56 protein-coding genes and 5 pseudogenes (2 of these 61 cut by a window edge) are annotated in these 54637 nt (G+C 70.8%); 33 read left to right on the top strand and 28 right to left on the bottom strand.

What is annotated here, in order from left to right:
• Positions 1 to 448, bottom strand: partial view of a carboxymuconolactone decarboxylase family protein gene (locus ACZ60B_RS18970; protein ID WP_469388333.1) — the 5' portion only. 32 nt of this gene lie to the left of the window's left edge; 448 of the gene's 480 nt are visible here — the first part of the coding sequence; its start codon is at positions 446 to 448; its stop codon lies beyond the left edge, outside the window.
• Positions 449 to 629: 181 nt separating this feature from the next.
• Here ACZ60B_RS18970 and ACZ60B_RS18965 point away from each other — a divergent pair, with 181 nt between their 5' ends.
• Positions 630 to 1562: an RNA polymerase sigma-70 factor gene (locus ACZ60B_RS18965; protein ID WP_469388332.1), complete on the top strand. Its 933-nt coding sequence runs from the start codon at positions 630 to 632 to the stop codon at positions 1560 to 1562.
• An 83-nt stretch (positions 1563 to 1645) separates the two neighbouring features.
• Here ACZ60B_RS18965 and ACZ60B_RS18960 read toward each other — a convergent pair whose 3' ends face one another.
• Entirely contained in the window at positions 1646 to 2530 is an 885-nt protein-coding gene (locus tag ACZ60B_RS18960; RefSeq protein ID WP_469388330.1) for a C1 family peptidase, read from the bottom strand.
• A gap of 330 nt (positions 2531 to 2860) precedes the next feature.
• On the opposite strand from ACZ60B_RS18960, the gene ACZ60B_RS18955 reads away from it, so the two are divergent.
• The gene (locus ACZ60B_RS18955) at positions 2861 to 4219 is read left to right on the top strand and encodes a TerD family protein (protein ID WP_469388328.1); all 1359 of its coding nucleotides are present in this window, start codon (positions 2861 to 2863) and stop codon (positions 4217 to 4219) included.
• A gap of 95 nt (positions 4220 to 4314) precedes the next feature.
• On the opposite strand, the gene ACZ60B_RS18950 is transcribed toward ACZ60B_RS18955, so the two are convergent.
• Positions 4315 to 5049: a DUF4232 domain-containing protein gene (locus ACZ60B_RS18950; RefSeq protein WP_469388326.1), complete on the bottom strand. Its 735-nt coding sequence runs from the start codon at positions 5047 to 5049 to the stop codon at positions 4315 to 4317.
• Between the two features lie 269 nt (positions 5050 to 5318).
• Here ACZ60B_RS18950 and nthB point away from each other — a divergent pair, with 269 nt between their 5' ends.
• The 7 genes and pseudogenes from nthB to ACZ60B_RS18915 all read left to right on the top strand — a co-directional run bounded on the left by nthB (position 5319) and on the right by ACZ60B_RS18915 (position 10015).
• A complete protein-coding gene (gene nthB, locus ACZ60B_RS18945; RefSeq protein ID WP_469388324.1) occupies positions 5319 to 5990 on the top strand; it encodes a nitrile hydratase subunit beta in 672 nt (223 codons plus the stop codon).
• Positions 5987 to 6586, top strand: coding sequence for a nitrile hydratase subunit alpha (gene nthA / locus ACZ60B_RS18940; protein ID WP_469388323.1), 600 nt, complete (start codon positions 5987 to 5989; stop codon positions 6584 to 6586). The genes nthB and nthA overlap by 4 nt, the downstream gene beginning before the upstream one ends.
• Positions 6583 to 6930: a nitrile hydratase accessory protein gene (locus ACZ60B_RS18935; protein ID WP_469388321.1), complete on the top strand. Its 348-nt coding sequence runs from the start codon at positions 6583 to 6585 to the stop codon at positions 6928 to 6930. The genes nthA and ACZ60B_RS18935 overlap by 4 nt, the downstream gene beginning before the upstream one ends.
• A 254-nt stretch (positions 6931 to 7184) precedes the next feature.
• The gene (locus ACZ60B_RS18930; RefSeq protein WP_469388319.1) at positions 7185 to 7640 is read left to right on the top strand and encodes a carbonic anhydrase; all 456 of its coding nucleotides are present in this window, start codon (positions 7185 to 7187) and stop codon (positions 7638 to 7640) included.
• Positions 7641 to 7742: 102 nt separating this feature from the next.
• On the top strand, positions 7743 to 8813 hold the full coding sequence (locus ACZ60B_RS18925; protein WP_469388317.1) for an MBL fold metallo-hydrolase: 1071 nt from the start codon (positions 7743 to 7745) through the stop codon (positions 8811 to 8813).
• Between the two features lie 63 nt (positions 8814 to 8876).
• A pseudogene (locus ACZ60B_RS18920) lies at positions 8877 to 9113 on the top strand (alpha/beta fold hydrolase); the annotation flags it as partial.
• A 398-nt stretch (positions 9114 to 9511) separates the two neighbouring features.
• On the top strand, positions 9512 to 10015 hold the full coding sequence (locus tag ACZ60B_RS18915) for a hypothetical protein (RefSeq protein WP_469388315.1): 504 nt from the start codon (positions 9512 to 9514) through the stop codon (positions 10013 to 10015).
• Here ACZ60B_RS18915 and ACZ60B_RS18910 read toward each other — a convergent pair.
• The 3 genes from ACZ60B_RS18910 to ACZ60B_RS18900 all read right to left on the bottom strand — a co-directional run bounded on the left by ACZ60B_RS18910 (position 9969) and on the right by ACZ60B_RS18900 (position 12308).
• Complete coding sequence (locus ACZ60B_RS18910) at positions 9969 to 10970, bottom strand: MvdC/MvdD family ATP grasp protein (protein ID WP_469388314.1); 1002 nt, start codon at positions 10968 to 10970, stop codon at positions 9969 to 9971. The genes ACZ60B_RS18915 and ACZ60B_RS18910 overlap by 47 nt on opposite strands.
• Positions 10967 to 11779, bottom strand: a complete 813-nt coding sequence (locus tag ACZ60B_RS18905; RefSeq protein ID WP_469388312.1) for a hypothetical protein — start codon at positions 11777 to 11779, stop codon at positions 10967 to 10969. Before ACZ60B_RS18905 ends, ACZ60B_RS18910 begins: the two co-directional genes overlap by 4 nt.
• Positions 11780 to 11966: 187 nt before the next feature.
• Positions 11967 to 12308: a hypothetical protein gene (locus ACZ60B_RS18900; protein ID WP_469388309.1), complete on the bottom strand. Its 342-nt coding sequence runs from the start codon at positions 12306 to 12308 to the stop codon at positions 11967 to 11969.
• A gap of 451 nt (positions 12309 to 12759) precedes the next feature.
• On the opposite strand from ACZ60B_RS18900, the gene ACZ60B_RS18895 reads away from it, so the two are divergent.
• The 3 genes from ACZ60B_RS18895 (at position 12760) to ACZ60B_RS18885 (ending at position 14938) form a co-directional block, all read left to right on the top strand.
• The gene (locus ACZ60B_RS18895; RefSeq protein WP_469388308.1) at positions 12760 to 12978 is read left to right on the top strand and encodes a hypothetical protein; all 219 of its coding nucleotides are present in this window, start codon (positions 12760 to 12762) and stop codon (positions 12976 to 12978) included.
• Positions 12975 to 13835 carry an RNA polymerase sigma-70 factor gene (locus tag ACZ60B_RS18890; RefSeq protein WP_469388306.1) on the top strand — a complete coding sequence of 287 codons (861 nt, stop codon included), beginning with the start codon at positions 12975 to 12977 and terminating at the stop codon, positions 13833 to 13835. Before ACZ60B_RS18895 ends, ACZ60B_RS18890 begins: the two co-directional genes overlap by 4 nt.
• 236 nt (positions 13836 to 14071) lie before the next feature.
• Positions 14072 to 14938, top strand: coding sequence for an endonuclease/exonuclease/phosphatase family protein (locus ACZ60B_RS18885; RefSeq protein ID WP_469388394.1), 867 nt, complete (start codon positions 14072 to 14074; stop codon positions 14936 to 14938).
• 54 nt (positions 14939 to 14992) lie between these two features.
• On the opposite strand, the gene ACZ60B_RS18880 is transcribed toward ACZ60B_RS18885, so the two are convergent.
• Positions 14993 to 17257 (bottom strand): glycoside hydrolase family 3 C-terminal domain-containing protein, encoded by a 2265-nt coding sequence (locus ACZ60B_RS18880; RefSeq protein WP_469388304.1) that lies wholly within the window; start codon positions 17255 to 17257, stop codon positions 14993 to 14995.
• Between the two features lie 193 nt (positions 17258 to 17450).
• Here ACZ60B_RS18880 and ACZ60B_RS18875 point away from each other — a divergent pair, with 193 nt between their 5' ends.
• On the top strand, positions 17451 to 18092 hold the full coding sequence (locus tag ACZ60B_RS18875; protein WP_469388302.1) for a TetR/AcrR family transcriptional regulator: 642 nt from the start codon (positions 17451 to 17453) through the stop codon (positions 18090 to 18092).
• A 78-nt stretch (positions 18093 to 18170) separates the two neighbouring features.
• Here ACZ60B_RS18875 and ACZ60B_RS18870 read toward each other — a convergent pair whose 3' ends face one another.
• The 3 genes from ACZ60B_RS18870 to ACZ60B_RS18860 form a co-directional block, all read right to left on the bottom strand.
• Positions 18171 to 19892 (bottom strand): MFS transporter, encoded by a 1722-nt coding sequence (locus ACZ60B_RS18870; protein WP_469388301.1) that lies wholly within the window; start codon positions 19890 to 19892, stop codon positions 18171 to 18173.
• Positions 19893 to 19996: 104 nt separating this feature from the next.
• Positions 19997 to 20455 (bottom strand): MarR family winged helix-turn-helix transcriptional regulator, encoded by a 459-nt coding sequence (locus tag ACZ60B_RS18865; RefSeq protein ID WP_469388298.1) that lies wholly within the window; start codon positions 20453 to 20455, stop codon positions 19997 to 19999.
• A 35-nt stretch (positions 20456 to 20490) separates the two neighbouring features.
• Entirely contained in the window at positions 20491 to 20970 is a 480-nt protein-coding gene (locus tag ACZ60B_RS18860) for a hypothetical protein (protein WP_469388297.1), read from the bottom strand.
• 346 nt (positions 20971 to 21316) lie between these two features.
• Between ACZ60B_RS18860 and ACZ60B_RS18855 the strand changes: the two are divergent.
• A pseudogene (locus ACZ60B_RS18855) lies at positions 21317 to 21409 on the top strand (transcriptional regulator); the annotation flags it as partial.
• Here the strand turns inward: ACZ60B_RS18855 and ACZ60B_RS18850 are convergent.
• Together ACZ60B_RS18850 and ACZ60B_RS18845 are read right to left on the bottom strand one after the other, a co-directional pair.
• Complete coding sequence (locus ACZ60B_RS18850; protein WP_469388296.1) at positions 21410 to 22174, bottom strand: hypothetical protein; 765 nt, start codon at positions 22172 to 22174, stop codon at positions 21410 to 21412. It abuts the pseudogene before it with no gap.
• A gap of 214 nt (positions 22175 to 22388) precedes the next feature.
• The gene (locus tag ACZ60B_RS18845; RefSeq protein WP_469388294.1) at positions 22389 to 22928 is read right to left on the bottom strand and encodes a 2'-5' RNA ligase family protein; all 540 of its coding nucleotides are present in this window, start codon (positions 22926 to 22928) and stop codon (positions 22389 to 22391) included.
• Between the two features lie 315 nt (positions 22929 to 23243).
• On the opposite strand from ACZ60B_RS18845, the gene ACZ60B_RS18840 reads away from it, so the two are divergent.
• The 5 genes from ACZ60B_RS18840 to ACZ60B_RS18820 all read left to right on the top strand — a co-directional run bounded on the left by ACZ60B_RS18840 (position 23244) and on the right by ACZ60B_RS18820 (position 28210).
• Positions 23244 to 23699, top strand: coding sequence for an SUKH-3 domain-containing protein (locus tag ACZ60B_RS18840; RefSeq protein WP_469388292.1), 456 nt, complete (start codon positions 23244 to 23246; stop codon positions 23697 to 23699).
• Positions 23700 to 23942: 243 nt separating this feature from the next.
• Positions 23943 to 25580, top strand: coding sequence for a multicopper oxidase family protein (locus tag ACZ60B_RS18835; RefSeq protein ID WP_469388291.1), 1638 nt, complete (start codon positions 23943 to 23945; stop codon positions 25578 to 25580).
• Between the two features lie 96 nt (positions 25581 to 25676).
• Entirely contained in the window at positions 25677 to 26258 is a 582-nt protein-coding gene (locus ACZ60B_RS18830) for a suppressor of fused domain protein (RefSeq protein WP_469388289.1), read from the top strand.
• A 103-nt stretch (positions 26259 to 26361) separates the two neighbouring features.
• Positions 26362 to 26961, top strand: coding sequence for a trimeric intracellular cation channel family protein (locus ACZ60B_RS18825; RefSeq protein WP_469388287.1), 600 nt, complete (start codon positions 26362 to 26364; stop codon positions 26959 to 26961).
• The gene (locus tag ACZ60B_RS18820; protein WP_469388285.1) at positions 26945 to 28210 is read left to right on the top strand and encodes an amidohydrolase; all 1266 of its coding nucleotides are present in this window, start codon (positions 26945 to 26947) and stop codon (positions 28208 to 28210) included. The genes ACZ60B_RS18825 and ACZ60B_RS18820 overlap by 17 nt, the downstream gene beginning before the upstream one ends.
• Positions 28211 to 28297: 87 nt before the next feature.
• Here the strand turns inward: ACZ60B_RS18820 and ACZ60B_RS18815 are convergent, their stop codons facing one another.
• Positions 28298 to 29239 carry a DUF6215 domain-containing protein gene (locus ACZ60B_RS18815; protein ID WP_469388283.1) on the bottom strand — a complete coding sequence of 314 codons (942 nt, stop codon included), beginning with the start codon at positions 29237 to 29239 and terminating at the stop codon, positions 28298 to 28300.
• Positions 29240 to 29678: 439 nt separating this feature from the next.
• Between ACZ60B_RS18815 and ACZ60B_RS18810 the strand changes: the two genes are divergently transcribed.
• The 4 genes from ACZ60B_RS18810 to ACZ60B_RS18795 are packed head-to-tail and all read left to right on the top strand — an operon-like array spanning position 29679 to position 33429.
• Positions 29679 to 30311 (top strand): hypothetical protein, encoded by a 633-nt coding sequence (locus ACZ60B_RS18810; RefSeq protein ID WP_469388281.1) that lies wholly within the window; start codon positions 29679 to 29681, stop codon positions 30309 to 30311.
• On the top strand, positions 30235 to 30843 hold the full coding sequence (locus ACZ60B_RS18805; protein ID WP_469388280.1) for a toxin: 609 nt from the start codon (positions 30235 to 30237) through the stop codon (positions 30841 to 30843). The genes ACZ60B_RS18810 and ACZ60B_RS18805 overlap by 77 nt, the downstream gene beginning before the upstream one ends.
• 11 nt (positions 30844 to 30854) lie before the next feature.
• Positions 30855 to 32036 carry an MAB_1171c family putative transporter gene (locus tag ACZ60B_RS18800; protein ID WP_469388278.1) on the top strand — a complete coding sequence of 394 codons (1182 nt, stop codon included), beginning with the start codon at positions 30855 to 30857 and terminating at the stop codon, positions 32034 to 32036.
• Positions 32029 to 33429, top strand: a complete 1401-nt coding sequence (locus tag ACZ60B_RS18795) for an NAD(P)/FAD-dependent oxidoreductase (RefSeq protein ID WP_469388276.1) — start codon at positions 32029 to 32031, stop codon at positions 33427 to 33429. Before ACZ60B_RS18800 ends, ACZ60B_RS18795 begins: the two co-directional genes overlap by 8 nt.
• Before the next feature lie 58 nt (positions 33430 to 33487).
• On the opposite strand, the pseudogene ACZ60B_RS18790 reads toward ACZ60B_RS18795, so the two are convergent.
• Positions 33488 to 33631: pseudogene (locus ACZ60B_RS18790) on the bottom strand (helix-turn-helix domain-containing protein); the annotation flags it as partial.
• A gap of 553 nt (positions 33632 to 34184) precedes the next feature.
• Positions 34185 to 34334 (bottom strand): annotated as a pseudogene (locus ACZ60B_RS18785) (hypothetical protein); the annotation flags it as partial.
• Between the two features lie 289 nt (positions 34335 to 34623).
• Between ACZ60B_RS18785 and ACZ60B_RS18780 the strand changes: the two are divergent.
• From ACZ60B_RS18780 to ACZ60B_RS18770, 3 genes and pseudogenes are all read left to right on the top strand, one after another.
• Positions 34624 to 35472, top strand: a pseudogene (locus tag ACZ60B_RS18780) (CocE/NonD family hydrolase); the annotation flags it as partial.
• A gap of 75 nt (positions 35473 to 35547) precedes the next feature.
• Positions 35548 to 36096 (top strand): hypothetical protein, encoded by a 549-nt coding sequence (locus tag ACZ60B_RS18775; protein ID WP_469388274.1) that lies wholly within the window; start codon positions 35548 to 35550, stop codon positions 36094 to 36096.
• Between the two features lie 211 nt (positions 36097 to 36307).
• Complete coding sequence (locus ACZ60B_RS18770) at positions 36308 to 37507, top strand: PP2C family protein-serine/threonine phosphatase (RefSeq protein ID WP_469388272.1); 1200 nt, start codon at positions 36308 to 36310, stop codon at positions 37505 to 37507.
• A gap of 95 nt (positions 37508 to 37602) precedes the next feature.
• Here the strand turns inward: ACZ60B_RS18770 and ACZ60B_RS18765 are convergent, their stop codons facing one another.
• Entirely contained in the window at positions 37603 to 38589 is a 987-nt protein-coding gene (locus ACZ60B_RS18765) for a DMT family transporter (protein WP_469388271.1), read from the bottom strand.
• Positions 38586 to 39182: a TetR/AcrR family transcriptional regulator gene (locus ACZ60B_RS18760; RefSeq protein WP_469388269.1), complete on the bottom strand. Its 597-nt coding sequence runs from the start codon at positions 39180 to 39182 to the stop codon at positions 38586 to 38588. Before ACZ60B_RS18760 ends, ACZ60B_RS18765 begins: the two co-directional genes overlap by 4 nt.
• Positions 39183 to 39307: 125 nt before the next feature.
• On the opposite strand from ACZ60B_RS18760, the gene ACZ60B_RS18755 reads away from it, so the two are divergent.
• Both ACZ60B_RS18755 and ACZ60B_RS18750 read left to right on the top strand, forming a co-directional pair.
• A complete protein-coding gene (locus ACZ60B_RS18755; RefSeq protein WP_469388268.1) occupies positions 39308 to 39943 on the top strand; it encodes a PadR family transcriptional regulator in 636 nt (211 codons plus the stop codon).
• On the top strand, positions 39940 to 41460 hold the full coding sequence (locus ACZ60B_RS18750) for an FAD-dependent monooxygenase (RefSeq protein ID WP_469388266.1): 1521 nt from the start codon (positions 39940 to 39942) through the stop codon (positions 41458 to 41460). The genes ACZ60B_RS18755 and ACZ60B_RS18750 overlap by 4 nt, the downstream gene beginning before the upstream one ends.
• Before the next feature lie 64 nt (positions 41461 to 41524).
• Here ACZ60B_RS18750 and ACZ60B_RS18745 read toward each other — a convergent pair whose 3' ends face one another.
• A complete protein-coding gene (locus ACZ60B_RS18745; protein ID WP_469388265.1) occupies positions 41525 to 42292 on the bottom strand; it encodes an SDR family oxidoreductase in 768 nt (255 codons plus the stop codon).
• Positions 42293 to 42375: 83 nt separating this feature from the next.
• On the opposite strand from ACZ60B_RS18745, the gene ACZ60B_RS18740 reads away from it, so the two are divergent.
• Positions 42376 to 42810, top strand: coding sequence for a MarR family winged helix-turn-helix transcriptional regulator (locus ACZ60B_RS18740; RefSeq protein WP_469388263.1), 435 nt, complete (start codon positions 42376 to 42378; stop codon positions 42808 to 42810).
• A gap of 174 nt (positions 42811 to 42984) precedes the next feature.
• A complete protein-coding gene (locus tag ACZ60B_RS18735; RefSeq protein WP_469388261.1) occupies positions 42985 to 43554 on the top strand; it encodes a carboxymuconolactone decarboxylase family protein in 570 nt (189 codons plus the stop codon).
• A gap of 129 nt (positions 43555 to 43683) precedes the next feature.
• On the opposite strand, the gene ACZ60B_RS18730 is transcribed toward ACZ60B_RS18735, so the two are convergent.
• From ACZ60B_RS18730 to ACZ60B_RS18710, 5 genes are all read right to left on the bottom strand, one after another.
• Positions 43684 to 44076 (bottom strand): hypothetical protein, encoded by a 393-nt coding sequence (locus ACZ60B_RS18730; protein ID WP_469388259.1) that lies wholly within the window; start codon positions 44074 to 44076, stop codon positions 43684 to 43686.
• A 90-nt stretch (positions 44077 to 44166) separates the two neighbouring features.
• Positions 44167 to 44766, bottom strand: coding sequence for a DUF6058 family natural product biosynthesis protein (locus ACZ60B_RS18725; RefSeq protein WP_469388257.1), 600 nt, complete (start codon positions 44764 to 44766; stop codon positions 44167 to 44169).
• 1109 nt (positions 44767 to 45875) lie between these two features.
• The gene (locus tag ACZ60B_RS18720) at positions 45876 to 47186 is read right to left on the bottom strand and encodes an acyltransferase family protein (protein ID WP_469388255.1); all 1311 of its coding nucleotides are present in this window, start codon (positions 47184 to 47186) and stop codon (positions 45876 to 45878) included.
• Between the two features lie 132 nt (positions 47187 to 47318).
• Positions 47319 to 47762, bottom strand: coding sequence for a VOC family protein (locus tag ACZ60B_RS18715; protein ID WP_469388253.1), 444 nt, complete (start codon positions 47760 to 47762; stop codon positions 47319 to 47321).
• Between the two features lie 171 nt (positions 47763 to 47933).
• Entirely contained in the window at positions 47934 to 48599 is a 666-nt protein-coding gene (locus ACZ60B_RS18710; RefSeq protein ID WP_469388251.1) for a peroxiredoxin-like family protein, read from the bottom strand.
• A gap of 116 nt (positions 48600 to 48715) precedes the next feature.
• On the opposite strand from ACZ60B_RS18710, the gene ACZ60B_RS18705 reads away from it, so the two are divergent.
• Positions 48716 to 49315: a TetR/AcrR family transcriptional regulator gene (locus tag ACZ60B_RS18705; RefSeq protein WP_469388249.1), complete on the top strand. Its 600-nt coding sequence runs from the start codon at positions 48716 to 48718 to the stop codon at positions 49313 to 49315.
• 482 nt (positions 49316 to 49797) lie between these two features.
• Here ACZ60B_RS18705 and ACZ60B_RS18700 read toward each other — a convergent pair whose 3' ends face one another.
• The gene (locus ACZ60B_RS18700) at positions 49798 to 50325 is read right to left on the bottom strand and encodes a MarR family winged helix-turn-helix transcriptional regulator (RefSeq protein WP_469388241.1); all 528 of its coding nucleotides are present in this window, start codon (positions 50323 to 50325) and stop codon (positions 49798 to 49800) included.
• Between the two features lie 93 nt (positions 50326 to 50418).
• Between ACZ60B_RS18700 and ACZ60B_RS18695 the strand changes: the two genes are divergently transcribed.
• Positions 50419 to 50799 carry an HGxxPAAW family protein gene (locus tag ACZ60B_RS18695; protein WP_469388240.1) on the top strand — a complete coding sequence of 127 codons (381 nt, stop codon included), beginning with the start codon at positions 50419 to 50421 and terminating at the stop codon, positions 50797 to 50799.
• A gap of 149 nt (positions 50800 to 50948) precedes the next feature.
• Here the strand turns inward: ACZ60B_RS18695 and ACZ60B_RS18690 are convergent, their stop codons facing one another.
• Positions 50949 to 51710 (bottom strand): DeoR/GlpR family DNA-binding transcription regulator, encoded by a 762-nt coding sequence (locus ACZ60B_RS18690; protein WP_469388238.1) that lies wholly within the window; start codon positions 51708 to 51710, stop codon positions 50949 to 50951.
• Between the two features lie 90 nt (positions 51711 to 51800).
• Between ACZ60B_RS18690 and ACZ60B_RS18685 the strand changes: the two genes are divergently transcribed.
• Positions 51801 to 53015 (top strand): MFS transporter, encoded by a 1215-nt coding sequence (locus ACZ60B_RS18685; RefSeq protein WP_469388237.1) that lies wholly within the window; start codon positions 51801 to 51803, stop codon positions 53013 to 53015.
• 111 nt (positions 53016 to 53126) lie between these two features.
• Here the strand turns inward: ACZ60B_RS18685 and cutA are convergent, their stop codons facing one another.
• The 3 genes from cutA to ACZ60B_RS18670 all read right to left on the bottom strand — a co-directional run.
• Positions 53127 to 53459, bottom strand: a complete 333-nt coding sequence (cutA, locus tag ACZ60B_RS18680; protein WP_469388235.1) for a divalent-cation tolerance protein CutA — start codon at positions 53457 to 53459, stop codon at positions 53127 to 53129.
• Positions 53460 to 53548: 89 nt separating this feature from the next.
• Positions 53549 to 53788, bottom strand: coding sequence for a hypothetical protein (locus tag ACZ60B_RS18675; protein WP_469388233.1), 240 nt, complete (start codon positions 53786 to 53788; stop codon positions 53549 to 53551).
• A 146-nt stretch (positions 53789 to 53934) separates the two neighbouring features.
• Positions 53935 to 54637, bottom strand: partial view of a helix-turn-helix domain-containing protein gene (locus ACZ60B_RS18670; RefSeq protein ID WP_469388231.1) — the 3' portion only. 92 nt of this gene lie beyond the right edge of the window; only the last 703 of its 795 coding nucleotides appear in the window; its start codon lies off the right edge, out of view — the gene reads right to left on this strand; its stop codon occupies positions 53935 to 53937.

Raw genomic sequence — 54637 nt, 5'->3', positions numbered from 1 at the left:
CGTAGGAGCCTCCCGGGTTGTGCACGATCACGTTCATCCGGGTGGCCGCGTTGATGAGGGAGACCAGGCAGACCAGTGCGCCGACCTGGTCGTCGTCGTAGTGCTCGCGCACCTCGGCCCAGGTCCCGTCGGACACTCCGTGGTCGCCGAGCCGGGTGCCTTCCTCGGTGAGCGCCAGTGCGGCACGTTCGGCCTCGGTGAACACGGTGCTGTGGCGCCAGGCGGCGACCAGGCTGAGCCGGAGCGCGGTCTCGCCGGCGGCCGCGGCTTCCTTGGTGTGGACGTCGACGCAGAAACCGCAGCCGTTGATCTGGCCGACCCGCAGTTCGACCAGTTCCCGCAGGCTCTTCGGGAGCGTCGAATCCTCCAGGGCCGACGAGGCGTTGTAGAACCGCTTGGCGACCTTCGCGGCGGTCGGGCTGTCGAGCAGGTTGAAACGGGGTTCCATGAGGCCGTCCTCACTCGTGGTGTGGCGTGGTGCCGCACCGGACGGACACAAGATGCCGACGGCCCGGTCCTTGTGACGGACCGGGGATGTGGCGTGCGTCACCGGTCGCGGGTGTCACAAAGCGGTGCGGGCCGGCGTCTGGTGGACAGCGCAGTCGACAGCGGACGGGCGGGAGCCGGCGATGAACGACCGAACCACGAGCGACGGGACGAGGGACGCGTCCGGGCCGGTCGCCCGCGGTGACCGCACGGACAGCGTCACCCAGGCGTTCGTCGCCCACCGCAACCTGCTGTTCACCGTCGCCTACGAGATGCTCGGCTCGGCCGCCGACGCCGAGGACGTCCTGCAGGAGACCTGGCTGCGGTGGGCCGGCGTCGATCCCGACACCGTGCGGGACCAGCGCGCGTACCTGGTCCGGATCACCACCCGGCAGGCGCTGAGCCAGCTGCGTACGCTCGGCAGGCGCAAGGAGTCCTACGTCGGCCCCTGGCTGCCCGAGCCGCTGCTGACCGCGCCCGACGTGGCCGAGGACGTCGAGCTGGCCGACAGCGTCTCGATGGCGATGCTGCTGGTGCTGGAGACGCTCGCGCCGACCGAGCGGGCGGTGTTCGTGCTGCGGGAGGTGTTCGACCTCGGGTACGACGAGATCGCCGAGGCCGTCGGCAAGAGCCCGGCCGCGGTCCGTCAGATCGCCCACCGGGCACGGACCCACGTCGCCGCGCGCCGACCGCGCGGGGTCGCGTCGGCTGCCGAGACCCGCCGTACCGTCGAAGCGTTCCGGCGGGCGGTCGAAACGGGCGACCTGCAACGCCTGCTGGACATCCTCGCGCCGGACGTCGTCCTGCTGACCGACGGCGGCGGAGTCGTGCGGGCCGCGCGGGCGCCTGTCGTGGGGGCCGGTCAGGTGGCCGGCGTGCTGGGCAGGATCGCGGCCGCCGTGTCGCTGCAACCGGCACAGGTCAACGGCGACCCGGCGCTGCTCGTCCGGCTGGACGGCGAGATCGACACCGTCCTGGCCCTGCGCATCGACGACGGCCTCGTCACCGGGCTCTACGCCGTGCGCAACCCCGAGAAACTGTCACATCTGGAACGGGAGACCACCTTGCGCCGCTGAGTCCGCGACCTCGAGGAACCTGACGGAGCGCGGAAGGCCCGCTGCCGATTCGACAGCGGGCTCCGGCTTCGGTGCGGTGGCGGTCAGGGCCGTTCGTTGAAGGGGGTCAGCCCGATGTTCTCGGCGTTCACCAGTACCCAGAAGTCGCTCGCGAGACCCTTGGTGACCCACTCGTAGGGCATGTAGCCGTAGCCTTCGTCGCCCCAGGAGGTGCCCCAGGAGTTGCGGATGACGAGTGCGCCTGTAGTGGTGCTGTGATCGATCGGGCTGGTCACGACACGGCTGTCGTCGTAGCCGACAGCCACGATCGCGTGGCCTCCGAGCACGCTCTCGTCCGGCTTGGGGAACGGGATGTCGCCTCCCGTGGCGTGCCGGATGCTGGTGTAGACCGGGAACCCGAACATCGCGGGCAGTCCCGTCGCGAGGGTGGCCTTGATGTCAGTGAGCAGGTCGCCGCGGTCGGTCGCGGGCGGGTCCAGGCGGTAGTACACCAGCGCCTGGTAGTTCCCGCCGAAGGCGTAGCAGAACGCGGGCGGTTCGTCGTCGAAGCGGTCGATGTTGTAGGGCCAGAACTTCTCCGGCGGAGCACCGAAGAGCGCCAGCGCGCCCATGGCGGAGCGCAGGTACGCGCCGGTGTCGCCGTGGAGTTGGAGGTAGTTGCGCGTCGCCTTGTAGATGAAGCGGCGGGAGGCAGGCGTGTAGGAACCGGTGGACTGGATCTCGAAATACTCCAGCACTCCGGCGGCGGCGTTGGCCGTGCACGAGCCCAGGTCGCCCTGGTCCACGATGGAGGAGCACTTCGGCCTGAGGTCCACATGCGGGGGCGACGCACCGAAGGCGCGGGAGCGGATGCCCACGGAGCCGAGAATCTTGTCGACCTGCGGTGAATCCTTGGTGTAGTCGCGGATGTCGGGCAGGTCGGGTATCCAGCCCATCCCGCCGACCGGTCCGTTGACCTGTGCGTTCATGAGTGATCCTTCCGCTTGAGGGGGGACGGAAGGACACAGGCATATGACTGAGTCATTCCGTCGTGTCCCGGTATATGCCGCTGCGGCGGCTGCCGCGATCGGGGCCGCACCGAGCGGGTGACGGGCGGCGGACCTCACCCCGGCGCCGGGCCGGAGAGCCGTGGTTCTGCGGGTGGTGACGGGCTGTCATGTGGGATGCTCCGCCTGTGGATCACCGTGCTCAGTGCGTGCAGAATGCATGTACTGGGGCGGCGGCCGTCGGTGGGGACGGCGGCGACGACGGAGGGGGCGTTTCCTGTGGGGGGTCTGGTCAAGGGGGCCAACACGTTCGTGCCGACAGTGCCGTTGCGCATCGCGGTACGGGGCGGCCTGCGGGCGTCGGCGCTGCTGCTGACGGCTGAGGGCCGGGTGCGGGGAGACGGCGACGTGGTGTCCGGCGGCGTGCCGGTGCATTCGTCGGGTGCCGTGCGCCTGGCCGGGGGCGCGGACGGCACGGCCTGGCTGGAGGCCGGACTGGACGGGGTCGAGGCGGACGTCCAGCGGGTGCTCGTCGTCGGCTCGGCGCGCGGTGGCACGGTGCGGGAGACGGGCGTGGCGTCGGTGGAGGCGTACGCGCACGACGGGACGTCCGTCGCCAGGTACGAGGTGACGGAACTGGAGGACGAAACGGCTCTGGTGCTCGCGGAGCTCTACCGGCGGGCGGGTGGCTGGAAGTTCCGGGCGGTGGGCCAGGGGTATACGGGCGGCCTGGACGCGCTGGTGGCGGATTACGGGGCCGCGGCGGTTCCGGCGGCTGTCGTGCAGGCGGTGGCGTTCACGCCGGCGGCGGAGCCGGGCGCGTTGCCGACGGAGCCGGGTGCGTCGCCGGTCGCAGCACCCGCGCCCGCACCGGAGCCCGTGCCCGTACCGGAGCCCGCGCCTGCACCAGCGCAGGTGTCCGCGCCCGTACCGGATGTCGCGGCCGGCGTTCCGGCACCCCAACAGGATGTGGCGGACTGGACGTTCGGTCCGGTCTTCACGCCGTACACGCTCACCGGCCGTGACAACGACGTACTCCAGATGGACGGCCTGCCGCCCGGCCCGGTGATCGTCGAGCTGAGCGTCCGCGGGGAGGGCTGGACCTGCCTGAAGCCGCTGTCACCCCGCAACAAGGCGGGCGACTCGCTCGTCAACAGCACGGAGACCGACTTCCAGGGCCGTCTGCTGTGCACGGTCCCGGACAGCGGTTCGCTGCGGCTGCGGCTCAACGCCGAAGGCCCGTGGCAGGCCACGGTGATGCCGCTTGCCGCGGCCCGCCGCCTGACGCAGGAGTGGCTGGAGGGCCGCGGCCCGGACGTGCTGCTGCACACCACGGGCCCGGCCGACCTCCACATCCGGTACCGGGGCGACGACAACCTCATCGCCCACACCTACGACCTGGGCGAGCACACCGATCCCACGGCGCTCCCGCAGCGGGAGGGCCTGATCAACGAGATCGGCGCCCGCAGGGAGACCCACCCGCTGCTCGAGGGGCCGGTGATCGTCTGCCTGGAGATGGCGGACGGGCCGTGGCGGGCCAGACTCAAGGGGATCCAGCCGCGCACCGCCCCCGAGTCCGCGGACCCGGAGGCGGCGCAGCACTTCCACGCGCCCTCGAAGGACGGCGGCCCTCGCAAGTCCTCCCGCTGGGGCCGGCGCGGCAGGGGCTGATCGGCCCCTCGGAGCACGGGCCCGACCGGTGCGGCCGATCCACGACTGCACCGGCCGGCTGCCCGCCCTCTGGATTACGTGCGGGTCGGCGATCGTCAGAAGTCGTACGGCTTCCTGGTGTTCCAGTTCAGCACATCGGCCTCGTTCCAGCTGAACTGCGGCTTCTGGCCCTTGGCGTCGACCGAGTAGAAGGGGCCGTCGTGACCGTCCGCACCGCGCAGCGCGATGGCGAACGAACGCGCCGTCTGGTTCTTCGAGCCGTAGTCGAAGAGGTTCACCGCGCTGTACACCTTGCCTCCGGGCTGGAGCGTGATGTGCTTGTCGCCGCCCGGGACGTCCTTCTTCGAGTGCGGCAGTGCGGCGCCATCGACGTCCCCGCCGAGCTTCACGGCCGGGTACGAGGTGACCCAGCACGGCTCGGTGTTCTCGTTCGACGCGGTGACCAGCAGGTGATCGCCCTGCTGGCCGGCGAACCGGTGGACCGCGGTGACCAGCATCTCGTCTCCGCGGCACGGCTGGGCGCCGGTCGTCGTGCCCTTGCCGGCGCCCTTGTCCGTCCCGCCGGAATCGGTCGCCGAGCGCGCCCCCTCCTTGGTGTCACCACCACCGTCGCCCTGCGCCGCGCTGCCCTTGCCGTCCCCGCCGGACGCGGACCGGCTCGGCGCGGTACCGGTGGAGTGGCTGCCGCCAGTCGCCTTCGAGCCGTTGCCGCTTGCCGCCTTCGAGCCGTCGTCGGCGCCGCCGCAGGCGGTCAGGCCCAGCGCCAGCGCGGCGGTGACGGCGGCCAGGGCGGCGCGACGGACGGTACGGCGGGCACGATGCGTGGTCATGATGAAAGCTCCCCCATGGTCGGTCAGGACACGGCGCCTCCCCCGCTCCCGCAGGGCGACCCGCAGCATCCGCTGTTTCGCTGCACCCCATGAGATGACGCCGGGGTGGGGGTTGTTCCCCCAGGTTTGTCCGTATTCGGTAACAAGGGATGACCGGGCCGAGCCTCCTCGTCACCGAACGCGTTGCGGCGTGCGGCGTGCTGCCACGGGCCTCGGCCGAATACGATGGGATCACGCGTCCGCTTTTCCCGTAAATGGGAGGTTGTGCCATGGATGGAATCGCCGACATGGGTGGCACCCAGGGCTGGGGACGCGTGCATCCACCGGATCGCGAGGAGCGCGTCTTCGCGGAGGACTGGCAGCGCAAGGCGTTCGCGCTGGCGATCCTCTCCGGCCGCGTCGCCTGCGGCGGCGCCAACACCGATGCCTTCCGGCACGCATTGGAGCGCCTGGACCGCGCCGCCTACCTGGACGACGGCTACTTCGGGCGATGGCTCAACGGCGGCGAACTGATGCTCACCGAACATTCCGTCCTGGCGCCCGGTGCGGTGGAGGCCCGCGCCCGCAACCTGCGCGGCGAACACGTGGAGGAGCCACCGGTACCGGAACCTGACATTCCCCGGTACTCGCCCACCGCGGAGGGCTCACTGCGGTCCGTGGAGACCCCGCCGGCCTTCGGCGTGGGCGAGCGGGTGCGCGCCAGGAGCATGTCCGTGCCCGGGCACACTCGGCTGCCGCGCTACGTCCGGGGACACGGCGGAGTCGTCGAGATCATCCAGCCCGCCCATGTGCTGCCTGACACCAACGCCCACTTCATGGGCGAGAATCCCCAGCACGTCTACTCGGTTCGGTTCGACTCACGCGAACTGTGGGGCACCGACGCCGAACCCTTCACCGTCACCGTGGACATGTACGAGAGCTATCTGGAGACCACCGCATGACCACCACCGGCGGCTCCGAGGAGAGCCCTTCCATCGCGCTGCGTACCGAGGCGCTCGAACAACTGCTCACCGAACGCGGCCTGATCGACCCGGAAGTCATGGACGCGATCATCACCCGCTATGAGACGAGCGTGGGCCCACTCAACGGTGCCAAGGTCGTCGCCAGGGCGTGGACCGACCCCGACTACCGGCGGCGTCTGCTCGAGGACGGCACCGCCGCCATCAAGGAACTCGGCTTCTCCGGACAGCAGGGCGAGCACATCGTCGTCGTCGAGAACACCCCGACCACCCACAACGTCGTGGTGTGCACGCTGTGCTCGTGCTACCCGTGGCCGGTCCTCGGCCTGCCGCCGAGCTGGTACAAGGACCCCGCCTACCGGGCGCGCGTGGTCAGGGAGCCGCGCGCGGTGCTGGCCGAGATGGGACTCACGCTCGACGACGATGTGCGGATCGTCGTCCGGGACTCCACCAGCGAGGTGCGCTGGCTCGTACTGCCCGAGCGTCCACCCGGCACCGAGCACCTCACGGAGGAAGAACTCGTACCCTTGATCACCAGGGACGCGATGGTCGGCGTGGCCGAGGTGGCGGCCCCGTGAGCGCGCCGCTGGACATCGACGGCCCGGCAGCACCTCCCCGTTCCAACGGTGAGCTGGTGTTCGCCGAGCCGTGGGAAAGCCGTGCCTTCGGCATGGCCGTCACGCTGCACGAGGCGGGCTCCTTCGGCTGGCCGGAGTTCCAGACCGCGCTGATCGCCCGGATCACCGGCTGGACGGCCGCCCGGGAGCCCGACGAGCCCTACCCCTACTACCGACTGTGGCTGGACGCCCTGGAGGACGTACTGGCCGGCCTCGGCGCCGTCTCCACGGACGAGGTCGTCTCCCGCGCCCGAACCCTGGCGCGACGAGCCCCGGGACACGACCACCGCGACCACGCACATTGAAACGCCTCGGCGCCGACATGCCGTGTCGGATCACGCAAGGCGTTCACCCGCCTGATCTCGATCTGTCGCAAAGTCGAGTGGCAGGGGAGGGGGCGTCAGGTCAGGATGGGCGGCGACTGGAGGGCGCCGTCGCCGTCACCAGGGAACCAGGCTCGGAGCAGGACGGGGTTACGGGCACAGTGATCGACACGGACGAGTTGGCCGAGCGGAACGCCGGGTTCGCCGTCGGCGGGTCATTCGCTCACCTCAAGCTCATGCCCAGCGGCAGTCTGACGGTCATCGGATGCGTCGACCCTCGTGTCGACCCGTCCGACGTACTGGGGCTCGAGCTCGGTGAGGCAGCGGTGATCCGCAATGTCGGAGGGCGGGTCACTCCCGCGACACTCCGGACGCTGGAGATGCTCTCGAAGGTCGTCCAGGCCCGCACAGGCGGCCCTGGTCCGGGCGACAACCACTATGTGGTCCTGCACCACACCGACTGCGGGATCACGGACCTGGCCGCGTTCCCCGAGCTGCTGGCCGACTACTTCGACGTTCCGGCCGCAGACCTGGCGGCGAAGGCGGTCACCGACCCGGTCGCCGCCGTCCGCGGCGACGTCGACGTCCTCAGGCAGACGCTCCGGGCCGGAGTCCTCGTCTCGGGACTCGTGTACGACGTGGCGACCGGGCTCATCGACGTCGTCGTACCGCCCGCGCGGGTGGACGCATGACACCGCCCGGCGCCTGCGGCGGGCGCGACCGGTGTGGACCTGAGGCTCGTGACGGGATCGGCTCGCCCGGCCGGTCGGATCGGCGGGGAGGCGCTTTCCAGCATGTGCGACGATCACGGGCACTCGACGGCCGAGGCGGCGTGGTCGGCGCCCCGCGTCGCGGAGGGACCGGCCGTCGACCCGGTGACGCTGCCCGAGGTCGACGAGGTCAGGGTCACGACGATGGTCGACAACACCTTCGACGCCCTGCTGGCCTCCGCCGAAGGCGTCACCCGGGCGCCGTTGCGTGCCGGGCCGACCGCCGCGCGGCAGTTCGTCGGCGGTGAGACCCTCGCGGGGCTGCGTGCCGAGCACGGCTTCTCCGCCCTGGTCACCGTCCGCAGCGGGGACGCGAGCAGCACGCTGCTGTTCGACACCGGCGCGTCGCCGGACGGACTCGCGGTGAACGCCGAGCGGCTCGGCATCGACGTCGGCGGCTTGCAGGGCGTCGTGCTCAGCCACGGACACTTCGACCACGCGGGCGGCTTCGACGGTCTGGCCCGGCTGCGCGGGCGCTCCGGCCTGCCGCTGACCGTCCACCCCGCGGTCTGGACCCGCCGCCGCCTCGAACTACCCGCCGGCCAGGGCCTGGAGATGCCCACGCTCTCACGGGGTGCCCTGGAACGCGAAGGCTTCGAGGTGATCGAGCGGCGGCAGCCGTCGCTGCTGGCCGGCGGCATCCTGATCACCGGCGAGGTGGACCGCGTCACCGAGTTCGAGCGGGGCATGCCGCAGGCACACCAGGCCTGGGACGGGAACGGCTGGCGACACGACCCCGCCGTCATCGACGACCAGGCCCTCGTCATCAACGTGCGCGGCCGGGGACTGGTCGTCATCACCGGGTGCGGGCACGCCGGAGTGGTCAACATCGTCCGGCACGCCATGAGGCTGACCGGCGTCGGCAGACTGCTGGCCCTCATCGGCGGCTTCCACCTGAGCGGCCCCGCCTTCGAGCCGGTCATCGGCCCGACGGCGGCCGCGCTCACCGAACTCGCGCCCGAGCTGATCGTCCCCGGTCACTGCACCGGCTGGCGCGCCCAGCACACGCTCGCCGCGGCCCTCCCGGACGCGTGGGTGCAGACCAGCGTCGGAACCACCTGCACACTCGGCGCTGCCCGGGCGGCCGATGCCTGATCCCGCCGGTCCGGTCGCCGCGGTCCGCCCGGCGCGCCGGAGCGGGGCAGTGCGAGTAGCGTCGAGGACCTGAAGACCTTCGACGTTCCCACGCTGATCATCCACGGCGACGACGACCAGATCGTCCCCGTCGTGGCTGCCGCGGAGAAGTCGTCACGGCTCGTCAAGGACGCGGCCTTCAAGGTCTACGAGGGTGCGCCGCACGGCCTGCCGATGGTTCCCGAGTTCGCGGAACGGTTCGACGCCGGCCTCCTCGAATCCGCCCGCGGCCGACCGAGTCGGCGATCTCGTCGCCGATGAGGTGCTGTGCGAACACCCGAATAGTGATCATGCTGTGACCCGGCTGTGTGTACCTCGGAAGCTCTGGTCCACCATACGGTCTAGGTGTGTCATACAACGAGAATCCCTGTCCCGATCACGGCAGACCCGACGGCGACCGGTGGAACGCGGCGCACGACGACGACTTCGCGCAATGGGCGGCCAGCATGCAGCAAGGCCCGGTTCCCGCCCGGAAGCGTATGTGGCCGCGGTATGCCGCGCTGGCCGTGGCGACGGTCACCGTGGTCACGGCGGCCGTCCTTGCCGTGCGTTACACGGCCTCGTCATCCCCCGAACACGAAGCCGCCGCACCCGGGACGACGACGGCCGCACCGACGCCGCGAGTTTCAGCGACAAGCGCTCCTGCGGCAGAACGGCCCATGGTCTCCCTGACCGAGGCGTTTCCCGCGCATGTGGCGGACGGCAAGGGCGGCACCTTCACCAGGCTGGGCCAGGTCGTGCTGAAGTCCTGCACCGAGCCCGACTCGGTCGGGGCGGCCCTGGCCGCGGAGATCGCCGCCGGGAAGGGATGCCTCGGCGAGGAGATCGCCCTGTACAAGGACACGCACGACAATCAGTTCAACCTGGCCGTCTTCACCATGAAGGACCCGCAGGAGACGGTGAAGCTGGTGACCCAGCTGTCCATGAACTTCAACGACTACGAGGTGGCCGCGCAGGCTCCACCGCCCGGATCCGGCCTGCCGACCCTGCCGGCTGACAGCGGAATGGTGCAGGCCTTCACCGGACAGGGCCGCGCCATGGTGGTGGGACTCGGCCAGTGGTCGGACGGCCGGACAAGCGAGTACCAGGAACTGGTCGACCACTTGCAGCCGTTGCTCACCTCGGTCTCGAAGAACGTCGCTCGCTACGAGACGGCAGGTTGATCCAGGGCCTGTCGCGTGTCCCGGGCGGTCGAACCGTGTCGTGCGGATGCGGTGCGGTCAGCCAGTCCAGTATCGCCCGCGAGATGGCACCGTCGGCGCGGACGTCGTAACCCTCGTAGCAGGGCATGGAGTTGGCTTCCAGGAAGTACCAGTCGCCGGTCGTCTCCTCGATCTTGAAGTCCACACCGAGGAAGGGCATCCGGGTGTCGACGACGAGCCGTCGGCAGCCCTCCAGTACGGCAGGCGAGAGGGAGAGGGGCGCGTAGCGGTTGGCACCGTGAGCGGTGCGGTAGTCGACGTTCGGTGAGTGGACCGACTCGGCGAAGGCCCGGTCGGCGACGACATGGACGCGTACGTCGGGGCCGGTGATCCGCTCCTGGAACAGGGCCGGGGAATGACGGAGGCGGGGCAGAAGCCGCTCGTGCTCGCCGTCGAAGAGCGCGGCCCAGGTCTTCGCCGCGCTGGCGCCTTTGACGACGGTGCCGCGGGGACAGGAACGGACGAACGCACGTGCGGTAGCGGGATCGTTGGTGAGACAGGAACGGGGGATCCGCCAGCCCCCGACGGGTGCCAGGGTGACGGCGTGCAACACCTTCGCGGCGTTGGTCGCCTCCCGCCAGGGCGGGTTGAGCACCGGCAGATCGACGGCCTCCAGCACCCGGCACAGCGCCTGGTACTGGCCGTCCGCCCGGCGGGCCGCGCCCGACGTGGGGGCGGCGGCCGAGACGTTGAGCGGCCGGCACCACACGGCTCGGACCTCGCCGAGGACCACACGGGTCGCGCTGTCGCCGGTGCGGACGACGGTGGCGCGCAGATCGTCGAGGGGGACGGTGAGGTCGCCGTACAGGGCCAGGGTGGGCAGGTCGATCACCGTGAAGGGCAGGTCCGCGGCGGCGAGGGCGCGCAGCCCGTGCAGGAAGGTGGGATCGGAGGCCAGTCCGACGCACAGGATCACGGTGGCCCGGCCAGCAGCCGGTCCAGGAGCGCCTGGAACACAGGACGGCGTACGGAGTCGAATTGGTGGTGAGTCGGCAGAGCGTGGACGTGCAGGAGCCGCAGCCCCTCGCCGTCGCCTTCGCCCGCGGGCTCGAGGACCAGCAGGCAGAAGTCCGCGCCGAGTGAGCGCAGCCGGTCGAGCAGGGGAGCCAGGGCCCTGCGGGTGGCGGCGGTCGGGCTCCCGCCGGCCTCGGACGGCTCGAACAGCTGGTCCCCGGCGAGCAGGACGTATCGGACGCGGTCCGGATCGAACAGGGTGAAGCGCAGGATCTCGTCCGGGCCGGGATCCTCCGGGTCCCGGCCCAGGAACGTGCCGTCCCGCTCGCGGTGGACGTTGACGCGCTGAGCGGGCGCCGCCGCGTACAGGTGCCGACCGAGGGAGGACGGCGGGAGCGTCACCCCGGGCACCCGCGTCAGGAGGAGGGGATCGAGGGGTGGCAGGAAGCCATGGCGCGTCGCACGGTTGACCACGGGTCCCTCCCAGAGGGCGAGCGCCGACCACCAGGTGGCCAGCGCCTCGGCGTGCGCGAACGCCGCGTCACCGTCCTCACCCCCGGGCGCTCCGATTCCCCGGTGCAGCACGCCCCGCACCTGTTCACCGTCCACCCGGAGATCGACGTGGTACGACGCGTCCCGCCCGGATGTCACCGTGACGCACACCTCCTGGAACCCCCGGGGCATCACGGTCCTGTGCCCACGCTCCGCCGCGAAGGCACAGAACAGGCGGGCCGTCTCGTCATCGGACGGGGCGAGCACCAGCAACGTCACCGTGATCCCCGTACTTCCGACTCGCCGGGAAAGTCGTCTCCGGCGGATCTCAGCGCGTGCAACGCCAGCGCGAGCTGCCACGCGTTCCGCGCGAGATCGGTGGTCACATCGGGACGTGCGCCGACCGGAAGAAAAAGTCCGGATGCGGCACCGTCGCGGACATCCCATCCCTGCTCGTCATCTGTCATCAGTCACGACTGACCGGCGGTACGACCGGACCCCATTCGCCCGCCGGCACCGAAGAAAGGCTCGCGCCGTACCCGCCGTACCCGCCGTACCCGCTGTTCGCGCCGGGAGTGCTCCGCTCGCCGAATTCACTTCCCTCGCTGAATTCGCTGCGCTCGGAGTTCTCGCTGTTCTCACTCGTTTCGCTGGTCTCGCTTCCCTCGCTGCCCTCCTTCATCCGGGTGAGCGCTGGTACGTCCTCTCGTCCCAGGTCCCTCGACCGAAGGGCGTCGAACCTGCGGGCGGCGTCCTGTATTTCGACGGGAAAGGAGGCGAAAGCGGAAAGGGAGGCTATGTCAGTCATGATTTCCCCCTGAACTGCGAAGCGCGGTGCATTCCACGGTATCCCTCACCGCGAGATCCCCGCAGGGGGGCGCGCGAAGCACCCGAACGGCAGAAAGACACCCCCTCGCACGCCGCGCGCCCGCCGTTCATGGCGGTGACGGGTCACGTCCGTTCGGAAGGGGCGCTCCGCTGGACACCGGTGTCGCCGTCGTCGAAGAGGGAGGTCGATGCGCGCTCTCCGGATTTCCGCGCTGCCGCCGACGAACGCGGTGTTCCGCAGGAGGTCCGGCCCGGAGGAAGGAATCGAGGTCCTTGACGTCGACGCAGTGCGAGACCCTGCGGTGTCGGCCGAGCGGCGCGGTCGGCGTCGACCGGCGGGGCGGCCGAGGCGGCCGGGGGTGTCACATATGTGGGCCGGGTGGTGTCTTCATGCCCGAGGGTTCCACAGGGACGTGTACGAGGAGGGGATCATGGCAGTGCGCTTGCCGGAGGCCGAGCTGGTCGCTGAGTTCAGGGGGAGCGTGATCAAGCGGTTCACGCCGTCGGAGCGGGACGTGATGGGGTATGCCGAGGCGATGACGCATACGCCGCCGACCGACACCGACGAGCAGTACGCAGGCTTCTCCGCTGCCCACGAGATCCCGCCGGCCGGGCGTCCGGCGGCGTTCCGCGCAGGGGCCACGGCATGAGCGAGGACCCGTTCGTCGCCCACCGCGGTCTGCTGTTCACCGTGGCCTACGAGATGCTCGGCTCCGCGGCCGACGCCGAGGACGTGCTGCAGGAGACCTGGCTGCGGTGGGCCGACGTCGACCGGTCACAGGTGAACGACCCGCGGGCGTACCTCGTGCGGGCCGTCACCCGGCAGGCACTGAACCGCATGCGCACCCTCTCCCGCCGTCGCGAGGACTACGTGGGCGAGTGGCTGCCCGAGCCCGTGCTGACCCACCCGGACGTGGCCGACGACGTCGAACTCGCGGAAAGCGTCTCCATCGCGATGCTGACCGTTCTGGAGACGCTCCAGCCGGTGGAACGCGCGGTGTTCGTGCTCCGCGAGGTCTTCGACGTTCCCTACGACGAGGTCGCCGAGGCTGTCGGCAAGAGCCCTGCCGCGGTCCGGCAGGTCGCCCGGCGGGCGCGGGACCACGTCGCCGCCCGACGGCCACGCGTCACGGTGAGCCGGTCGGAGCACAGGGTGGTGGTGGATCGTTTTGTCGCGGCGCTGCACACCGGGCGCATCCAGGACCTCCTGGAGATCATGGCACCGGACGTGGTCCTGATCGCCGACGGCGGCGGGATCACGGCCGCCGCTCCGGCCCCCGTCCACGGTGCCGAACTCGTGGCGACGCTGCTGACCGGCACCGACCGGACCGCGTTCGAGACCACGGCGGTGTGGCTCAACGGCGCCCCCGCGATCAGGATCGGATCCGGCGGCGCGGGGGCCACGGTCAGCTTCGTGATCGACAACGGGCGCATCACCCGCATCTACGCGACGTCCAACCCGCAGAAGCTGACCCGACTTCACCGACCGGCCGATCTCACCAGGTAGCTGCGGTGTGGTGGGAGGGGGCCGGCGGAACCGGCTTCACCTGGTGGCCCGTCTAGGGCAGCAAGATCAGGCAGAGGGGAGGCCAGGTGGAGCCAGGGGTGGCAGGGGCTTGGTGGGCGCGGGTCCGGTCCGGGGCGTGGGCTGCGGGCGGGAGCGGGCGAGGCGACTTGCGGACTTGGTCGGCGTGGCGGCGGGGGCGGGTGGCTGCCGTGCTCGCGGTGCTGACGGCCGGACTGATGGCCCTGCACCGGGCGGTGCCCAACCGGGTGGGCCGTCTGGGCAGTCTGCTGGAAGCCTTTCTTCCGTGGCTCGGGCTGGTGGTCGTGGTGCTGTTCGTCGTCGCGCTGCTGCGCCGTTCGGCGGCCGCGCTGGTGGTTGTGCTGCTGCCGGTGGCGGTCTGGACCCATCTGTTCGGCGGGCTGTTCGGGACGGGGCAGGGCTCGCGGGACGACCTGGTGGTGGTGCAGCACAACGTCAGCGACGAGAACGCCGACCCGGCGGGCACGGCCCGCGCTCTGGCCGGTGCCGGGCCCGATCTGATCGCGCTGGAGGAGCTCCTGCCCACGGCGCTGGCGGTGTACGAGCGGACCCTCGCCCCCGACTACCCGTACCACGCCGTGCGGGGCACCGTCGGGCTGTGGTCGAGGCATCCGCTGACCGGTGTGCGGCAGGTGGACATCAAGCCTCGGCGGATCACGGAGTCCTGGAGCCGTGGGCTGCGCGTGGTCGTCCGCACGCCCCGGGCCGATGTCGCGGTGTATGTCGCGCACCTGCCCTCGGTCCGTGTCGGGGTGAGCGGCTTCGCCTCCTCGTGGCGGGACGAGAGCGCCGGCCTGCTGGGCCGGGCCATCGCCGCCGAGCCGGTGAAGACGGTCTTCCTGCTCGGCGACCTCAACGGCACCGTCGACGACCGCGGGCTGGCCCCGCTGACCTCCCGGCTGAACACGGCGCGGCAGGGCTTCGCCTTCAGCTTTCCCGCCGCCTTTCCGCTGGCCCGGATCGACCAGGTCATGGCCCGCTCGGCCACCGTCGGCCACATCCGCACCCTGTCGCGCACCGGCAGCGACCACCTGCCGGTGGCCGCCCGGATCGTACTGGGCTGACGCGGTGACCTCGACGAGCGAGGGCGGGGCGACCTCGCCGCCCCGCTCGGAGGGTCAGGACCGGGCCGCGGCGAGGCGGGCGGCGTCGAGCTGGGCGAGGAGTTTCTCCAGGTCCTCGCGGGTGACCGCGCCCGCGGCGAAGCCGATCAGGCGGCCCACCGGGACGGACGCCATCATCCTGGCCATGTCGACGCCGAGCACGTCGCCCCCGGCACCGGCCTGCGGCATCGGCATCAGCGACCCGAGGATCCCGGCGGCGCCGGGTGCGGCCATGACCTCCTCCAGCGTGGAGTCGAGGGTGAGGGGGAGGAAGAGCACGTCCCCTTCCACCTCGACGGTGGCGGTGGCGCGGAGGTCGCGGCTGGAGGCGGCGGCGCGCACTTCGTAGCCGCCGCCCTCGACGACCCAGCGGTCGCCGCGGATGTCCCAGTACGCCAGGTCCTGGCGCTCGATCAGCACGCTCACCCGGTCCCTCGCACCCGGTGCGAGCACCACCACGGCGTGGGCCTTGAGTTCCTGGGGCGGACGGGCGACCGACGAACCGGGCTTGGCGACGTAGAACTGGACGACCTCGCGGCCGTCCCGCTCGCCGGTGTTGGTGACGGTGACGGACGCGGTGATGCCCTCGGCGCCGAGGGTCAGTTCGAGATCGGAGTAGGCGAAGGTGGTGTACGACAGTCCGTGCCCGAACGGGTAGGTGACCTCGATCTCGCGGGCGTCGTACCAGCGGTAGCCCACGAACAGGCCCTCGCCGTACGCGACATGGCCGTGCTCGCCGGGGAAGTCCAGGTAGGCGGGGGTGTCTTCGATGCGCGCCGGTACGGTCTCCGTCAGCCGTCCGGACGGGTTGACCCGCCCGAACAGCACATCGGCCAGCGCGCCGCCGCCCGCCTGGCCCAGCAGCGCGCCGTCCACCACGGCCGGGGCCAGTTCGTCGACGTCGGTCAGTCGCAGTACGCCGCCGTGCGAGAGGACGACGGCGGTACGCGGCTGCACACCGGCCACGGCAGCCAGCAACTGAAGCTGCTCGGCGGGCAGTTCGATGTGCTCGCGGTCGAAGCCCTCGGACTCCTGGTGGGCCGCCAGGCCGAGGAAGACCACGGCGGTATCGGCCGCCGCCGCTGCTCGGACGGCCTCGTCCCGCAGAGCCGCCGCGTCGCCGGAGCCGTCGGTGGTGAAACCGGCCGCGTAGCCGACCTCGGTGCCCGGGGCGAGGGCGCGGATCTCGTCCAGAGGAATGTCCACGCGCGTCGGGTTCACGTGTGAGCTGCCGCCGCCCTGGTAGCGCGGGTTCTGCGCGAACTCGCCGATCACCGCGAGGGACCGGCCCTCCTCCAGGGGCAGGAGGGCCTGCCCCTGGACCGGGTCGTTCTTGAGCAGGACCACGCAGTGGGCGGCCACCTGCCGGGCCAGCCGGTGGTGCGCGTCGGCGTCGAACACGGCGACCTGAGCCGCGCGGCCCGCCTCGGCCTTCGCGGCCAGCGCGACCACGCGCGCGGCGGCCCGCGCGACCACCTCCGCACCCAACTCCCCGGCCTCGACCGCCGCGACGACCTGCGCGTCGGTGACCCCGCCGGTGCCGGGCATCTCCAGGTCGAGGCCTGCCGCCACCGCCTTGACGCGGTTCGGGACCGCGCCCCAGTCGCTGACCACGACGCCGTCGAAGCCCCACTCCTCGCGCAGCACCCGGGTGAGCAGCCAGTGGTTCTCGGCGGCGTAGGTGCCGTTGACGCGGTTGTAGGAGCACATCACCGTCCACGGCCGCGCCGTCCGCACGACGTGCTGGAAGGCGCGCAGATAGATCTCGCGCAGCGGGCGCGGGGCGATGTCGGAGCTGGAGCGCATGCGGTCGTGCTCGGTGTTGTTGGCGGCGAAGTGCTTGAGCGAGGCGCCGACACCGGTCTCCTGGAGGCCGCGCACCCAGGAGGCGGCGAGTGTGCCGGACAGGTGCGGGTCCTCGGAGTAGTACTCGAAGTTGCGGCCGCAGCGCGGGTCCCGCTTGATGTTGACGCCGGGGCCGAGCAGTACGTCGACGCCGAGCGCGCGGCTCTCCACGCCCAGGGCCGTACCGACCTCGCCGGTCAGCTCCGTGTCCCAGCTCTGCCCGAGGCCGACCGCCGGCGGGAAGCAGGTGGCGGGCTCGCTGCCCGCGAGGCCGAGGTGGTCGGTGGCGCCCACCTGGCGGCGCACTCCGTGCGGCCCGTCGGTGAGCACCAGCGAGGGCACGTCGCCGACCTGCTCGGTGCTCCAGAAGTCGGCGCCGCTGCCCAGGGCGGCCTGCTGCGCCGTGGTCAGGGAAGCGGGGGCGTTCGCGGTCACGGGGGTCTCCTCGGGTTGTGCGGTGCCTGCCCTACGGGACGGCGGTAGAGCCGGTGGAGCGCGTGTGATGCCGTCGGCGAGCGCGTGCCGGGGACTGCCTCGGCCACCCTGCCGACGCAAAAACAGTATGACATTCGGTTTTTGGCGACAAGGGGTCCCACCAGCGGATTTCCGGTGCCGTAGAGTCGTGTTCATGGCACGACGTGGTTCGTACGCGAAAGGCATCGCCAAGCGGGAGGAGATCCTCGACGCGGCGCTCGACATCGTGGCGCGGGTCGGGTACAGCCGCGCGACGGTGCGCGAACTCGCCCAGGCGGTCGGCCTGAGCCAGACGGGACTGCTGCACTACTTCGGGACCAAGGAGCAGCTCTTCGTCGAGATCCTGCGCCGCCGCGACGAGGTCGACCGGCGCCTCCTGGAGGAACCCTTCGGATCGACCGCCGACGCGCCCCCGGACCTGGGTCAGGTCTTCACCGCGCTCGTCCGCCACAACGCCGAGGTTCCGGGCCTCACACAGCTTTTCTCGCGCTTCGCGGCCGAGGCGGCCGAGCCCGGCCATCCGGCACACGAGTACTTCCGCGACCGCTACGTGACCGCGCGCGGCCTCGTCGCCGAGTTGGTCCGGGACCGGCAGGCGGCCGGGGCCCTGCCCGTGGGCCTCGACCCCGACCGCCTGGCCGGTCTCCTCTTCGCCCTGATCGACGGGTTGCAGACACAGTGGATGTACGACCCCGAGATCGACATGGCCGACCAACTCGCCTACTTCTGGACCCTGCTCACCCCCTCGTCCACGGCCGCGACCGCCGGACCGTCGGAGGCCGCGCGGTCCGAGTGACGGTCGTGCCGGGACGCGGGGGCGAGAGGCGATCGTGGGCGGGCATCGCCGGGCGTTCGGTCGGGTGGGCGTGACGCGTCAGCGAGCGGCGGTCCGCAGTTCCGCGATGGTCGTGGCGGTGAGCTCGCGGGGCGTGTGCCGCGGGTCGACCAGGACGACGGTGCTGTGCGTGCCGTGGGCCAGGGCGGTGGTGAAGCTGCCGTCGGCGAACTGGGCGAGGGGGCCCCGGGGAGAGTGGCCGATGGCCACGGCGCGCGCGTGGACCCGGTCCGCGTGGGCGGCCAGGGCCCGGCCCGCCGCGGCGTGGTCGCCGACGCCTCGCAGGACCTGACCCGTGGCGCTGACGCCCTGGGCGGCCAGACGGGACAGGTGCGCGCCGACCGCGGCGCGGGCCTGCTCGTCGGTCTCCGTGTCGACGGCCTGCTCCTCGGCGACGGCTGTCTGCTGCACGTGCACGACCTCCAGGGCGCTGCTGGTGTCGTGGGCGAGCCGGGCCGCCGCGTCGACGACCGCGCCGGCGCCGGGGTGGTTGCCGACGGCGACGATGACGGCGGCCGCGCCGTGTGCCGCCCGCGCGCCCACCGGGACCAGGAGGGGACCGAGGGGGGCCGCTTCCGCGGGGCGCTGCTCGGCCGCGGTGAGCAGCCTGTGGCCGCCGGCCAGGACCGGAATGGCGAGCAGGAAGGTGGCGGCGCCGACGTAGAAGGGGACGCTGAGGTCGGTGGCGTCCGCGATCTTTCCGGCCGCGTAGGGTGCGAGCCCGCCGCCGATGAAGCGGACGAAGCCGTACGCGGAGGAGGCGACGGGGCGCTCGACGGGGGAGACGAGCATGACCGCCTGGGTGGTGAGCGTGTTGTTGATGCCGATGAAGATGCCGCTGACGATGACGGCCGTGATGACCACGGACGGGGTGCCGACACCGGCGGCGATCACCGCCATGACGATGCCGAGGCCGACGAGGTTGGCGTAGAGCACGGGCGCGGTGCCGTAGCGGGCCTGGAGTCGGGGGGCGAAGAACACGCTGAAGGCGGCGACGAGCAGACCCCAGCCGGTGAAGACCAGCCCGAGTTGATGGGCGTCGAGCTTCATGGGGTAGGGGGCGTAGCCGAGCATGGTGAAGAAGCCCCAGTTGTACAGCAGGGCCATGATCCCCATGGTCAGCAGCCCGCGGTGGCGCAGGGCGGCCAGCGGGGCGAGGGGGGAGGTGCGCGTGGCCGGTTTGGGCAGCTGGGGCACGAAGGCGACGGTGGCGATCAGCGCGAGCGCCATGAGGGCGGCGACGCCGAAGAAGGGGCCGCGCCAGCTGATGGCGCCCAACTCGCCGCCGAGCAGCGGCCCGACGGCGATGCCGAGGCCGAGAGCCGTCTCGTAGAGGATGATCGCGCCGCCGAAGCCGCCGCTGGCCGAGGCGACGATGACGGCCAGGGAGGTGGCGATGAACAGGGCGTTGCCCAGTCCCCAGCCGGCGCGCATGCCGACGATGCCGTTGATGGAGCCCGACATGCCCGCCAGGGCGGCGAAGACGACGATGACGGCGAGCCCGGCGATGAGGGTGTACTTGGCGCCGATCCTGCTGGAGACCCAGCCGACGATCAGCATGGCCACCGCGGTGACGATGAGGTAGCTGGTGAACAGCAGCGAGACCTGGCTGGGTGTGGCGTGGAGGTCGTTCGCCAGAGCGGGCAGGATCGGGTCCACCAGACCGATGCCCATGAACGAGATGACGCAGGCGAACGCCACGGCCCAGACGGCCTTCGGCTGTTTGAACGGGCTTGCGACCTTCTGGTGCGGAGCGCTCATCGGAGATCTCTTTCTGGACGTCGACATGAGTCGGCACGAGTCGACTTGAGTCGGCACGGGGTGAGCGGGACGAGACCTGAAGCCGGCGGAGGTCGGCGGCGGCGTCAGACCGGGTCCTGCCGTTGCTGGACGGCGCGGGCCAGAGCGGGCAGGGCGACCAGTACGGCCTGCTGTTCGTCCGCGGTGAGTTCGCCGATCAGTTCCTGTAGGACGTTCATGCGTTCGGCGCGGCGTCGGCGGAAGAGTTCGAGTCCTTCGCCGGTGGCCTCGACCAGCACGCCGCGGCCGTCGCTGGCGTCGGCGGTGCGCCGTACCAGACCGTCCCGCTCCAGGCGGGTGACCAGCTGGGTCATGTTCGGCTGCGACACGCCCTCGGAACGGGCCAGTTCGGTCAGCCGGTGGGCGCCTTCGCGGCCCAGCCGGGCCAGGACGGAGGAGGCCGCGATGCTAAGGCCGCCCGCGGTCGTGCTCTGCCTCACGTAACGCGCCGTCTGTTCCATGGCGCTGATGAGGTCTTCGGAGCCGCTCTCTCCGGCGCGGTGGTCCATAACCTGCTTATACATAGGCGCATTATGCATCTAGATGTAGTCTGCATCAATCAGGGCGACGCATGTCTCGGGCGCACGGGCCGCGCTTCAGGCTCGTCGTGCCGCGGCGTGAACGGCGCACCTGGCCCTGGTTGCTGACGTGCCGACCGGTCCTGCCCCTCAAGAGCGCGCCGATGACCCGGGGGGCCGAGTCCGTCGACGGCGGTGTTGAACACGGCGACGGGGAAGCAGTTGTAGAAGTCGAACGTAGCCACCTCGTCCACGCCGATGCCCGCCACCTCCAGCGCGTGCCGCGCGGCCATCACCGAGGCGGGTGCGCTGCTGAGGTCGGCGCGCTCCAGCAGATCCCGTTCCCGCAGGTCGGCGTGCCCGTGCAGGAACACCCACCGCTCCTGCGGCACGCCCAGGCGCCGTGCGGCGCCGACCGGCATGAGCAGGACCGCGGCGCCCTGGTCGACCTGGTCGCGGGCCACGACGTAGCGCGGGTGGGGGTCGGCGAACTCGTCGGGCTCGCCCAGCAATGCGCGCACGCCGCGCCACTGGCGGGGTGCCGGCAGGCAGATCCGCACATGCCCGTCCGCTGGACGAGCCGGACCTGCGGGTGATGCCCCTGGCCCGCTACGAGTTCGGCCTCGTGGTGCCTGTCGACGACGAACTCGCACGGCGCACCGACAGGGCCGTGGGCGCCCTGGACGCCCGGCGCGTCATCATGATCACCTCCGCCGTCCGGCCGGCGACGCTGGAGCGGATGCCCCGGTGGCCGGCCGCAGCGGGCGCCGTCGTCGAGCAGTCGCCCGACCCCGATCCCGTACGCCTGGCGCAACTGGTCCGCCACGGCCGCGGCGTGACGCTGATCGGGACGGCCGGCGTGGCCGCGCACTGGACGACGCGTGGATGGACCAGGTCGTCGACCTCGGCTAGCAGTGGGGCCAGTACGAGTACGTCACCAACGTCGGCTTCGCCGCATGACTACTGCGAGTTGTATGCCTTGATGCTCACGGCCGGGCCGTAGGAATTGCGGGCCACCGCGGCGGCCGCTTGCCCGGTCACCCGCACGACTGCGGTGCCGTGGGCCGGTACTCGCGTCAGGCCGCCGATAGGGGTGACTTCGACGGCTTGTTGGGTGACGCCTTTGGGCGGCTGGTCCCAGAGGATGTAGGCGATCCGCACGGAGACGGGGATGTCGTCCTCGTTGGTGAGCTCGACTGCGGAGAAACGCTCGAACTTGGTGATCTCGCGTCCGTCGCTGTCCAGTGCCTGCGTTGTCACATCGTGCAGTCCTGCGGGAATGGAGGCGCCCGCCATGCTTTGGACCGTCACACGGACATCGGTCACGTCGTGCTTGCCCGGACCGGAAAATCGCAGGATGTCCATGCTCGTTCCATGAGGGGTCACCAGCTGCCCCCGGTCACTCCCGTAGACCGTGCTCACCACTACCTGGGGCAGGACGTGGCCGTTCTTGTCCAATGCCTCGAACGACAGCACCGGGACCACGGAGGTGGGCAAGGCGTTCGTGATCCCGAGGGTCTGGTTGATGGTCTCGTCCACGCCGGAGTCGCCCACGTAGTCGAAGGACAGCATCTTGACTGCCAAGGCATCGGTGTCGGATTGCTCGGAGCTGCTCGCGTCCCGGGCGCTTCCGCTGTCCGTGACCGGCCCGCAGGCGGACAGGAGCACACCGCTCACAGCCATCGCCACGGTCGCGGCCGCCAGTCTTCGTCGACCCACCTTCACGGCTGATCCCCTCCCCGTTGATCACTTCGGGCGGAACGGTATACGACCGTGGTCCGCCGACCAACTCGCCGCCATCAACCTCATGACCTGCCGCCTCGCCCAAGGCCGCCCGCGAGATCGCAGCATTTCTGGAAGCTGCCGCGAAGGCCGGCTGACAGACGTCTTCGGGCCGGCCCGCTGCTCGTGCGGTGAGCCAGCCGAGCTCACGTTCTGTTCATCCAAGGAGCGCATACGACGCCCGCTCCTGCCACTTCGCACCGTCGTGCACCATCAGGGCGACTGACTCGACCCGGGACGCGAAGGAGAGTCTGCCGACCAGGTCAGCCTCAATATCGTCCAGAACTGCGTCGTCCTGACCCTCGGCAACAGTCAGGTGGGGCACAACCTCGGTGAACTGGCCGCCGTAGGGCGGGGCTTCAGGCCATCGGTCAGCGATCGACTCGGTGAGCCGCCGCAGTTGCACGTCTGGCTCAGGAGCGAGATACAGCACCCCAGGAAACCGTCCACAGGTCTCAAATCGCAGGTCGATGGCCTTATGGCTACCGAGCATGTCAGTCAGAGCCGAGCAGACGCACGCATCTATCCGGCTCTCCTCGAGGAACGGGAACAGCACCGTGACATGTGCTGGTACTCCTGCCACAGCCGAGGGATCGAACCGCTCACGCCAGGCGCGAACGACCGGCTCCGCCTCGGGGATCCTGACGACGAGTCCCGTCCGGCCCGCCTGAAACCTGCTGGTGCTGCCGTCTGCCATGCCATTGCATGCTGCCGTCTCGGAGGTCGACGACAGCACTCATTATGCGTCCGTGATCACGAACACTTGCGGCGCACGACGAGCAGGGAATCCGGCGGCGCCGGACACGATTGCCACAGCTGTGATCTCCCGTGAAAATCCAGAGGGTCGACGCCCCTTGATGAGTGCCACGGCGGCGACAGGTGCGGTCGAGATGTCAGGTCCAGTCGTGACGGATGATTGTGCGGGCGGCCGACGCGACACCGACCAGGAATGTTGAGGGGAAGGGGAGAGCGCATAGATCGCATCAGTGAGTCGATGATGCCCGGTCCGTCGGTGTTCGAGGCGCTTGGCGCTGCTGGGTGGAGAGCAGGTCGCAAGATCGCCACCGCGGGCTGGGTACAGGAACTGACGGGAGCGGGGTTCGAGCTGAATGACGCGGCTCTCGGGGTCTGGGCCGAGTTCGGTGAGCTGACGATCAAGAGCTCCCCGGCCCGCGTCCCCGGCTCGTCACTGCGCGTCGACCCCGTTGACGCCTGCGTTGATACCGCTGAGGAAGCAAGCGCACTGACGCGTCGCTACGCAGCGAACCACAGCCCTCTGGGTATGTGGTCGGTCCAGTTCCGGTCGTACATCGCGGCAAGCGGGAAGGTCGTTGCCGTGGGGCCGAACTGGCTGTGGTCTCTGGGCTCGACCTTCATGGAGGCGTTGGCATACGTGGTGGACGGCGATGGCGGCGTCGATCGTGCAGAACGAGCGGACTGGCTCGCCAACTGCCTTCCCGGCGGGTGAGGCGATCCAGCGACGCCTGGTGCGGTCACGGCGTCGGAGCCGTCCCGGAAACCGGTCGGTGTACTGACGGACCGACCTGACTCCGCGCCGGTCCGTCCCGCTCTCCGGCATATCGAAGTCCGGCGCCGACCGGATTCCCGGTCGAACCGCTCCGCCGCCGGCCCGCAAGCAGCTTCGCCGCGTTCCGCACGGCTCGGTGTGCCGTCCGAGTCGGTTGATCGATTGGGATTAGATTGCGGAGATATGAGCGAAAATGGTGGGATCGGTCGCCGAGCGGCGCTGAAGGGCATCGTCGTCGCGGGTATCGCAGCGGTGCCCGGCGGAATCCTGGCGGCACGGCAGCGTGCGGCTGCGGCGACGTCGTTTCCGCAGCCTGCCGTGTCGGCCTCGCGCCGGGCGCCGGGCTCAGCCTCGGGGGTGGTCGAGCAGACGCTCGACGTCCGGCTCGCCGACGTCTCCGTCCCGGGCTACCGCCAGGTGTCCACGCGCACCTACAACGGAGCGATCCCGGGGCCGACCCTGCGCGTGCGCGGCGGCGACACGCTGCGGCTGACGCACATCAACGGCCTGCCGCCCAACCCGCCCCACAGCGGCGACTCCCACGCGCCGCATCACCCCAACAGCTTCAACCTGCACACCCACGGAATGCACGTCTCCCCATCGGGGCAGGCCGACAACGTGCTGCGCGAGTTCCCGCCGCGCACCGAGGAGGAGGCCGCCGCCGGTGCCGCGGAGCCGCGGTACGAGACGACCATCCAGGTGCCGTCCGATCATCCGGCCGGCACCTACTGGTACCACCCGCACCTGCACGGATCCACCGCCGAGCAGATCGTCGGAGGCATGGCCGGGGTGATCATCGTCGAAGGCGACGTGGACGAGGTCCCGGAGATCAAGAAGGCCGCCGACATCGTCGTATGCATCAACGAACTCAAATTCAAGGACGGCAAGGTCCCCGCCTTCACCTCGGGCCGCTGGGCGACCGGCCTCCCCTCCACCTTCACCGTCAACGGCGCGGTCAACCCCACCATCACGCTGCGCCCCGGCGAGGTCCAGCGGTGGCGGCTGGTCGCCGCGACCGCCTTCACCGCCCTGCGCCTTCAAGTCAGCGGGAAGAGCGGCAACCTGACGATCCACCAGATCGCCCAGGACGGCGTCACCTTCGACGCGCCTCGTGCGCGAAAGCAGCTGGATCTGGCCATGGGCAACCGAGCCGACGTCCTGATCCGCGGCGGCGCACCCGGCAGGTACGAACTGCGATCCGACATGGTGCCCGGGCCGCTGATGACGATCGTGGTGGCGGGGGAGCCCTTGGAACCACCGATGGAGCTGCCGGCCTCGCTGCCGCCGGGCAGGCCGTTCCTCGACGAGAAGGACATCGCCAACCCCGACGCGGACCGGGAAGTGGTCTTCCACGCCGACGGGCGCGTCTTCGCCGGGGCGTTCCCCAACGCCTTCCGGATGCTGGGCACCAACGCCACCCCCGCGGCCGATCCCGGCGGCGACCTCACCCGCGACCCGGCCTACGGCCTCTTCGACCCCCACTACACCAACCACACCCTGCGCCTCGGCACCGTCGAACGATGGACCGTACGGACCGACGAGACCGTGCCGGCGCACAGTCACCCCTTCCACCTGCACACCAACCAGGTCCTGCTCACGCACAAGAACGGCAAGCGACTCGACCCGCCGGTCTGGCACGACACCATCGGTCTGACCGGCGGCAGGCCCGGCGAGTCCGCCACCTTCCTGGTCAAGTACGAGGACTTCACCGGCCGTGCCTTCGCCCACTGCCACCAGCTCCAGCATGAAGACCTCGGCATGATGCAAACCGTGGACTACGTCGGACCGGCGGACTCCGAAGAGCAGGACCGGAGTCGCTGACTCCCCGTGGGCCCGACTCGCGCTCCGGGCCGGGTGCCCGGGGCCGCCCAGTGATGGTTCGGCCGGCCTCGACCGGCCCGTGAGATGCTCTCCACCATGATCGAGAGCGAGCGCAGCCGACGGGCGATGGCATGCGTCGAGGCCCACGTTCGCGGCTTCTTCACCGGCCACGCGATCACGGTCGACGACTACGACCTGGGACCTGGCCGAAGGGAAGCGGTTCCGGACCTGAGGATCCTCACCGTCGGTCCTGGACCACGTGCCGACAGCTGGGCGTACCTCACCGCCGGTTGCTGGTCCACGGCCGAGGCGGACGGTCACGGCCTCGAATTCGTCCTCACCGCGCCCGTCCGCGACGAACGCTTCGCCGACCTCCTGGCCATGATCGCGTACTACCACGCCGATCATCACCTCGACCTCGAGCACGGCCTGCCCATCGGGGAGCCGTGGCTGCCCGGGTCGCACTGCGACCACCTGCTGATCAGCCTTCCCTACCTGCACGGCCCTGACCTGGAGCACTGTCCGTTGCCGGACGGCCACGCCCGCATCCTCTGGGTTCTGCCGGTCACCGCGGCCGAGATGGCCTACCGCCGCGAACACGGCCACGAAGCCCTTGAACGGCTCTTCGACGAGCACGCGATCGTCCCGACCGATCCAAGGCGTCCATCCGTCGCCTGAACCTCACGGGCGCCACTGGACGCATACGGCAGTCGGAAAGTCCCGTCCCGCTCCGGGGGTACGACGGTGCTGCGCGGTCGCCTGTACGCGCTCCCGGTCCGCCGTGTCCGGGCTGGGCGGCGGCATCATCCGCGACACCCTGCTCCAGCGAGGTACCCCGGTGGCGCTCACGGACGCCGCCTGTCTGCCGACGGCGATGGCCGGCGCGTTTCTGACGTTCCTGTTCACCATCGGCGAGGCCCAGTGGAACCGGCTGTTCGCGTGGCTCGACGCCGCGGTCCTCAGCTTCTGGGCCATCGCCGGCACCCAGAAGACCCTCGCCGCCGGACTGGCCTGGCCGGCCGCGATCCTGATCGGCACGGTGTCGGCCGTCGGCGGGGGAGCGGTGCGCGACTTGCTGCTGAGCCGCGTACCTGCTGTGCTGGGAGGCAACGGCCTGTACGCCACCGTCGCTGCGGCCGTGTCCGGCGTGTACATCGTCTGCGCGCGGCTGGATGCCCCCACGATCGGCATCGTCGTCGGCGTCCTGGGCGGGATGGTGCTGAGGCTGGTCGCCGACCACCGCAACTGGAGTCTGCCTGGCGGTCTGCCACTGGAGCCCACGCGGGCACTGAAGCGGGTCCGCGGCCGCACGAGCAGGCACCGGGCCCGGTCCTCGTACGAGCACACGAAGCGGGAGCCGCCGGATGACGAACGCCGTTGAGCGCGTGCTGGTCGGCCTGGACTCGATCCGCGACCAGGTGGAGGACTTCTACCGGGACCTGCACGCCCATCCCGAACTCGGGCTGGCCGAGACCCGCACTTCCGCCCGCGTGGCCGAGCGGCTGCGGAACCGGGGGTTCACCGTCACCGACGGCATCGGGGGAACCGGCGTGGTGGGCGTGCTGTCCAACGGCAGCGGACCCACCGTCCTGCTGCGCGCCGACATGGACGCCCTCCCGGTGCGGGAGGCCACCGGTCTTCCGTACGCCTCCACCGCCACCGGCACCGATCGCTCGGGCCGCGAGGTGCCGGTCATGCACGCCTGCGGACACGACGTGCATGTCTCCTGCCTGCTCGGATGCGCGCAGCTCATGGCGCAGGGCCGGCCGACCTGGCAGGGCACGCTGGTGGCGCTCTTCCAGCCGTCGGAGGAGAACGGCGACGGCGCCGACGCGATGATCGAGGACGGTCTGACCGAGCGTGTTCCCCGCCCCGACGTGGCCTTCGCCCAGCATGTGCTGCCCTACCCGGCCGGATACGTCGGGGTGCGTCCTGGACCCTTCCTGAGCGCGGCGGACAGCCTGCGCATCACCTTGCACGGGCGCGGCGCCCACGGCTCCATGCCCCAGTCCGCGATCGACCCGGTGGTCCTGGCCGCGCTGTGCGTCCTTCGGCTCCAGACCATCGTCTCCCGCGAGGTCGCGGCCACCGATCCGGCGGTGCTGACCGTCGGCAGCATCCACGCCGGCTCCAGCCCGAACGTCATTCCCGACAGCGCCACCCTCGAACTGAACGTCCGCAGCCACAACGACGTCACCCGTGCCCGCATCCTCGACGCGATCCGACGCTGCGTACGTGCCGAAAGCCAGGCGTCCGCGGCGGCGAGGGAACCCGACATCGAGACGCTGACCACGTTCCCGCCCACGTCCAACGACGCCGGGACGGCGACCCGGCTCGACAGGGCCTTCCGCGCCCGATTCGGCGACGCGGCGGGCACCATCGACCTGCAGACCGCCAGCGAGGACTTCAGCGAGATCCCCGACGCCTTCGGGATCCCGCTGTGCTACTGGGGCATCGGCGGGATCGACTCCGAGCGGTACGCCGAGGCCGAACGCAACGGCACCGTCGACCAGGACATCCCGGTGAACCACTCACCCGCCTTCGCCCCCGTCGTCCAGCCCACCCTGGACACCGGCATCACGGCCCTGACCGTCGCCGCACTGGACCGGCTCGCCGACGACCGGGAATGAGGGACGCCGCGCTGCGAGCTCAGAAGGAACGGTCAGGACCTTGCCCGGAACTGCCCCGGTGCCGCCGGCCGGAATGCTGTCGGTGTCTCATCGGACAGACCGTTCGGGGATCCTCGGAAGGACCTTCCCGGCGATGTCGAGGAGAGCGCTGTCGTCCGGGAGGGCTCCGGACGTGCTCCACACGGTGATGTCGCAGTAGCCGCCCCGGTCTTCACGGTCCAGGGCCACGGTCAGCGTCCTGGCCAGAGGGCCCTGCCCGACCGGACCGCCGGATGCGCCGCTCCCGAGATCGATCTCGACCTTCATGGTGTGGTCCGAGGAGAAGACCGCGGGCCGGCCGAGAACCGTGAGCGTCTTGATGTCCTGCTCGTCCCCGTACTTCATCAGCTTCACGTACTGGTCCATCGACAGATGGTTGTAAGTGGCCGCGACATTCACGGTGTACGTGTCGAACGCGACCTCGGCCTCCGGCGCGGCGACTTTTCCAGCGGTCAGAGGAGCGGTGTTGCTGGTGCCGTAGGCAGTGGTCGCGGTCTCGCCGGGCGTGCCGAGGAGCTGGGCCAGGTCGGGCCGGTTGAGCGCCCTGCACAGCTCTTCACCGGTCACAGGCCGGGGCGTCCGCTGGTAGGCCTTCGGCGGCGCCTCCCGCGAACCGTCCGAACACGAGGCGGGCTCAGGGGAATTGGCATCGGACGGCATGAAGCGTGGGCCCACCCACAGGGCGGCCGCCAGTGCCCCGACCACGGCCACGGCGGCGACGGCCTGGCCCCATGCGTTGGGCTCCTTCGTCGCAGTGCTCGGGCCGGGACGCAGCCCAGTGCCGACCTGGGCCCGGGGCTGAGGCCGGGAAGGGGCCGGGGGCTGGACGACGGCGTCGACCGCCACCCCGTCGGCGGAGGTCGGCGGATCTGGATTCCGGCGTGCGCGCAGGGCCCGTACCACCACGTGCACGCGTAATGCGGTGAACACGAGGAACACCACGCCGAGACCGGCCGCCACCCGGTCGTGATCGTGGACGGCCAGATACATGATGCGTATACCGAGAACGGACCCGACCGCGATGAGCAGGGGCTCGCGGACCCAGAACGGCAGAAGACGGAGGAGGAATCCGAGCGTCCGGCGATCTCACCAGGACAAGATCACAGTCGCCATGACGGAAGCCACAGTTCCGGGTGCGAGCAGGGATTCCCGAACCAGGAGAAGCCAAGTCGGCGATCCCGAAATCGGCTGTCGGGACGGCCGTCGGTGCAAGGCTGGCTCATCTGCGTCGTCGGCGATCGGACTCCCCGCAAGCACCTCATGTCAACGATCGAATTCGGTTACTCATCGATCGTTGATGGACGGGGGTGGGGTGCGTAGGCTGCCAGGCGCGCCGCGGAAGCGCGGCGTCGCAGTCCCCGACCCCGGGAGTACACCAGTGGAATCAAAGGTGCCTCTCCGCGAGACGCTGGAACGCCTCAGGGCGTACATGGACAGCGAGGACGGCAAGCAGTCGCACCTGCTCGACCCCGTTGAGCTGGCGGTGAAGACAGCACTGCCCGAAAAGACCGTCCGCGGCCTGCTCGGTGGCGGCAGCGCGCCCGACGACAGCGTCAACGACCGTGTCCGCGCGCGCATCAAGACGCTGACCACCGCCCGCCTGGACCGCACCCGCACACGCATGTCGGACCTCACTGCCGAGATCCACGAGCAGGTGGGCGTGTCCGAGTACTGGGCTCGTCAGGTCTGTGACGGCAAAAAGGTGCCGAGCGTCGAACTCCTGCACGGCCTGGTGGACTTCTTCCAGGTCGACGGAGGAGAGGCATTCTTCACCGCACCGGCCGACGAGGCCCTCAACCGGGTTCTCCTGCCGGTCCTGCGTCGCTTGGAGAGTCCTGAACCGGACCCCGTCCTGGCTCTGATGGAGAAGTTCGGAGTGCGAAGCGCGGATCTGCGGACGGACGGTTCCATGACCCGAGATCAGCTCGAGCGCGTCCTGGGCGGAGTCCTGCGGTCCGTGCTGCCCCAGAAGGGAGACCCTGACGATGAGTACCAAGGCCATGAAACTCCTGATCGCCGCCCTGGGCGTGGAGGCCGCACGGTCGATCCAACGGCCGGCTGAACCCACGGTCGTGATGCGGGAGTTCTGCCGGGCCATGAGCGTGCGCGCCGGTCGGCCCATCCGGCTGGTGTTCCGGGCGTTCCCGCCGGACATCCCCGTCTCCGGCATGCGCCTCGACTGCGTGGACCATTCCATCATCGTGGTGGAGGAACACACCGCACCCGAAGCCCAACTGGTCATCCTGGGGCACGAGTTATGGCACGAAGAACAGGGTGACTGCGGCGGGCACGCTGTCGGCTACCCGGCCGCCGCCCGTGCGCTGACCGCCGACCGGACGCCCGAGGCGGTCCGGCGCGCCGTGGAGCAGTTCCTTGCCGCACACGAAGTGCCTCGCGAAGCCGTCCTGGCCGTCGCGGCCCGAGCCGACTCCGCCGACCGGCATGAAGTGGACGCGGAGACCTTCGGCCTGCTGTTCGGCAGGGAAGTGCGCACCTGGATGCGGGGCCGGTACGCGGAAGGCCCCCTCAGCCCGGCCACCGTCGAAGGGCGCATCACCCTTTCGCTGAGCCACAGAAGCGGGCGCATCCTGTGACCGTCGCGCAGTTGCACATTCCCTACGCGATACCGACCGTCCTGTTGGTGCTGGCGCTCGTCCTGAAGTTCCCCACGCTCGCGCGTGCCTGGCGCGACCCGGACGTCCGGGCGACCACGCTGCTGCTGACCTGGGCCGCGGCCGTTCTCGTCGTCATCACGCCCGTCAACATCGAGCGGCTCAACCAATGGACCGGCGTCCCGAACATCGCGGCGCCGTGGTCGTATTCGTTCCTCACCGCGTTCTGTGCCACCGGCCTGACCATGATCATGCGTTGGCGGGAGGAGCCGTCCGAGCGGCGCCGGCGCCGGATGCGTCTCATCTACCTCGTCTACGCGGGCGTGATCGCCGCTCTGTGGGTGACGTTCCTTCTGGCGGACGTCCCCGTCCCGCGGATCTACGACCTGGACACCTACTACGCCGGCACCCCTTGGATGCGCGAGCACATCCTGCTCTACCTCCTGGCCCACATGGTGTCGGCCCTGGTCGCCGCCTACATGCTCTGGAAGTGGTTTCCCCAGGTGGAGAACCGCTGGATGAAGTCGGGAGTCGTCTTCCTGCAAACGGGGTTCGCCTTCGGCCTTGTCTACGACGCGGCGAAGTGGACCGCGATCGGAGCCCGTTGGTCCGGAGCCGACTGGGACGCCCTCAGCACACAGGCGGCCCCGCCGTTCGCACTTCTGGAGGCCATGTTGGTGGCCATGGGCTTCATCGTTCCCCAGGCGGGCCCCTTCCTGCAGAAGTGGATCCGTGACCGACGCGAGTACCGCCGGCTGTACCCGCTGTGGCGTGCGGCCCGCGTGCTGTCCCCGGCCGCGGCCAAGGCCCGCATCGGAGTGTGGGCACCCATGGACCTGCGTCTGCTGCAACGTCGGCAGCGGATTCACGACGCCCTGCGTCTGCTCTCTCCGTACGTGGACGAGGGTCTCTACGAGCGGGCGTACACGGCGGCGCTCGGTACTCACACCGAGACGGCGGCACACGGCATCGCCGGGGCGATCACCGTTCGTGCGGCCACCGACGCCTATCGAGGATCAGGGCCTCCGCAGCACTCCGGCAGTCCCGCTTCGCAGTCCACCACCGATCTGAGCGACCGCATGGACGCCGTCTCCCAGGCCATGCACCGCCCGCGGATCGTCGACAGCATCCGTCACCAGGTGATCAGCACAGAAAGCGTGAAACCGCATGCCTGATACAGCCACCGCCGGCCGGCCCACCGCGCTCGTCATAGGCGCGAGTGTCACCGGACTCCTCGCCGCGTCCGTGCTCGCCGAGTTCGCCGACGTCACCCTCGTCGAACGCGACGTCCTGCCCGCCGGACCGCGGCCGCGTACCGGCGTGCCCCAGGCCCGCCACGCGCACCTGGTGTGGAGCGGCGGTGTCAAAGCCTTCGACGACCTCGTGCCGGGGCTCGTCGGCGACATCGTCGCCGGCGGTGGCCGCCTCGTCCACATCATGGGCGACATGGTCTCCCGCGCCCCCAACGAGATCTGGTTCCGCCGCTTCCTGTCCACCCACCACCGCAACCTGGTGTGCTCGCGGGACCTCCTCGACTCCGTGCTCCGTGACCGCGTCCTCACCGACGACCGCGTCACTCTGCGCGAGCGCACGACCGTCCTCGCCCTGGAAGGCGACGCCCGGCGCGTCACCGGCGTTCGGGCCGGCGCCGAAGACCAAGAACTCACCCTTTCCGCCGACTTGGTCATCGACGCCTCCGGACGAGGCTCCCGCGCACCGCACTGGCTGCGGGACCTCGGCCTTCCGGACGTCACCGAACGCACGGTCAACGCCGGCGTCGCCTACGCCACCCGCCTGTACCAGGCCCCCGGCACGACCGAGAACACGGACTTCCCGCTGATCAACGTGCAGGCCAACCCCGCCGCCCCGCCCGGCCGCGGCGGCATCATCCTGCCCGTCGAGGGCGGCCGCTGGATCGTCACGCTCTCCGGCACACGTGGCGGTGAACCCACCGCCGACCCCGAAGCGTTCGTGGACTTCGCGCTCTCCCTCGGCGACCCGGTCATCGGCGAACTGATAAAGGACGCCGAACCGATCAGCGGCGTCGAGACCACCCGGGCCACCGGCAACCGACGCCGCTACTACGAGAAGGCCGAGCGCTGGCCGGAGGGATTCGCGGTCCTCGGTGACGCGGTGGCCGGCTACAACCCTGTCTACGGCCACGGCCTGACCGTCTCCGCCCAGAGCGCCCTCGCCCTGCGCGGCGTCCTGCGCGACGCGCACCTCACCGATCCCGGCACCGCGCTCCGTGTCCAGCGCGCCGCGGCCCGGCCCGTCGCCGCCGCGTGGGACCTGGCCGTCGGCCAGGACGCGTTCTATCCCGGAGCCACCGACACCCCGCCCACCGCCGTGGAGAGGTTCCTGGCCCGCTTCGTCGACCGAGCCGTCGCCACCGGCGCCCGCAACCCGCGAGCGCTCGGCGCACTGCTCGACGTCATGAGCCTGGAAAAGCCGGCCACCCGGCTCTTCTCACCCGACATGCTCCTCCCCATGCTGTTCGGCCCGCACAAGCCGTTCCTCCAGGGCCCACCGGTGACGGAGGCCGAACGCAAATCCGCCATGCCCTGACCTGGCTGCCGCACCCCCGAGGCACAGGTGGCTGGAGGCCGTCGGTGAGGGCGAGCAGCACCAGTGCCGCCTGACTCGGGATGCGCAGGTCGACGCCGGCCAGCTCCTGGAACCGGTCGAGCCGCTTCACGACCGTGTTGCGGTGGCAGCAGAGGGCCTCGGAGGTGGCTTTGATCGAGCCGGTGTCCAGGTAGTGGCGCACCGTCTCGACGAGCCGGCGCCGCTCGTGGACCGCCAGGCCGGCCAGAGCGGCGAGGTCGAGGGGAAGGCAGTCCGTCGGCAGGACGTCGTTCAGCGACCGCCATGCCCCGGCAGGCCAGGCGAGGGCGGGGGTGACCGGTTCGGGGGCGCGCGCCGCCCCCGCGTGGAGGAGGAAGAGGCAGACCTGCGCGGCCCGGCCCACGTGGGCGAGCCCGGCCACGCCGCTGAATCACCGCGGCGTGGCAGCCCGACAGCCCGGTGACGGGATCCGCGCCGGCCGAGGCGGGGCGGACGTGGCACGTGCCCTCGGCCATCTCGTGGTGGAAGGTCTTCGCCGTGCTGTCGGCGCAGAGGGCGCAGTCCGCGTGATGCGTGCCGAGCTGCACCGCGACGTCGAAGGCGTCCACCGGCTCCAGCCCGAGATCGACGGCGATCGCGGCGACGGCGTCCCTGCCCGGCGGCCGCCTGCCGAACAGCCGCGCGACGATGTTCCGACGTCGGCGCTCGATGTGCCGGTCGAGGGCTTCCTCCTCCCGCGGGTAGGCACTCTGTACCTCGCGCACGTGCCACTCGACGAGGCCGAGCACCGCGTCGGTGTTGCGGACCAGCGCCAGGGCCGCGTCGTCACCGGCGAGTTCGCGCAGCGCGTTCCAGATCACCCGCGAGTTCGTGCGCACCCCGTCGAGGAGGAGCGAGGCGGGCACCCCTTGCCGGGCCCCGCGGCGTCCGAGGTCTTCGGGCAGCCGCCGCAGCGTACGAGTCACATGAACGTTGCCGCAAGAACGGCGGACATGGTTGCCTGACGCCGCCCTTTCGCAAGGGCACGGCGAAATGAACGCGGAAGGAGATGGCGACAGGTGCTGGTCGATCTGATCGTCGAGGATGGGCGAATCCACACCGGCGGCCCTCAGGAGCCCGTCGTGGACACCCTGACCGTCCTCGACGGCCGTGTGGTGGCCACCGGACACGAGGTGGACGGTCTCGAGGCCCGCCGACGCGCTGGTCGACCAGACCTTCGAGCAGTACGACCGGCTGCGTCGGGCCGGCTGCGATACCGCCCTGCTCGTCGGCCCCTGGACCCACACCTCCGCCCTGCGACAGGGCCGGCCCGAGGTGTTCGCCGAAAGCCTCGCCTGGCTGCGCGCCCACCTGTACGCCGACCCCTGCGGACTGCGTCCCGCAAGGGTGCGCGTGCACATCGGCGGCGAGAACGCCTGGTGGGACCTCGACGACTGGCCGTCGGCCACGGCCGTCGGCCGGTGGTTTCCCACCGCGCAGGGACATCTCACCCAGCAGGCTCCCACGGACCGCGCACCCCTGACGTCCTTCTGCTACGACCCGGACGACCCCACCCCGTCCCTGGGCGGTCCTCTGCTCTCCCGTACCGCCGGTCCCCGCGACAACAGCGGCCTGGAGGCGCGGGAAGACGTACTGACCTTCACCGGCCCCCCGCTGACCGAGCCCGTGGACATCCTCGGACCGGTCTCGGCGCGCTTGAGCACCTCCACGGACACCGGCCATGCCGACGTCTTCAGCCGCCTGTGCGACGTGGACCCGTAAGGCCGCTCCGTCAACATCTGTGACGGGCCGGGCCGGCTGAGGGCGGACGGGCAGGAGCCGTCGCGGATCACCGTGCCGATGAGCTCGACCGCCCACCGCTTCGCCGTCGGCCACCGCATACGCTGGCAGATCAGCGGAGGCGCCCATCCGCGCTTCGCCCGCAGTCCAGGCACCGGGGAGTCGCCGGTGGACGCCACCACCTTCACACCGGTGCGCATCACGCTCCACACGGACTCGGAACTGACGCTTGCGACGCACGCCCACAGCCGACACCCTCGATGATCCGAACGATCGACGGGCCGGGGGCTTCCACGGGGGACCGCCCCGGCCACCCGTCCCCGACTCCCAGGAGCGCCGTTGCCCCCGACACCGTCGTCCGCCTCCACCCGTACCGGGCTGGCGGTGGCCCTTCTGCTGCCTACCGCCTTCCTCGGCGCGTGCTCCGTCATCGGCGGCGACGGCTGCCGTGGCACGGAAGCCGACCTCGAGGAGCTGGCGGCGCAGTCGCTGTTCGACACGGCACCCGCCGGCGCCGCGGCACCCGCCAACTACCGGGGCGTGGGCGTGACCACCGGATGCGACGACGACAGCCCGGGGGAGCCCTGGCTGCACGCGGACCGCGTGTACACGTACCCGGGCAGGCCCGCCGACGTGATCACCTACTACACCGGGACAGCCGCCTCGGCAGGATGGCGGTTCGAGCGCAACCCGGACCCCGAAGCAGCCACCTGGGCGGAAGCCTGTTGGACCAAGACCGAACAGGGCCGACACCTGCTGCTCAACGTCGACTTCCGTACGGAGGGCTACGTGCCCGCCCCTGAGGTGGGCAACGGCATCGCCTACGAGGTGTCGGTCGGCAGCACGGCGGACGGCGGTGGCGGCAGCGAGGCCGCCTGTTGGCAGTGAGCGGCAACCCCGCGACGCTGGGGAGCGCCTACCGCCGGTTCCTCTTGGCCGGGTGCATGTCCTGCCTGCGGGGTAGTCGGGGGTGATCGGGGGCCTGGATCCGGGACGACTGATCGAGCGCCTCTCTCAGAGGACAGGTGCTGCGACAGGCACCGCAGGGGCGATCTCGCCGGGTCTGCCGGAAGGTGGAGGAGGACGCAGGGAGGCTGACGTGGCGCGTGATCGAATCAGGCTGGCCGATGTGCTGGCCGCGGCCGAGGATGCCGCGCCGGTGGCTTCCCTCGATGTCGTGGCCCGCAATCTGCGTGACCGGTTCGGCGCGCAGTACGCGTCGTTCCTGTTCGTCGACATCGTCGGCCGTCGCGTGGTGCGGGTCACCGAGGAGATGGATACGCAGCAGGGACGGCGCGCCGACCAGATTCCCCTCGTCGGCAGCGTCTACGACGAGGTCCTCAGGACGCAGAAGCTGGTGCAGGCTCCGGACGGCGGCCAGGCGCACCGGGTCCTGGTCCCGGTCACCAACCGCGGCGACACCATCGGAATCCTGGAGCTGTTTCTTCCTCGTGTCTCACCCGATGTCCTCCAGCAGGTGGAAGAGGCCGCCCACGCGCTGGCCTACATCCTGGTCACGGACCGCCGCTTCACCGACCTCTACCTCTGGGGCCAGCGCACCATCCCCATGACCCTGGCCGCCGAGATCCAGCGGCAGCTGCTGCCCTCCGCCCCCTCCTGCGAGGCGGCCGAGTTCGCCCTCGCCTGCGCCCTGGTCCCGGCCGACAGCGTCGCCGGGGACAGCTACGACTACACCCTCGACCACGACACCCTGCACCTGTCCATCACGGACGCGATGGGCCACGACGTCGAGGCCTCCCTCATGGCAACCCTCACGGTCAACGCCTCTCGCGGTGCCCGGCGCGCCGGAGCCGACCTCGCCGAACAGGCCCGTCAGACCCACCAGGCCCTCATCGACCACGGCCGCGGCACGTTCGCCACCGGCCAGCTGCTGCGCATCGCCCTGGACGGCACCAGCACCCAGCTCGTCAACGCCGGGCACGCCTGGCCCCTCCTGCTGCGCGACGGCATGGTCCAGGAGATCCAGCTGCACGTGGACCTGCCCTTCGGCGTCCTGGCGCAGGGGCCGTACCAGGTGCAGGACCTCGACCTGCGCCCCGGTGACCGCCTCGTGCTCTACACCGACGGCATGCAGGAACGCAAGGCGGAAACCGTCGATCTGCTCGACGTCGTCCGCAACACCGCAGCCGAGCACCCGCGCGAGGTCGTACGCATTCTGGCGGCGGCGGTCACCGACGCCACCGACAACCACCTGGAGGACGACGCCACGGTCCTGTGCCTGGACTGGTTCGGCCCCCACCGTTCGGAGCGCGACACGAAAGCCGGAGCCGACACCTGACCCGGCAGCGCGACCCGCAACCCCTGCGGTTCGAGGGCGCACGTCCAAGGTTCGCTGTCGCAGGACACCCGCGGCCCGGTCTTGAGACGCGATTTCTAGGCGGCGTTCGCGGTCTTCGGTGACTGACCGCTGTCGTGGCCCGCAGGGTTCCGAAGCCGGTCGCGTGACCGGAGGGCGGGTGCGGGGGCGGTGAGGACGGCGAGGCAGGCGACGACGAGGGCGATGCCCGCCCAGCCGGTGGCCGGGAGGCGTTCGCCGACGACCAGGACGGCGAGGAGCGCGGCGACGGCCGGTTCGAGCAGGGACAGGGTGGTGGCGGTGCTGGCGGGGACGTGGGCGAGGCCCCAGCCGAAGAGGACGTAGCCGACGAGCATGGGCACGAGCGCCATGTAGGCGCCGACGGCTGCGTTGGACCAGGAGGCGACCAGGGGCGCGCCCGTGACCGCCAGCACGGGCAGGAGGAGGAGACCGCCGATCCCGAAGACGGCGCCCATCGCCGCGCGGGAGGGGATCCGGCGCGTGATGAGCCGGTGCGCGGCCCACGAGTACAGGGCATACGTGGCTGCGGCTACGAGTCCGAGTCCGATGCCGAGCAGGGTGGCGCTCATGGAGGCGCGACCGCCGGTGCCGGGGGAGTGGGCGGCTTCGGCGACGCAGAGCAGGACGGTACCGAGGAGGCCGAGGGCGGCCGCGAGCGTCCAGCGGCGAGTGAGCCGGCGGCCGTCCACGACGCGCTCGATCAGGGCTGAGGCGAGCGGGGCGGTGCCGATGGAGACGACGGTGCCGACGGCGACTCCGGCCAGGTGCATGGAGCTGTAGAACGCCAGAGGGTAGACGGCCACCGAGCCGGCGCCCAGCAGGACCGTGCCGCGCTGCTCGCGCAGACCGGCGGTGCTGTCGGCCAGCCGCGGGGCGGCGAGAAGGGCCTGAAGGAGCCCGCCCAATCCCATGGCGGCTGCGCCGATGGCCAGTGGGCCCACGGCCGGGGCGAAGGTGGCGGCCGTGCCGGTCGTGCCCCACAGCACGGAGGCGGCCAGCACGCACAGGGCTCCGACCCCCGCGGACCGGCCGGTGCCGGTCACAGCCGCTCCAGCAGAGCCGCGGCCATCGAACGGGCGTGCCGGACGCGCTCGCCGTCGCCCTCCAGACCGGCGCGGGCCATCGCGCCCTCCAGCAGGAACGACAGGTGCTCGGCCGCCGCGCGGGCCTCGTCGGGCCGGCCGGGGAACAGTTGCTCCACGTGGCCGGCGAGCAGGCGCTCGACCTCCTCCTTGTGGGCGCGCACCACGGCCCGTCCCTCGTCGCCGGTCGGGAGCTCGGCGGCGGCGTTGAGCAGTCCGCAGCCGCGGAAACCGTGCTCGTACGCGAACGCCGCGTGGTCCGCGTAGGCGTCGAAGACGGCCAGCACACCTTCACGAGGGCCGTCGACGGCCTCCAGCCGGGCCCGGTAGAGACCGAGCCACTCCTCGTGCCGGGCGTCCAGATAGGCCCGGACCAGGTCGGCCTTGGAGGAGAAGTTGTTGTACAGGCTCATCTTCGCCACCCCGGCCTCGGCCGTGATGGTGTCGATGCCCGTCGCCACCACACCGTCGGCGTAGAAGCGCCGGGCCGCCGCCTCCAGAAGCCGTTCCCGGGCCGGCCGCCGCCGTCCCGTGCTCACGTCGGTCTCGCTCATCACAATCCAAACTAGGTAGGTCGGTCTACCTAGAGTAGAGGATGGGCCAGAGTCGCGGAGAGTCGCCTCCTTCCGATAGCCGAGCCCGTATAGTCGGTTCCGACTATCAGGGGTCGGTGACATAGATGACGAAGCGGAAGATCTCCAACACGCTGGCGCTGGCCGTGCTGGGCCTGCTGCAAGAGCAGTCGATGCACCCGTACGAGATGGCGTCCACGCTCCGGGAGCGGCACAAGGACAGCAGCTTCAAGGTCAACTCGGGGTCGCTGTACGACACGGTCCAGACGTTGGTCCGGCATGCCTGGATCGAACCGGTGGAGACGGCGCGCGAAGGCAGACGCCCGGAGCGGACCGTGTACGCGGCGACCGAACTGGGCCAGAGCGAGTTCGTCCGCTGGATCGACGAACTCCTGCGCACACCCGTCGCGGAGTACCCGAAGTTCATGGCCGCGGTGTCCTACCTCGGCGCACTGGGTCCGGACAGGGCGGCAGAGGCACTGGCCGAACGGGCGGAGCATCTGGCCCGGCGGATCGACGAGACGAACACGGTGCTGGCCGACACGGTCGGCTCCGGTGCAGTGCCCCGGCTGTTCATGATCGAGGTCGAGTGCGCGCTGCACGCCTGGGAAGCCGAGCTGGCCTGGACACGGCGGACCATCGCCGAGATCCGCGACGGCAGCCTGTTCTGGCCCGAGGCCGAGCGAACCGAACAGGGATGGACCTGGTCCGCCCCCTCGGAGCGGAAGGGAAGCACCCGATGACCGACGTGCTGATCGTCGGAGCCGGCCCGGCCGGGCTGTTGCTCGCCGGTGAACTGCGGGCCGCCGGTGTCGACACGGTCGTCGTCGAACGCCACCCGCAACGGCCGGACTTCTGTCGCGGCTTCAACCTCAACGCCCGTTCCCTGGACCTGCTGGCGCGCCGCGGCCTCGCCGAGAGGCTCGTCGGCGAAGGTCGGCAAGTGCCGCACGCCGCGTTCTCCGGCCTGCCGGTGACGCTCACCCTCGCGGACACGCACACCGACCATCCGTACTCGCTGGGCATCCCGCAGACCAGGGTCGAGGAAATACTCGAGGAACACGCTCTCGGCCTTGGAGCCGACCTCCGGCGCGGACACGAACTGCGCGCTCTGGAACAGGACTCCGAGTCCGTCACCGCCACCGTCACCGGCGGCGACGGCGAGTACCGCGTCCGGGCCGCGTACCTGGTCGGCTGCGACGGCGGCCGCAGCACCGTCCGCAAACAGGCCGGCATCGACTTCCCCGGCACCGACGCGACCCGCTTCTCCCTGCTCGGCGACGTCGAACTCGCCGATCCGCAGGCGCTGCCGTTCGGCGCGACCACCGGCCCCGGCGGGACCGTGTTCGTCATACCCCGCCCTGGCTACGCAAGGATCATCACGGCCGACCGGCAACCCCCGGCGGACAAGGACACCCCGGTCACCCTGGACCTGCTCCAGACCGCCGTGGACGACGTGCTCGGCCGCCACGTCGAGTTGCGCGCCGCGCGCTGGCTGACCCGGTTCGGCGACGCCGCCCGGCAGGCCGCCGAGTACGTCCGGGGCAGGGTCGTCCTGGCCGGGGACGCCGCGCACATCCACCCGCCGGCGGGGGCGATCGGCGTCAATGTCGCCCTGGACGACGCGTTCAACCTCGGCTGGAAACTGGCCGCCACCGTGCGCGGCACCGCACCGGCACACCTGCTCGACAGCTACCACGCCGAACGCCACACCGCCGGCGCGCAGGTGCTGGCCAACACACGAGCCCAAGTGCTGCTCGCCGAAGCCGACGCCGACGCCGACGACCGACTCGGGCCGCTCATCGACCTGCTGACCCGCGTCGCCGGCCACCCGGCGGGAAACCGCGCCTTCGCCGAGACCGTCACCGCGCTGGACACCCGCTATCGGATGCGTTCCGACGTCGACCACCCCTGGCTGGGCCGCCTGGCACCCGACCTCGCCCTGACCACGGGTGACGGGCGTACGCGCATGGCCGCGCTGCTCGCCTCGGGACGCGGCCTGCTGCTCGACCTGACCGCAGGAAGCGCCATCCGCGAGTCGGCCGCAGGATGGGCGGACCGGGTGGACGTCGTCACCGCGGCATGCCCCGACCAGCCCGAACTCCATGCCGTCCTCCTGCGGCCGGACGGACACACCGCCTGGCTGCGTACCGCCGGTCAGTCCCACACCGACGGGCTCCACCAGGCGCTACGACACTGGTACGGCCCGGCAGCACCGTCCGACGTCACGGCCGCGGCCGCGGACACGCTTCACCCGTAGGCCAAGTGCCGCCACCGTCGCGTGCGGCCGACCGGGGGGTTCGCGGTGTGCCGCAGGGGCGCCGTCACGATGCCCGGTCCTCGATCCAGGCCACCACACGCGCCCGGGCTGCGGGGTCGGAGGTCTGTTCGTGGGGCTGCGCGCGGTCGAACCGGTGGAAGTACGCGCCGCGTACACCGGCCAGTTCGGAGTCGAGGGCCACCCGCAGGACTGCCAGCGTCCCGTCGTCGAGTGTCGAGGCGATGGGCAATCCCGCCTCCCTGACCAGTGGGGTGGGCATTTCCCTTGCCGGGTGGACGACGTTCACCGGAACCCCCTCCCGGGCCAGCTCGATCGCGGACATCACCAGGGCGACCTTGCTGCGGCAGTAGGCCTCGATCCCGTTGTAATCACGCTCGTAGTTCAGATCGTCCAGGTCGAGCGGCAGTTGTCCCATGCTGCCCACCTGCACGATGCGCCCCGCGGGGGTCAGTGAGCCGGACAGCTCCCGGGCGATCAGGTGCGGCGTGACGGCGTTGACCGCCATCCGCAGCTCGACCCCCGCGGTGTTGGTCTCCCTGAAGGCGGGATCGGCCCCGCCGCCGACCGCGGCGTTGTTCACCACGAGGTCCAGCAGGCCCTCGCCCGTGACGGTGCGGCACATCCGCCGAACCGCCGCGTGATCGGACAGGTCGCACTCGACGGCCAAAGGCGCGGGCGCCCCCATTGCTCTTGCGGCCGCCACCAGTTCGTGCGCTCGCGTCGCGGTGCGCACGGGCACCACCAGTCTCCAGCCGCGCCGCGCCAGGTCCAGCGCGATCTCGCGGCCGAGCCCGGAGGCGGCGCCTGTCACCAAAGCAGTATGCACACCCACAGTATTCATACCTTGAAGAGTATCAAGACCTTGATATCTCTAAAGGGCTGTAGACTGGAGGCATGACGCTGGCGGTGGGCGAACGGCTCGGGTCCGACATCAAGGCCACTGAGGTCGCGTTCATGACGGCCAAGGCCGAGGCCCTGCGGTCGATGGGCCTCACAGTGGCGCAGTACGCCGCGCTGCTGGCGCTTCGTGACAACCCCGGGATCAGCGGCGCAGGCATCGCCAGGGCATGCCTGGTCACGCCGCAGGCGTCGGCGGCCACGCTGAAGACCTTGGAGGCCAAGGGTCTGGTCGTACGTGAGCAGGACGACTGGGCCCGCAACAGCCGGCCCAACCGGCTCTCCGACGAGGGGCGCCGCCTGATCGAACTCGCGGACTCCGCGGCCGGCGCGGTCGAGCAGCGCATGTACGACGCGCTCGCCCCTGCCGACCGCGACGTGCTGCGACGTCTCCTCGCCCGGTGCCGTGCCGCGGTCGCGGCGAACCCGTGACCGTGTGACCTCCCCGCACGGCCCGTTCGCCCGCCCCGGCGGCGCACTCCGGCCGCTCCGGCCAGGTCGGAACGTGGGGCCGTCAGCGCACGAGGGGCCGTTGTCACACATGTGCGCCCGTCGGTGTCTTCATGCCAGAGCAGGCCGCAAGGCCTCTGGATGAAGGAGAACACCATGACACCGCGCATCCCCAAGGCCGAGCTCCCCGCCGAGATGAAGGAGGCTCTGGTCAAGCAGCTCGGTTCCGTGCCCGAGCCTGTGGAGGTCGTCTTCAACAACCCTGCCGTCGCCACCTCCAACCTGGAGTTCTCGGCGAAGGCCGCCGCGTGGGACGCGGTCGACGAGGGTCTCAAGACATTCGCCCACATGGCCGTGGCGGCCCAGGTCGGCTGCAGTTGGTGCCTGGACATCAACTACTTCGCCGCGCTGAACCAGAACCTCGACCTCGACAAGGCCGGCCAGGTGCCCGACTGGCGTGACTCCGACGTGTTCACCCCGCTGGAACGCGAGGTGATGGAGTACTCCGAGGCCATGACGAACACCCCGCCCACCGTCACCGACGAACTGTCGGCGAGCCTGCTCGAGCAGCTCGGCCCGGCGGGCCTCGTCGAACTCACCGTGTTCATCGGCTTCGCCAACCTGTCGACCCGCGTCAACACCGCGCACGGGATCACATCGCAGGGCTACTCCGAGGTGTGCCGGATCCCGCTGGCCGAGCGCCCTCGGACGTCGGGTGCCGCCTGACGGCGTGACCGGGGTGGCGTCCGACGCGTGAGCGATCCGTTCGTCGGACCGGGCCGCGCCACCGCGTACCGCGGCGGCCGGCCCGGTCGCGATCGACGCCGGGCCAGGGCGGTCAGCCGTGCAACGTCCTCAGAAGGGAGGCCAGTCGGAACCCGGAGGCGGGGCGGGAGAGACACGGTTACCGTTCCGCATGTCCAGGGGCCAGCGCGCGTCGATGACCGCAGCCGCCTCCTCGCAGACCTCGCAGGCGTGCGGCCCATCGGATATCCACGGGTACGGTGAAGCGGTGAGGCCCAGGTGGGTCAGACCGCACAGCGTCGCGCCGGAGTCCTCGGCGGAGTGCGCGTACGCCACGTCGTACGCATGGGCGATCTCCTCCGGGAGGTGCGGGGATTCCGCCCGCTCCCACGGTATGTGACCGTACTGCGGCCGCGAGACCTCGCGCGGGTCGTGTCCGAATTCGGTCCAGGCATAGCACCAGGGGCAGAACCAGCGTTCCTTCACCGCTTTGTCCCAGGGCATCCGCGGTTCGCGTACCGGTGTTCGCCGCATCTCATGGGCACAGACGTCGCAGGTCACACCGCATCATGCCGCAGAACGCACGGCTTCGGGTCACGGGCGCGGGAAGCGGGTGCGCATGGCGTCGATGCAGGTGTCGCGGGACGTCGGTCCGGCGAACCGGAGACGGTCGTAGGCCGTGAAAGCCGGTTCCAGCGTGTCGAGTTCGTCGACCAGAGCGTGCAGCCGCTCACACCACTGCGCCGAACCGGCATCCGGCTCGTTCTCGGAGGCACTGATCGCGGTCGTCAGGCAGTCCTTGCGCTGAATGGCGGCCGGGGTCACCGCATGCAGACACACGTACTGTCCGCTGAGATAGGCGTTCCACTCCGCCTTCCCGGTGACCGGGTCGGCCCAGTGAGCGGTGAACCACGCTTCGAGCAGTTCGGTGCCTCCGGCGTCGTCGGCGAGAGCGAACAGGTCGGCCGGCACCATCTCGGCACCGTCGGATCGGAGATATCCCGGAAGCGGCAGACGCTGCCCCAGCATCAGTCGGCGTACCTCATCGACATCGCGGCCATGGACCGCGCACAGTTCCTCCAGGGCGACGAACTGCGCGCTGACGTACACGTCATCTGCGTCGGTCATGGGATGGTCGCCGTTGACCTCGTGAAACCGCTTCGCAAGCTGCGTCTTCAGATCTGTCTCCGACATCTGGCTGCCTCCGGCGTCATCGGCGCGGGCATCTTCCGCGCAAGACCTCGCACGCTACCGACCGGACGGTTCGGCACCCACCGAACCATCGACCGACCGGCACCGTCGTGAGGACCGCCGTTGTCTACGGGTCGGCCCAGGGTGAGCCGGCTATCCCCAGGCCTGGCGGCACAGTCTGGCGATGTCGGGGGAGGTGACGCCGTTGGCTCGGTGGCACAGTTGGCGCAGCTGGCTGGGCCAGGGCTGCGGACGGACGCGCGGTGCGCGCGGAGGCGTGTGGTGAGGCTTTGTCCGCGCGTGTGGTCGCGACGGCTCCCCGTGCCGTGGGACCGCTGGGGCGTGCGGCGCCACACGCGCGGGCGGGACGGTACGAGGTGCGCGCCGTGCCGGTTCCGCAGTCCGGTGTCGAGGAGCCGTTCCGGCCTTGTCTGAACGCCGCGGTCGCCGCGGATCGGTTTTCACCAGAGCGGAGCGGGGTGAGGCCTGTACCGCGGGCACGGGCACGGGCACATGCGCGGGTGTCGGCGTGGTCGCGCTGTCGGCCGCGAGCGAGGCGTGGACGCCCGGGTGGCGAACGGCCGGGTCGGCAGCGGGGGTCACGGTGGTGCAGCCGGTGACACTCAGCAGGGCCAGGAGCAGGAAGGTCAGCGGGCGAGGAGGCACCTGCCCACTGTGCTGCACGGGGGGCGGGGCGGACGGCACCACGCGCTCGGTCTCACCGCAAGGAGGGGAGCGTGTCGGTGTGGGTTGACGAGGCGGGGCGGCGGCGTACGGCGGTTCGGGAGTCGTACGACCAGGACCGGTGAGGTGGTGCTGAAGGCGCCGTCGCACGGGTACGAGCTGCGCAGGCGGTGGGCGGCGGCGCTCGGGCCGTCGGGGGAGACGCTGAACGCGGGGCAGATCCGAGTGACTCTCACCCGGCTCGAGAAGGCGTCTCGGCGAGGGCCGAGCCCGCCGCGGTGGGCGGCGGGCTCGTGAGGCAGCGCACCGGCCGCGTCAGCCGACGTACCGGCCGGCCCCACCACGGCCTGGGCTGCCGCCTTCCGCCGCACCGGCGGCGGCCGTCGTTTCAGGGGCCCGATCGCCGCAGGCGCGGGAGTGTCCAGGGGCTACTGATGAGAGGGAACGCGGTGCTGCCCCTGCTCAAGAGCCACCGGATCCTCCGTCGACACGTCAGGGACGCCCGGTCCGCTCCCCGTCGACGGACCCCGATGCCGCTCCAGCAGCCGTCGGGCAAGCCGTTGCCCCGGAAGTTCCACTGTGTGGTAGGTGAGCGCGCTGAGCAGAAGCAGGGCGGCGAGGAAAGCGGCCACCCAGACGAGTTGTTGTGCCGTGCCGTGAGGATCTCCCATCTTCTCCATGAACCAGGACATCACGGAGATCAACGGGCGGTGCAACAGATAGACGGAGAAGCTCACGAGGCCCAGCCAGGTCAGGGCTCCAGGCATCCTGCGGCGGCGCAGCAGGAAAGCGACGCCGAACAGTGCCCAGCCCGCGAGGAACGCGCTGACCCAGGCGATCGGGGAGGCGGTCCAGGTACGGATCTGGGCCCGCTCGTCGTCGTAGAGCAGGCCGGCCGCCGCTCCCGCCACGAGTACGAAGCCGCAGTACGCCCACGCCGCGCCCCGGCGGATCTGTCCTTGTTCGGCGCGGTAGATCACGGTCCCGCTGAACATCGTGGCCAGGATCAACAGGCTCTCCCAGGGGGTCGACCGCCCGTTCGCGATCATGAGCACCAGTCCGAGCCCCGCCAGCAGCGTCGCCCCTGTCAGTTGCGCCGCCCGGCGGCCGGTGAGCAGGAACAGCAGTCCCGTTCCCGCCACGAGCGCGGTCATCGCGGCCAGCTGCCGGACGGTGAACTCGGGCCGCAGGCTCCACGCTGCCGCCCAGGGTCCCAGGAACAGCGCCGCCCCGGCGAACACCACCGCCGCTGACCCGCTGCGGCGGTGGGCGCCGGCCATGAAGAGCAAGGTGACCAGGTAGTAGAAGACCATCTCGTAGGTCAGCGTCCACATCACCGGCAGACCGCTGCGCAGGCCCAGCAGGTCCTGGAGCATGGTGGCGTTGGCGACGGCGGCGAGCAGTGGGTGCTCATGGACCGAGACGTCCACCGCGGAGAAGCGCTGCGGCACCAGCACGGCCGCGGCGACGAGGACGACCGCGCACAGGGGGTAGAGCCGGAACAGCCGCCCGGTCCAGAACGCGCGCACATCTCCCCGGCGCTCCAGCGAAGCGGGCACGATGTATCCGCTGACCAGGAAGAACGCCATCACCCCGAAGATCCCCGGGTCGAACCACTCCCGGACAGCCTCACCGGAGCCCACGAACAGCTCGGCGCTGAGATGGTGCAGGGCCACGGTCAGGGCGGCGATGCCCCGGACCGCGTCGAGCCACCCGAACCGGGCGGCGGTTGATGGCATGGTTATCCGAGATTTCACCCGCGGACCCTAGCAAGATCTCGGACCTGCGCTCGGACCGCCCCCGGGCACCGCTGTGTCCCTCCGTGATCACGAGGGTCTGTCCGGCCGTCCCCCGAAGGCGGTCCGAAAAGGTCAGTGACCGATCTGTTCGGCCAGGGCGAGGATGATGCCTGAGGGGCCACGGAGGTAGCAGAGGCGGTAGATGTCCTCGTACCGTGCCACCTCGCCGAGCAGTTCGGCGCCGTGGGAACGCAGGCGGGCGATGGTGTCGTCGATGTCGTCGACGGCGAACATGACCCGGTGCATGCCCAGCGTGTTCGGCGGCGGGTTGTCCGATCCGTCACCGATCGCCGCGGGCGTGTGGTACTGCGCGAGCTCCAGCTTGCCGTGGCCGTCCGGGGTCCGCATCATCGCGATGTCGCTGCGGACTCCGCCGAGTCCGACGGCCTGATCCGCGAAGAGGCCCTCGATCTCCGCCTTGCCTTCGACCTCCATGCCCAGTTCGGTGAAGAAGGCGACAGCGGCGTCCAGGTCTTCGACGACGATGCCGACGTTGTCCATCCGCTGAAGCGTCATGTCGGTTCTCCCTCTGCGTCGTGCGGCCCTTCGAGGCCACCGGTATATCGAGGACGGAGCCGGCGGTCCATTCTCGACACCCGTGGACGCGCGTGTTCCGCGACGGGCAGTGGACCGATCCGGGATTCCTCGACGACCCGCGTCGGCCTCCGGGGAAGGCGCCCTTCCGACTCATCGCATTCCCGATGTGCCGAGGGCGTCCAGGGTCGCGATGATGTCGGCGGGTTCGGCGCGGGCGGTGTAGTCGGTGTCGACGAAGGCCCAGCGGATCACGCCGTCCCGGTCGATGACGTAGGTGGCGGGCAGCGGCAGTGTGCGGGGGTGGCCGTCATTGACGCGCTGAAGGTCGAAGCCGAGCTTGTCGTAGACGGCGGCGAGGTCGTCGGAGAGGTCGAACGCGAGGCCGTACTGCTTGGCCGTACCGGAGCCGAGGTCGCTGAGCACGTCGAAGGCCAGACCGTGCTTCTCGGCGAGGGTGAGCGACTCGTCGGGAATCTGCGGGGAGACGGCGACCAGACGGGCGCCCCGCGCGGTGATGTCGGCGTGGTGCCTCTGGAGGGCACGCAGGGCGAGGTTGCAGTACGGGCACCAGGCGCCGCGGTAGAAGGTGAGGACGACGGGGCCCTCGGCGAGCAGGTCGTCCAGAGTCACCGGGGCGCCGGTCACCGAGGGCAGGGTGAACCGCGGGGCGGGCTCGCCGACGGTGCGGGCGCGGCCGGCCTGCCCGGAGTCGGCGAGTTCTCGGGCCGCCCGGTCCATGACCTGGCGCATCTCGGCGGGGATGTGCCGGTCCCGGGTCGCGCTGAGCGCCCACAGTTCGGTGGCGAGGTCGGTCATCGGGATTCCTCTCATCCGTGGAACGAGCTTCTTGAAACGACCGTTCCAAGATAGCGGCGGCCTCCGCCCCGCACCAGGTATCTTGGAATCATTGTTCCAAGTCGGTGGGGTGGCACATGCCGGACGTCAAGCACTTCGACCCGGACGCGGCGCTGGACACGGCGGTACGGCTGTTCTGGCGGCAGGGCATGGCCACAACCGGGATCCAGGACATCGTGACCGCGACCGGCCTCAACCGCTCCAGCCTGTACGCCACCTTCGGCGGCAAGCAGGAGCTCTACCTCGCCGCGCTGCACCGCTACCGCGAACAATGGTCCCGGCCGGCGTTCCGCGCGCTCGCCGAGGACCGCCGGGGCCTGCCCGCCGTGGCGGAGTTCTTCGACGCGCTGATCGGGGTCCGGTGCTCGGGCGAGTACGCCCGCTGGGGCTGCATGGTCTCCAACGCGCAGGCCGGCGCGGAGAACGGCGACCCCGACGTCCGCGCCTTCCTCGACCAGCACCACGAGGAACTCCGGGAGGCCCTGCACGCGGTACTGGTCGTCGCCGATGCCGAAGGCCAACTGGCTCCCGACACCGACCCGGCCACGACGGCCGACCTGCTGGCCCTGCTCGCCTACGGCGTCAACCTGCGTTCCCGCGCGGGCGCCGACGCCGGTTCGCTGAGCGCGACCGTCGCTGCCGCGCTGCGGTCGTTCGGCAGGCGTCCGGCCGGGTGACCGGGGTCTGTCGGGGGCAGGGATGCCCTCGCGGCCGGGAAGCTGCCGGGCGCGGCACAGGAGCCGCGGACGCCGGGCAGCGAGCTGACCAGGAGCCAGGACCGCTGCGTTCGTCGCGTCGACTCATCGCGCAAACCAGTGCGCCTGGGGAACCGTGGTGACCATGCGGGCCACGACCCGTTCGCTCAGGCGGATGCGCCGGTGCCGCGCCCGGCTCGCTCTCCGCCCGCGATCCGCTCCAGGGTGCTCGCGGCCGGTTCGCACGTGGCCACCGACTGCCCGAGGGCGAGGCGCTTGGGCAGGTGAATCAGGCGCGCCGGACTGCTGCGACCTGCGGCGTCCAGGCGGTGAGAGCGGTGCTGGACGTGACCGGCCTGGTCGCCGACCCGTTCGCCGGAATGGACGACTTCCCGGGACAACCGCTGGCGCCCCGTCAGGGGAACGCCGTAGCGCGGCCGGTGCCTTCCGGTGGCATGCGGCCGTCATCCTTGGTGCGGTCCGGTTCCACCGGTTCGAGGCGGGGGCGACGCTTCCTCCCGGATCTCGTGCAGTGCCTCCTCGAACATGGTGCGGGCGCGGGTGAACCAGTCCGTCAGTACGGCGATCTCCTGCGGTCCGTAGTCACCGAAGAGGGACGCGAGTCGCTGGTAGACGGGGCCGTAGATCTCGAGAATGCGCCCTTGGGCGGTCTCCTCCATGACCACGTACACGCGGCGACGGTCGCCCGGGTCCGCGGTGCGCCGGATGTAGCCGGCCTTCTCCAGGCGGTTCAGTACGCCCGTGACCGCTCCCGTGGTCAGCCTGGCCCGCTCCGCCAGATCGCCCGCTACCAGTGACTCGCCCGCCATGGAGGCCTCGATGAGGAACCCCAGACAGGTGAGGTCGGTGACGTTCAGGCCCATCCGGCGGGCGATGTCCTGCTGCCCGAACTGGGCCGTGGCGATCATCCGGTCCATGGCGTAGAGAGCCTGGTCTGCCGTTGCGGCCGGGCGCGTCTTGTGATCGCTCACGAGTCCCCTTAGTATCTAAGATAATTAGCTCACGAGATAAGAGATCTCGCGGCGGATCAGCCCCACCATCTTCACAGCCCCAGGAGCACGATCATGTTCATCCATGGCGACGACGACCACGACCTGGGCCACACAGTGGCCGGCTGGAGCGGTGTGGGCATCGCGGTGCTGGGCTTCGGGCTCTGCGGACTCGCGATGGTGACGGCCTCGGGGCTTCTCGCGCTCGGGGGAGTGGGGGTGCTGGTCCTGGCGGTGCTGACCACATGGATGCTGCATCTGGCGGGCTGGGGCAAGCCGAGCGGCCCGCGCCCGGCCGCCGAATGGGACTGGCACGTCAGGGATCTCACCGCCCGGGGCGGTCACGCGGACTGCCTCGGCTGCCGCCTCGCCGGGCGACGGACACCTCGCCGGCAGGCCGCGGACCGACCCGACGAGGCGGCCGTCGCCCCTGTCCTGTCGGTCGATCACGGCTGACCTCTGCCCCCTCCGGGGGATGGGATTCTCGTGGCTCGCGCTGGTGTCCGTGCCGCTGGGTGGCCGGTCCCTGCCCGAGTCTGCGCGGTCGGCTGCCCGCCGGGCCGATCGTCGCGGGCGGGGGCGGGCCGCCCGGCGGGGCGGGGTGGTCAGACGATTTTGACGACGGAGCCGGCGTCTTCGAGTGCGGTGACCTCGTCGGAGGGTGCGGTGGTGTCGGTGACGACCGTGTGCAGGAGTGTGGAAGGGCCGACGTGGGCGAAGGCGGTGTGGCCGAATTTGCTGCCGTCGGTGGCGAGGACCGCGCGGCGCGATGAGGTCATGGCCGCCCGTTTCACCGCCGCGTCGTCGAGGTCGTAGGCGGTCAGACCGTCGGCCGCGCTCAGTCCGCAGCAGCCGATGACGGCGGTGTCGAAGCGCAGGGCTGCCAGGGAGGCGAGGGTGAGGGGGCCGGTGAGGGCTCCCTCGGCGGCGCGGGGCTGTCCACCGGGCACGACCAGCGTGGCCGGGCCGGGCGCCGTGCCGAACAGGTGGATGGCCTGGAGGGACAGGGGCATCACGGTGACCGGGCGGTCGCGCAGGAGGCGGGCGACCTCCAGGCAGGTGGTGCCGCTGTCCAGCAGGACGCTCTCGCCGTCGGCGATGAGCGCGCAGACCTCGGCGGCGATCCGGCGCTTGGCGTCGACCGACTCGTTGGTGCGCAGGGCGAAGGGAGGTTCCTCGCCCCTGAGCAGCAGGGTGCGGGCCCCGCCCCGGACGCGTTCGAGGACCCCCTGGGCGGCCAGGGTGTCGAGGTCGCGCCGGATGGTCATCTCCGAGGCGCCGGTCAGCTCCGCGAGCTCTTGGACCGTGGTGGCGCCGGAGTCCCTGACGGCCTTCGCGATCAGCCCGTGCCGCTCTGCGTTGCTCATGCAGGGATTGAACACCACCACACATTGAACATGCAACGCGTTCAATTGCCAGGCTTTCGAACATCAAATTTGTTCGTTACGGTGTGCGGCATGGAACGTTCGCTTCGAGCCGCCCGCGTGGCGACCTATGTCTACTTTGTCCTGTGCGGCACCCTGATGGGCGCCTGGGTGGTGCACATTCCCGCCGTCGAGGAGCGCGTGGGCGTCAGCCACGCGGCACTGGGCGGCCTGCTGGTCCTGCTCGGGCTCGGGGCCTTTGCCGGGATGCAGGTGGCCGGCCCCCTGGCCGACCGCTTCGGCGCGCGCGTCGTGGTCCCGGCCGGCGGCGTGCTGTGCGGCGCCACCCTGATCCTGCCCGGCCTCGCCCGGGATCCCTGGACGCTGGCGGGAGCCCTGTTCGTCTTCGGGTTCTGCAACGGCTGCCTGGACGTGAGCATGAACGCCCACGCCGTGCACGTGGAGAAGGCCTACGGACGGCCCGTCATGTCGGGATTCCACGCCACGTTCTCCGTCGGCGGCGTCCTCGCCGCGCTCGTCGCGGCCGGTGCCGCGAGCGCCGGTCTGACCCCGGTCGCGAGCATGGCCGCCATGGGAGCCGCAGGCATCGTCGTCGCCCTGGCGTCGGTCCGTGCCCTCCTGCCGACCGCCCCCGATGCCGAGAGCACCGGCTCCGACTCCCTGGCGGAGACCGGGGCATCACCAGCCATCGCGCCCGGCAGTGCCAAGGGGCGCATCTGGCTGCTCGCCGTCCTGGCGCTGATGGTCATGCTGTGCGAGGGCGCCGCGAACGACTGGAGCGCTCTGCACCTGAAGGACGTTCTCGGCGCACCCGCAGGCACGGCGGCTTTCGCCTACGGCACGTTCGCGGCGGCCATGACCATCGGCCGGCTCCTCGCGGACCGCCTCGTCGCCCGGTTCGGCTCCATGGCGATCCTGCGATACGGAGCGGCGATGGCCGCCGTCGGCATCACGCTCGTGGCTCTCGGTCCGTGGATGTGGGCCGCGTTCACCGGCTGGGCACTGTTCGGCCTGGGCCTGTCCGGCACGGTTCCGCAACTGTTCAGCGCGGCCGGTCACGCCGACCCCGCCGCCGCCGGGGCCAACGTCTCCCGGGTGGCCGGGCTCGGCTACGTCGGCATGCTCGCCGGTCCCGCCGTCATCGGCTGGCTCACCCACCTCGTCGCCCTCGACCACGCCTTCGTCCTGCTGACCCTGCTGTGTGTCACCACCGCCGCGGCCGCCGGGATCCTGCGCACCGGATCCGACCGCACACCCCGGAACGAGATGGCCACCGCCGACCACTGACCGCTGGTGCGGCACGGGCCCGACCCCGTGCCGCACCGGCCTCCTTCTCGTCGACTGCCGGGACTGGGCGCGAACTCGCTCGATGTCTGCGGAAGTTCGCAGCGGGAGAGGCTAGACGACGGGTCGCGGCTCGGTCTCCTCGGCCACCCACGCCAGGTAGGCCGCCGAGCCCCCGGTCACCGGGATCGTGATCCACTCGGGCACCTCGTAGCCGTGCTGCCCGGACACCCATGCCTCCAGCTCCGGAAGCCGCTCGGTGGTCGTCTTGTACGAGATCCGCCACTCCTGGGCAGTCTGGACCGCGTCGTCCCACCAGTACACCGCGGTGAACGGTTGGTCGATGTGCGCGCAGGCGGCCAGCCGGTTCTCGACGGCGCCGCGCGCGAGAGCCTCCGCCCGCTGCGCGTCGTCGATGGTCGTCTGCGCGATGACGATGTCGGCCATGCGACTGCTCTCCCCAGGTCGGCGAACCACGACAGTACCCGGGAGCTCGGTCGTGACGGGGCGACCGCCTGATCGGCCGGCCCTACCTCTCAGGGGAGTCGAGAAGTCGAGCGGGCCTCCTCGGCGGTCGGCTTGTGGGCGAGGAAGCCGGCGATCTTCCACTTCAGGTCTTCGTCGGGCTCCTGGACCAGTTGCGCGGTGACGGTGAACCCGGCTTGGTTCACGGAGAAGCACAGGTCCGGACAGGACCCCCGAGCCAGTCCGATCGTCTTCGGCGACCCGTCGATGCCGAAGGGGGAGCCCCCGAGCCCGGCCGGACGTGCCGTCACTTTGCCGGGTCCGCGGCCCACGTCCGCGACCGGCCCTCGGTCAGCTGCCCGTACGAGTCCGGCGAACGCGGTCGGCGTCGAGCGTGACAACGGGTCCAGCTCGGACGGGGACCTGGCGACGGCGCGATGTTCGTGGCGACTGCGTCTCAAGACGGCGGCGGTTCGGTGCCGAGCCTGTCGGCAGGCACGCGCTCGATGCGGGTCCAGCCGCGCCAGCCGCGCTCCTCCAGCATCGCCAACAGCCGCGCGGCGCCCGGTGAGGACTCGACCATGGTCGAGTCCAGCAGGTCGACGAACTGGTCGTCGATGCCGTCGCCGCCACCCGCCTCGCCCGCCTCCACGGCGCGGATCATCAGGCGCTCCATGATGTCGGCGACCTCGACGATCCGCGGGTCGTCGGTCGGCCAGTCGAGCGCCCCGCCGAGAAGGCTGTAGAGCCTCACCATGTCGGGGTCGTCCAGTTCCTCGTGCTTCTTGGCGATCACGGAGTCGATCAGGTGCGGCACCTGCGCGGCAATCATGATCCAGGCGTCCCGCTCCAGTTCGATGTACTGCTCGCCGACGCCGAGGCCCCGCAGCCGGTCGAGGTAGTCCACGACGCTCTGCGGGAGCGCCAGGTGCTCTCCGGCGGCGAGCCGCGAAAGGCGGCTGCGGGTGTCCTGCAGCCGCCGGATCTCGGCTCGCAGATGCTTGTCGATCTCCTGGACGCCGCCGACGAACTCCGCCGGGCCGGCGTCCAGGAGTTCCTGCACCCTGGCCAGCGGTACGCCGGCATCGGCCAGGGTGCGGATCCGGATGAGTCGTACGACCGCGGCGGCATCGTAGGTCCGGTACCCGGATCGGTCGCGC

Source organism: Streptomyces sp. NPDC104096, from assembly GCF_055584385.1.
This window is presented reverse-complemented; position numbering and strand designations above follow the sequence as displayed.

Bases quoted from the DNA above. Each gene is read 5' to 3' on its own strand.
- ACZ60B_RS18740 (WP_469388263.1), top strand. From the start codon at position 42,376: ATGACGCTGGCGGTGGGCGAACGGCTCGGGTCCGACATCAAGGCCACT.
- ACZ60B_RS18710 (WP_469388251.1), bottom strand. From the start codon at position 48,599: ATGACCGACCTCGCCACCGAACTGTGGGCGCTCAGCGCGACCCGGGAC.
- ACZ60B_RS18820 (WP_469388285.1), top strand. From the start codon at position 26,945: ATGACGAACGCCGTTGAGCGCGTGCTGGTCGGCCTGGACTCGATCCGC.
- ACZ60B_RS18715 (WP_469388253.1), bottom strand. From the start codon at position 47,762: ATGACGCTTCAGCGGATGGACAACGTCGGCATCGTCGTCGAAGACCTG.
- ACZ60B_RS18885 (WP_469388394.1), top strand. From the start codon at position 14,072: ATGGCCCTGCACCGGGCGGTGCCCAACCGGGTGGGCCGTCTGGGCAGT.
- ACZ60B_RS18735 (WP_469388261.1), top strand. From the start codon at position 42,985: ATGACACCGCGCATCCCCAAGGCCGAGCTCCCCGCCGAGATGAAGGAG.
- ACZ60B_RS18900 (WP_469388309.1), bottom strand. From the start codon at position 12,308: ATGACTGACATAGCCTCCCTTTCCGCTTTCGCCTCCTTTCCCGTCGAA.
- ACZ60B_RS18915 (WP_469388315.1), top strand. From the start codon at position 9,512: ATGGTCTCCCTGACCGAGGCGTTTCCCGCGCATGTGGCGGACGGCAAG.
- ACZ60B_RS18810 (WP_469388281.1), top strand. From the start codon at position 29,679: ATGGACAGCGAGGACGGCAAGCAGTCGCACCTGCTCGACCCCGTTGAG.
- ACZ60B_RS18795 (WP_469388276.1), top strand. From the start codon at position 32,029: ATGCCTGATACAGCCACCGCCGGCCGGCCCACCGCGCTCGTCATAGGC.
- ACZ60B_RS18830 (WP_469388289.1), top strand. From the start codon at position 25,677: ATGATCGAGAGCGAGCGCAGCCGACGGGCGATGGCATGCGTCGAGGCC.
- ACZ60B_RS18925 (WP_469388317.1), top strand. From the start codon at position 7,743: ATGTGCGACGATCACGGGCACTCGACGGCCGAGGCGGCGTGGTCGGCG.
- ACZ60B_RS18930 (WP_469388319.1), top strand. From the start codon at position 7,185: ATGCCCAGCGGCAGTCTGACGGTCATCGGATGCGTCGACCCTCGTGTC.
- ACZ60B_RS18685 (WP_469388237.1), top strand. From the start codon at position 51,801: ATGGAACGTTCGCTTCGAGCCGCCCGCGTGGCGACCTATGTCTACTTT.
- ACZ60B_RS18725 (WP_469388257.1), bottom strand. From the start codon at position 44,766: ATGTCGGAGACAGATCTGAAGACGCAGCTTGCGAAGCGGTTTCACGAG.
- ACZ60B_RS18865 (WP_469388298.1), bottom strand. From the start codon at position 20,455: ATGTATAAGCAGGTTATGGACCACCGCGCCGGAGAGAGCGGCTCCGAA.
- ACZ60B_RS18755 (WP_469388268.1), top strand. From the start codon at position 39,308: ATGACGAAGCGGAAGATCTCCAACACGCTGGCGCTGGCCGTGCTGGGC.
- nthA (WP_469388323.1), top strand. From the start codon at position 5,987: ATGACCACCACCGGCGGCTCCGAGGAGAGCCCTTCCATCGCGCTGCGT.
- ACZ60B_RS18690 (WP_469388238.1), bottom strand. From the start codon at position 51,710: ATGAGCAACGCAGAGCGGCACGGGCTGATCGCGAAGGCCGTCAGGGAC.
- ACZ60B_RS18750 (WP_469388266.1), top strand. From the start codon at position 39,940: ATGACCGACGTGCTGATCGTCGGAGCCGGCCCGGCCGGGCTGTTGCTC.
- ACZ60B_RS18815 (WP_469388283.1), bottom strand. From the start codon at position 29,239: ATGTATCTGGCCGTCCACGATCACGACCGGGTGGCGGCCGGTCTCGGC.
- ACZ60B_RS18720 (WP_469388255.1), bottom strand. From the start codon at position 47,186: ATGCCATCAACCGCCGCCCGGTTCGGGTGGCTCGACGCGGTCCGGGGC.
- ACZ60B_RS18870 (WP_469388301.1), bottom strand. From the start codon at position 19,892: ATGAGCGCTCCGCACCAGAAGGTCGCAAGCCCGTTCAAACAGCCGAAG.
- ACZ60B_RS18875 (WP_469388302.1), top strand. From the start codon at position 17,451: ATGGCACGACGTGGTTCGTACGCGAAAGGCATCGCCAAGCGGGAGGAG.
- cutA (WP_469388235.1), bottom strand. From the start codon at position 53,459: ATGGCCGACATCGTCATCGCGCAGACGACCATCGACGACGCGCAGCGG.
- ACZ60B_RS18730 (WP_469388259.1), bottom strand. From the start codon at position 44,076: ATGCCCTGGGACAAAGCGGTGAAGGAACGCTGGTTCTGCCCCTGGTGC.
- ACZ60B_RS18760 (WP_469388269.1), bottom strand. From the start codon at position 39,182: ATGAGCGAGACCGACGTGAGCACGGGACGGCGGCGGCCGGCCCGGGAA.
- ACZ60B_RS18835 (WP_469388291.1), top strand. From the start codon at position 23,943: ATGAGCGAAAATGGTGGGATCGGTCGCCGAGCGGCGCTGAAGGGCATC.
- ACZ60B_RS18705 (WP_469388249.1), top strand. From the start codon at position 48,716: ATGCCGGACGTCAAGCACTTCGACCCGGACGCGGCGCTGGACACGGCG.
- ACZ60B_RS18890 (WP_469388306.1), top strand. From the start codon at position 12,975: ATGAGCGAGGACCCGTTCGTCGCCCACCGCGGTCTGCTGTTCACCGTG.
- nthB (WP_469388324.1), top strand. From the start codon at position 5,319: ATGGATGGAATCGCCGACATGGGTGGCACCCAGGGCTGGGGACGCGTG.
- ACZ60B_RS18960 (WP_469388330.1), bottom strand. From the start codon at position 2,530: ATGAACGCACAGGTCAACGGACCGGTCGGCGGGATGGGCTGGATACCC.
- ACZ60B_RS18845 (WP_469388294.1), bottom strand. From the start codon at position 22,928: ATGGCAGACGGCAGCACCAGCAGGTTTCAGGCGGGCCGGACGGGACTC.
- ACZ60B_RS18805 (WP_469388280.1), top strand. From the start codon at position 30,235: ATGAGTACCAAGGCCATGAAACTCCTGATCGCCGCCCTGGGCGTGGAG.
- ACZ60B_RS18895 (WP_469388308.1), top strand. From the start codon at position 12,760: ATGGCAGTGCGCTTGCCGGAGGCCGAGCTGGTCGCTGAGTTCAGGGGG.
- ACZ60B_RS18695 (WP_469388240.1), top strand. From the start codon at position 50,419: ATGTTCATCCATGGCGACGACGACCACGACCTGGGCCACACAGTGGCC.
- ACZ60B_RS18965 (WP_469388332.1), top strand. From the start codon at position 630: ATGAACGACCGAACCACGAGCGACGGGACGAGGGACGCGTCCGGGCCG.
- ACZ60B_RS18950 (WP_469388326.1), bottom strand. From the start codon at position 5,049: ATGACCACGCATCGTGCCCGCCGTACCGTCCGTCGCGCCGCCCTGGCC.